Source organism: Pseudomonas sp. GWSMS-1 (genome assembly GCF_049847425.1).
Taxonomy (GTDB): Bacteria; Pseudomonadota; Gammaproteobacteria; order Pseudomonadales; family Pseudomonadaceae; genus Aquipseudomonas.
Map to the genome: position 1 here is coordinate 394944 of NZ_JBMHHV010000003.1, position 55599 is coordinate 450542.

A 55599-nucleotide genomic window follows, 5' to 3' on the forward strand; every position below is an offset into this window, starting at 1 on the left:
AGTGGCAGCATCAGCGGTGATTTAGGCCAGGGAGAGCTGCGGCTCGATAGCAAAGATTTTTCCCTGCATTTTGACACCTTGTTTGCCAACCCTTGGCACTACAAAACCGCCAATGCGCTGCTGACCTGGCAGATTGATGAGCAGGCCTTCACCCTGCGCAGCCCGTATTTGCAAGTGGTCGGGGACGAAGGCCCGGCGGCCGGGGATTTTCTCATCCGCCTGCGCTTCGACCCCGCCGAAGAAGACTATATGGACCTGCGTATTGGCCTGCGTAACGGCGACGCGCGCTTCACCGAGAAGTATTTGCCGAGCCGCTCGCCGGGCTTCAGCCATGAGCTTGATGCCTGGCTGAAAAGCGCGATCCGTGGCGGGACGGTCGATGAAGGCTATTTCCAGTACCAGGGTTCGCTGAACAAAGGCGCGGAAAGTGCCGCGCGCAGCATCAGCCTGTTCTTTGCCGTGCATGATGCGGAGCTGGCCTTTCAGCCAGGCTGGCCGGCACTGCGTGAGGCGCGTGGCACAGTGTCAATTGAACACACCGGCGTGCGTGTGGCGCTCGCCGAGGGTCGCTTGCTTGATAGCCAGGTGCGCAATGCCGAGGCTTTAATCGCCACCTCATTACCGGGTCAGCCCGCGCGCTTGCTATTAACCAGTGAGTTGAGCAGCACGGTTGATGACGCCCTGCACATCCTGCAGGAAACACCTATCGGCACGGCAGACACTTTTGCTGGCTGGAGTGGTGAGGGGGCGTTGACAGGCAAGCTCAAGCTTGACCTGCCCTTGCGTAAGGGGCTGGCCCCTGCCGTGGTGGTGGATTTCGCCAGCGCAGGCGCGCAACTCAGCCTGCCTAATCCGCCGCTGCAATTCAGCCAGTTGCAGGGTGCATTTCGCTATAACACTGCCAGTGGCCTCAGTGCCCCGGACATTCGTGCCCAGGTGCTCGGCCATACCGTGCGGGGCAAGGCCGTAGCCGAGGGTTCACCGGGTAAAGCGCGCAGCCGTATCGACGCCAGTGGGAAAATTGCAGTCAACGCGTTGAGTGCTTGGTTGGGCGTAACTCAGCCTCTGCCCGTTGGCGGTAATCTGCCCTACCGCTTGCGCCTGACCCTGGACGGCGCCGACAGCCAGCTCCGCGTGAACTCCTCCCTCAAGGGGGCGACGATTTCGCTCCCGGCACCCTTCGGCAAGGCGGCCAGTGAGGCGCGTAACACCGAGTGGCGTATGAGCCTGGGTGGGCGCGAGCAGCGATACTGGCTGGATTACGCCGACTTGCTGAGCCTGTCTTTTGCGGCGAGTCCTGGCCAGTTTAATCAAGGCCGCGGTGAGATCCGCTTAGCCGATGGCCCGGCACGCCTGCCCACCAGCCAGGGGCTGCGTGTGCGTGGGCGCGTGACGGAACTGGATTGGTCAGCCTGGCAGAGCGTGTTGCAGCCTTATGCCAGTGTGCCAGTCAGTGAGGCGCAGCGATTGTTCAAGGATGCACAGTTGCGTATTGCTCGCTTCAGCGGCTTAGGCGTCAGCCTGGAGGCGCTGGAAGTGGGTGTTACGCGCGACGCCGGGATTTGGGCGGTGAGCCTCGACAGTCCGCAGGTGAAAGGCCGGGTAGGCTTGCCGGATGCCGCCGGCGTACCGATAGCGCTGGCGCTCGACTACTTACGTTTGCCCGCAGCGGAGCTCAAGGTTAAAGACGCACCTGTGGTGAACACACCCGATCCGCTGGCGGCGGTTGATCCGAGTCGCTTCCCAGCGCTTGATGTGCGCATCGATGAAGTCTTTCAAGGTATTGAGCCGCTGGGCAGTTGGTCTCTCAAGGCGCGTCCGGTAGAAGCGGGCGTGCACTTCAGCGAGCTGGATCTCAACCTCAAAGGCTTAAAGGTGGCGGGTCGGGCGACCTGGCTGCAAACTGCCACTGGCATGCGTACGGCCTATACCGGTCGCCTCGGTGGCGCTGATCTGGCCGACGTGCTGATTGCCTGGGGCTACGCCCCCACCGCCAGCAGCCGAGACTTTCATGTGGATGTGGATGCTGATTGGCCGGGCTCGCCGGCCTGGTTCAGCATGAAGCGCCTCAGCGGCACGCTGGATGCTTCTCTGCGCAAAGGGCAGTTCTCCGAAGTTGAAGGGCCGGCTTCGGCATTGCGAGTATTTGGGCTGCTGAACTTTAATTCGATTGGCCGGCGCCTGCGGTTGGACTTCTCCGATCTGCTGGGTAAAGGCCTGAGCTATGACCGGGTCAAAGGCGTGTTGGAGGCTAAAAACGGGGTGTTTGTCACCCGTGAGCCAATCACCCTGGAAGGGCCATCGAGCAACCTGGAGTTGAAGGGCACGCTGGACATGGCCAATGACCGCATTGATGCCAAGCTGCTGGTGACCTTGCCGGTGACCAACAACCTGCCGTTGGCGGCGCTGATTGTCGGTGCGCCAGCCATAGGCGGTGCGCTGTTTGTCGCCGATAAGCTGCTGGGTGATCGCGTTGCGCGCTTTGCCAGTGTGCAATACGACGTCACCGGGCCTTGGCAGAGCCCGGATATCAGCTTCGATAAGCCCTTTGAAAAGCCTCAGTAAATCCTGCGCGGCGGATAGACAGCCGTGCAGTCTGCCTGCATGGCTTGTAAGCTGAAGGCTGACTTCCGGGATTGAGATAAAACCGCTATGACCCTCGCCGTCATCCAAATGGTCAGCCAGGCCGACGTTGCAGCCAACTTACTCCAGGCGCGCCAGTTGCTAGAGCAGGCTGCCGCGCAGGGCGCGCGGCTGGTGGTGCTGCCAGAAAATTTCGCAGCTATGGGGCGGCAGGATCTCGCCGCGTTGGGGCGTGCCGAAGCGCAGGGTGACGGGCCGATTCTGCCCTGGCTACGGCAAGCCGCCCGTGACCTGGAGTTGTGGATCGTTGCGGGCACCTTGCCCTTACCGCCTGGTGGTCAGCCCGAAGCCAAAGCCCATGCGTGCTCCCTGCTGATCGATGACTGCGGTCAGCAAGTGGCGCGTTACGACAAACTGCACCTGTTCGATGTGGATGTCAGCGACAATCACGGTCGCTACCGTGAATCCGATGATTACGCATTCGGCAATCAAGTGGTGGTGGCGGACACGCCATTCGGCCGTCTAGGCCTGACGGTTTGTTATGACCTGCGTTTCCCCGAGCTGTACAGCGCGTTGCGCGCCGCTGGGGCGGAGTTGATCAGTGTGCCGGCGGCATTCACCGCCGTGACCGGCGCAGCGCATTGGCAGGTGTTGACCCGTGCGCGGGCGATTGAAACCCAGTGCTACGTGCTGGCGGCCGGACAAGGCGGCACGCATCCGGGTGGACGCGAGACCTTTGGCCATTCGGCGATTGTCGACCCGTGGGGGCAGGTACTCGGTGAGCGGCCGCAAGGCCCTGGTGTGGTGCTGGCTGAGCGCAATGCCACTGAGCAGGCGGCGATTCGTCAGCGTATGCCGGTGGTGCGACATAAACGATTTTTTGCAGCGGCCGAACCGCGGCTGCCAGGTTTGGAGTAGTTATGAGCGATATGTTGGTATCCGTCAGCGAGCATTTGCTCGGGCCAGGCGGTTTGACCCTTGACCACCTGCCGGGTGTTTTGGCCGAGTTGGCCGGGCCGGGAGTGGATGCGGCTGACCTGTACTTCCAGAGCCAGGTTTCGGAAACCTGGGCGCTGGAAGATGGCATCGTCAAGGAAGGCAGCTTCAACCTTGATCAGGGTGTTGGCGTGCGCGCGCTGTCCGGCGAGAAAACCGGTTTTGCCTACAGCAATGCGATCACCGCTGATGCCCTGAGCCAGGCCGCACGCGCGGCCCGTTCGATTGCCCGGGCCGGGCAAAGTGCCCGCGTGCAGGCGTTCAGCAGTCCGCTAGTAAAGCCCTTGTACGCTCAGGACAACCCGCTGGATGTGCTGGGCCGTGCGGAAAAGGTCGAGCTGCTTAAACGTATCGATGTTGCCACCCGCGCCCTCGATCCACGTATTCAGCAAGTCTCAGTCAGTCTGGCGGGAGTCTGGGATCGCATCTTGGTCGCCGCCGCTGACGGCAGCTTAGGGGCTGATATCCGCCCGCTGGTACGCTTTAACGTCAGCGTGATCGTCGAGCAAAACGGTCGGCGCGAGCGTGGCGGTCATGGCGGCGGCGGGCGCACCGATTACCGCTATTTCCTTGAGCAGACCAGCAATAACGAAGAGCGCGCCATGGGTTATGCCCGTGAGTCGCTGCGCCAGGCGCTGGTTAACTTGGAAGCGATTCCCGCACCCGCTGGCAGCATGCCGGTGGTGATGGGCGCGGGCTGGTCCGGTGTGCTGCTGCACGAGGCGGTCGGTCATGGCTTGGAAGGTGACTTCAACCGCAAGGGCAGTTCGGCCTACAGCGGAAAAATGGGTGAGAAAGTCGCCTCCAGCCTGTGCACCATCGTCGATGACGGCACTTTATTTGAGCGCCGTGGCTCGCTGAGCATGGACGATGAAGGCACGCCGACCCAGTGCACCACACTGATCGAAAACGGTGTGCTCAAGGGGTATATGCAGGACAAGCTGAATGCACGCCTGATGGGCGTGGCAGCGACCGGTAACGGCCGGCGTGAGTCTTACGCGCACCTGCCGATGCCGCGCATGACCAACACCTACATGCTCGCCGGTGAGAGCGACCCGGAAGAAATTATCCGTTCGGTGAAGAAAGGCATTTACTGCGCCAACCTCGGCGGCGGCCAGGTCGACATCACCAGCGGCAAGTTCGTGTTTTCCACCAGCGAGGCCTACTTGATCGAGGACGGCAAGATTACCGCACCGGTCAAAGGCGCCACCCTGATCGGTAATGGCCCGGAAGCCATGAGCAAGGTATCGATGGTCGGTAACGACCTGGCGTTGGACAGCGGCGTAGGCACGTGCGGCAAGGATGGCCAATCTGTACCGGTAGGCGTTGGCCAGCCGACGCTGAAGATTGATGCAATCACGGTGGGTGGTACGGGCAGCTGAGGGTTCGAAGCGGGTTAGCCGTTGGCTAACCCGCCTGAGTTGAGGTCTAGCGCAAGCCGCGCTGAGCTTCGTCCAGCTCGCGGATGTATTTGAAGATTTTGCGTGAAGCGGCAGGCGCTTTGTTCTGCGCCAGTTCGTGCTGGCCCTGACGGATCAGCTGACGCAGGTGTTGGCGGTCGGCTTCGGGGTATTCGACGACAAAGGCTTCTAGGGTTTCGTCGGTGCCGTTGAGCAAGCGGTCGCGCCAACGCTCCAGGTTATGGAAGCGTTCGTTGTACTGGCGTGTGGAGGCATCCAGCTGGTCAAGCAGGGTCAGGATGGATTCGACATCCTGGTCGCGCATCAACCGGCCGATAAACTGCACGTGGCGTTTTTTTGCCGCGTTGGCGGTGTGCTTGGGCGCTTCGGCGAGCGCGCGGCGCAGCTCGTCGGTCAGCGGTAGCTTGTTCAGCAGATCGAGCTTCAGGGTAGTCAGGCGTTGCCCCAGATCTTGTAGCGCATGCAGCTCGCGTTTGATCTGGGTTTTGCTCTTCTCGCCGGAGAAGTCGTCAAGGTATTCAGACATGGTGGCGGTCCAGTGGAAAACGCCGCCATGATAGCAGCAAGTTTCCAGCTGTAAGCGTCTGGCCTGTGTGGTCGCGCTTGCCGCTTATCGTTCAGGAGTTTTTATGAGTGCAGTAGACATCGTCGGGCCCCAGGCCGTGCCGCAGTTGCAGGCGCAGGTGGAGCAGATTATTGCCGAAGCGAAAAAGCAGGGTGCCAGCGCCTGTGAGGTGGCCGTGTCGGTGGAGCAGGGCTTGTCCACCACGGTGCGTCAGCGCGAAGTGGAGACGGTTGAGTTCAACCGTGATCAAGGCTTTGGTATCACCTTATATGTTGGCCAGCGCAAGGGTTCGGCCAGCACGTCCGCCAGTGGTGAGGCGGCCATTCGTGAAACCGTCGCGGCGGCCTTGGCGATTGCCAAGCACGCGTCCGAAGATGAATGCGCCGGGTTGGCCGACGCTGCGCTGATGGCGCGCGAACTGCCGCAGCTGGATCTGTATCACGCTTGGTCAATCACCCCAGAGCAGGCCATCGAGCAAGCATTGAGCTGCGAGGCAGCAGCTTTTGCTGCCGATCAGCGGATCAAGAATGCCGATGGCACCACGCTCAATACCCATCAGGGTTGCCGGGTTTACGGTAACAGCCATGGCTTTGTCAGTGGCTATGCCAGTACACGGCACAGCCTCAGCTGCGTAATGATTGCCGAAGCGGCCGGGCAGATGCAGCGGGACTACTGGTATGACGTTAACCGCCAGGGCGAGTTGCTGGCCGATGCGGGCAGTATTGGTCGCCTGGCTGCCGAGCGTGCCGTGAGCCGTTTGGGCGCGCGTCCGGTGCCGACCTGTGAAGTGCCGGTGCTGTTTGCCGCTGAGCTGGCGGGCGGGCTGTTTGGCAGCTTTCTGGCGGCTATTTCTGGGGGCAATCTGTATCGCAAGTCGTCATTTCTTGAGGGGACGTTGGGCCAGCAGCTGTTCCCCGAATGGCTGACCATTGATGAGCGGCCACATATTCCGCGCGCACTCGGCAGTGCCGCTTTCGATGGTGACGGTCTTGCGACTTATGCGAAGTCGTTTGTCGAGCGCGGCGAGCTGTTGTCCTATGTGCTCAGCACCTATTCCGGGCGCAAGCTGGGCATGCCCAGTACTGCCAACGCCGGCGGCGTGCATAACCTGTTCGTCAGTCATGGCGATGAAGACCAGAAAGCCCTGCTTAAGCGCATGGGGCGCGGTCTGCTGGTCACCGAGCTGATGGGTCAGGGGCTGAATATGGTCACTGGTGACTATTCGCGTGGTGCGGGTGGTTACTGGGTGGAAAACGGTGAAATTCAGTTTCCGGTGCAAGAAGTCACCATCGCCGGCAACTTGCGTGACATGTTTAAGCAGATTGTCGCAGTCGGTAATGATCTGGAGCTGCGCAGTAACATTCGCACCGGTTCGGTGCTAATCGAGCGGATGACGGTGGCCGGTAGCTAAGAAGTACGGCACAAAAAAGGGCTGCCCATTTGCGTGAGCAGCCCTTTTTATTACCTACCATTCATAGCGGCCACCCTGCGAGCCGTCGCTACGCGACTTTTAAATATCTCCCAGATATTTTTTATGGCCTGCGGGTTTACTCGCCTTCATCGAAGTAGTTGTTGATCAACTCGCTCAGTGCCTGCAGCGCTTCGGCATCTTGCTCACCTTCAGTATGCAAGTGCACGTCAGTGCCTTTGCCAGCGGCGAGCATCATCACTGCCATGATGCTTTTGCCATCCACCAGGCTATCGGCACTGCGACCGACTTTGACCTGACAAGGAAAGCGCCCGGCAACGCCAACAAATTTGGCAGCCGCACGGGCATGCAGGCCAAGCTTGTTGATAATGGTGATTTCGCAGGCGGGCATCGCGGCAATTCCTTAGCTGAGGTCGCGGTGGCGAATCTGGACATTTTTTAAAATGGGCTTCAGCGTTTCGCCCAGGCGGTTGGCCAGGTATACCGAGCGATGATGCCCGCCAGTACAGCCGATCGCCACCGTGACATAGGCACGGTTACTGGCGGCAAAGCGCGGTAGCCATTTGGTCAGGTAGGCAAGGATGTCTTGGTACATCTCTTCAACATCGGCCTGGGCGGTGAGGTAGTCGACAACTGGCTGGTCGAGCCCGGAGAAATCGCGCAGGTCTGGCTTCCAGTAGGGATTCGGCAAGCAGCGCACGTCGAATACCAGGTCGGCATCCACCGGCATACCGCGCTTGAAGCCAAAAGATTCAATCAGGAATGCCGTGCCCGGCTCGGGCTGGCTAAGCAGGCGTAGCTTGATGCTGTCACGCAGCTGGTACAGGTTGAGGTGTGTGGTGTCGATTTTCAGGTCGGCCAGGTCGATGATCGGGCCTAGCAGCAGGCTTTCATCCGCGATGGCTTCAGCCAGCGAGCGATTCTCGTTGGTCAGCGGGTGGCGCCTGCGGGTTTCCGAGAAACGTTTGAGTAGGGTTTCTTCGTCGGCGTCCAGGTAGAGCACATCGCATTTGATGTGCCGGGCGCGAACCTCTTCGAGCAGCTCGGGGAAACGCTTGAGATGGCTCGGCAGGTTGCGCGCATCGATGGACACCGCGACCTGCGGATGCAGTAGCTCGGTATGCAGCAGGGCGCGCTCGGCCAGTTCTGGCAGCAGCCCGGCGGGCAGGTTGTCAATGCAGTAGAAACCGTTGTCCTCGAGCACATCGAGGGCCGTGCTCTTCCCGGAGCCGGAACGACCGCTAACGATGATCAGGCGCATGTCTAGGCTCGATTGAGTTGGCTTTGTACGTCAACCACCACTTGATACAAGGCTTCGCTACTTTCGGCTTGGCGCAGGCTGGCACGCACGTCGCTGCGGTCGAGCATGCTAGCGATCTGCCGAAGCAATTCCAGGTGAGCGTCAGTGGCGGCCTCTGGCACCAGCAGAACAAACAGCAGATCGACGGGGGCGCCATCAATGGCGTCGAAGTCGACCGCGGCGTCCAGGCGCAGCAGGGCGCTGATCGGTGCAGTGCAACCCGGCAGGCGACAGTGCGGTATGGCAATGCCATTACCGAAGCCGGTTGAACCCAGTTTTTCACGGGCAATCAGGCTTTCGAAGATGTCTTGGCCATCCAGGTCAGGCAGCTCGCGTGCTACCAGGTTGGCAATCTGTTCGAGAACACGTTTTTTGCTGCCGCCCGGCACGTTCACTAGGGAACGGCCGGGGGTCAGGATAGTTTCAAGTCGGATCATAGGAGATAGACGACGTCAGCGGGCCATAGCGCCTTGTTGACGATCGAGCTGTTTTTCCTTGTGTTTGATGAGTTGTCGATCGAGTTTGTCGGTCAGTAAATCGATGGCGGCGTACATATCGTCATGCTCGGCATTTGCGACGACTTCACCGCCTGCAATATGCAGGGTCGCTTCGATTTTCTGCTTGAGTTTCTCGACCTCCATGATGACTTGTACATTGGTGATCTTGTCGAAGTGGCGTTCTAATCGGCCGAGTTTTTCGCCGATATAGTCGCGCAGGGCGTCGGTCACATCCAGCTGGTGTCCACTGATGTTGACTTGCATACCGCTTTCTCCTTGTTACCGTGTGTAAGAGGCAGGCAAGAGGCCTGCCGCCGGAACACTGTGGCGTGGAAGACTCTGGCAGAACGGATTCGGCATTAGCTCTACTGGCTGTGTAGCTGTATGGCCGCGTAGCGAAAAAGCCTTGCCTGAAAGGTTCTGTGCAGTGTGACGGATCTTCCTTCTTAGTGCCGCCTTAGATCAATCGTTTGCGCTCGCTGGAGGGCGCTATTCCGAGGGACTCACGGTATTTTGCGACCGTACGGCGAGCGACTTGAATGCCTTGTGCCTCCAGTAGACCAGCGATCTTGCTGTCACTCAACGGCTTTTTCGCATTTTCCGCCGCGACCAGTTTTTTGATGATGGCGCGGATCGCTGTCGACGAACATTCGCCCCCTTCAGAGGTGCTGACATGGCTGGAAAAGAAGTACTTCAGCTCGTAAATGCCGCGCGGGGTGTGCATGAACTTCTGCGTTGTTACCCGTGAAATAGTCGACTCGTGCATCCCTACGGCTTCGGCAATGTCGTGCAGCACTAGAGGCTTCATTGCCTCGTCGCCGTAGTCGAGGAAGCCGCGCTGGTGTTCGACGATCTGCGTGGCGACTTTCATTAGGGTTTCGTTGCGGCTTTGCAGGCTTTTGATAAACCAGCGCGCTTCTTGCAGTTGGTTGCGCATAAAGGTGTTGTCGGCGCTGGAGTCGGCGCGCTTCACAAAGCCGGCGTATTGCGCGTTAACCCGTAGGCGCGGCATAGCTTCTTGGTTCAGCTCCACCAGCCAGCGCTCGTTGTGTTTACGCACGATCACGTCGGGCACCACGTATTCCGGCTCGCTGGACTCTATCTGCGAGCCGGGGCGCGGGTTGAGGGTCTGGATCAGATCGATGACCTGGCGCAGCTCATCTTCCTTGAGCTTCATGCGGCGCATCAGCTGGCTATAGTCGCGGCTACCAAGCAGGTCGAGGTAATCGCTGGTCAGGCGCAGGGCTTCGCTCAGCCACAGTGTTTTTGCGGGGAGCTGGCGCAGTTGCAGGAGCAGGCATTCGCCCAGGTTGCGCGCGGCAATGCCGGTGGGCTCGAATTGCTGAATGCGGTGCAGCACGGCTTCGACTTCATCGAGTTCGATGTCCAGCTCGGGATCGAATGCGTCGACCACTTCTTCCAGAGTTTCTTCCAGGTAGCCTTGGTCGTTGATGCAGTCGATCAGGGTTACAGCAATCAGACGGTCCTTGTCCGACATCGGCGCCAGATTGAGCTGCCAGAGCAGGTGGCTTTGCAGGCTCTCACCGCTGGAGGTGCGGGTGGTGAAATCCCACTCGTCATCATCGTTGCTGTTGTTGGGAAGGCTGCTAGCACTGGTTTGGTAAATATCTTCCCAGGCGGTGTCAACGGGCAGCTCGTTGGGGATGCGCTCACCCCAGTCGCCTTCTTCCAGGTTGTCCACAGTCTGAGTGGTTTCCTGGTAGCTGGTTTCTTGAAGGGGGGCTTCAGCCTGCTCACTGGTATTGGCGCTTTCTGCGCCATCGGCCATGGGGTCCGAGTTGTCGAAGTCATCGCCTTCTTCTTGGCGTTCGAGCATCGGGTTGGACTCCAAGGCTTCCTGGATCTCTTGTTGCAGATCCAGGGTCGACAGTTGGAGCAGACGGATGGCCTGTTGCAGCTGCGGTGTCATCGTCAGCTGCTGGCCCATTCTCAGGACGAGCGATGGTTTCATTGCAGACCTTATTTACCGGCGTCTGTGCGCAATCCACTACAGGGCGTTTTTAAAAACGCCACCAGGAAGCAAATTATATGCCTGACTCTAAAGCTTTTGCCTAGCCTTGGCTGCAACAGGCTTGAGAAAAGCCGTGGTTACAGCCGGAACTCATGCCCCAGGTAAACTTCTTTTACTGTCTGGTTGGCCAGAATGGTCTCGGCATCACCTTCGGCGATCAGTTGGCCATCACTAACAATGTAAGCCGTTTCGCAAATATCCAAGGTCTCGCGAACATTGTGGTCGGTGATCAATATACCGATGCCCTTGGCCTTGAGGTGATGGATGATCTGCTTGATGTCGCCCACAGAAATCGGGTCAACACCGGCGAAGGGTTCGTCGAGCAGGATGAACTTGGGGTTGGTCGCCAGAGCGCGGGCAATTTCCACGCGGCGGCGCTCACCACCAGACAAACTCATGCCGAGGTTGTCGCGGATATGGCTGATATGAAACTCCTGCAGCAGGCCTTCAAGTTCCTTGCGGCGTGCGGCGCCGTCGAGGTCATTGCGGGTTTCCAGGATGGCCATGATGTTGTCGGCCACGCTGAGCTTGCGGAATATCGAGGCTTCCTGTGGCAGGTAACCGATGCCCGCACGAGCGCGGCCATGCATGGGCTGATGGCTGACGTCGAGGTCGTCGATCATCACGCGGCCCTGATCAGCCTGCACCAAGCCAACGATCATGTAGAAACAGGTGGTCTTGCCGGCACCGTTGGGGCCGAGCAGTCCGACGATCTGCCCGCTGTCGATGCTCAGGCTGACGTCGCGCACGACCTGGCGGCCTTTGTAGCTTTTGGCCAAGTGTTGGGCTTTCAATGTGGCCATTATTACTGCGCCTGCTGGTCGGCTGGTTTGTTCTTCGGCTGGATCACCATGTCGATGCGCGGACGTGGCGCTGTGACGTTGGTGCCTGTGGCGCGGCCGGCGTTGACGATCTGGCGCTGGGTGTCATAGACGATTTTCTCGCCTTCGAAGGTGTTGCCTTCTTGAATCACCTTGGCTTGGTCGATCAATACAACGCGATCATTGGCCATGAAGTATTGGATGGTCAGGCCGTAGGCTTTGACGACCTGCTTGTCGGCAGATGGCAGTTGTTCGTAGTAGGCCGGCTTGCCGACAGAGGTAAACACTTCGACATCGCCCTGGGCATTCTGGGTGATGGTCACGGTGTTGCCTGTGATTTTGAGTGTGCCTTGAGTAATCACAACGTCGCCGCGGTAGACCGCTACGCCTTGTTTGTCATCGAGCTCCGCGCTGTCAGCCTGGATACGGATTGGCTGTTCGCGGTCGGATGGCAGTGCCCAGGCGCTGACACTTCCGAGTGCGGCGCTGAGGCTGAGTAGTAGGGGGAGGGTGTTAACGAGCCTCATGCTGACCTCTTACGTTGGACAGCAGGAGCATCCTGCCGTCATTCATGTACGCTTTCATTCCTTGTGCCGTGGTCACCCCATTGGCCGCGACGATTCTAACGGCTTGCTGGGTCTGCGCATATTCCTTCTCGGGGAAGACGGTCAGGCGGCTGGTGGTGAGAACGGTTGGGCGGCCTTTGGCATCAGTGCGATCGACGCGCACGCGCTCGATCAATTCGACTTCCGTGCCGCCAGGGGAGACTTCGCCGCGCTCACTGCGGATTTTCCAGGGCAGCTCTGTGCCGCGGAATAGATTCATGTTCGGGCTGGTCATCAGGGAGATGTCGCTGGCCTTGATGTGCTCGACCTTATCGGCTGTCAACTCATAGTGCAGTTTGCCGTCGGTTTGGTATTGCACGGTATAGGTATTGGTGGCGTAAAAGTCGATCGCGTTGTCGGCGATGGCGCTGTCGGGCTGCTGATTAAAACCTTCTGGGCTGAGGTTCCAGTAGCCAAGTGCTGCCACCAGCGCTATGACACCGGTAAGCAGGGCAATGTTAAATAATTTGCGGTGCATGGCGGACCTTATAGGTAAGCGGCTTGAGCCGCTTCAAGTGTGCCTTGGGCGTGCATGATCAGCTCGCAGAACTCACGCGCGGCACCATCGCCGCCGCAAGCATGGGTAACACCGTGAGCATGTTGGCGAACAAAACCGTCGGCGCTGGCGACCGCCATGCCTAAGCCTACGCGGCGGATCACCGGTAGGTCGGGCAGGTCGTCACCCAAGTAGGCGACTTGTGCATAGTCTAGGCCCAGTTCGCCGAGTAGCTCATCGAGTACCACCAGCTTGTCTTCGCGGCCCTGGTACAGGTGTTGAATGCCCAAGTTTTGCGCGCGGCGTTCAACCACTGGGGTCTTGCGGCCGCTGATAATCGCAGTGCGTACGCCGGAGTTAATCAGCATTTTGATGCCGTGGCCGTCGAGGGTATTAAACGTTTTGAATTCGCTGCCGTCGACGAGGAAGTACAGTTTGCCGTCGGTGAGCACGCCGTCGACGTCGAAGATCGCCAGTTTGATAGCTCGGGCACGTTGCAGGAGGTCCGGGTTGGTCGCATCAAGAGTCATCACATCACTCCTGCGCGCAGCAGGTCGTGCATGTTCAGTGCGCCAACCGGTTGAAGGTTATCGTCGATCACGACTAATGAGCTGATCTTGTGGTCTTCCATGATTTTTAGTGCCTCTGCTGCAAGCATTTCCGCGCGGGCGGTCTTACCGTGGACGGTCATTACGTCATCGATAATGGTCAGGCGTACATCAATGTTACGATCCAGGGTGCGGCGCAGATCACCATCGGTGAATACCCCGGCAAGGCGGCCATCGTTCTCGGTCACGACCGTCATACCCAGGCCTTTCTGGGTCATCTCCAGTAGCGCGTCGCGCAGTGAGGTGCCGCGCTTAACGCGTGGCAGGCTGGCGCCGGCATGCATGACATTCTCAACCTTGAGCAGCAAGCGGCGCCCCAGTGCACCACCTGGGTGCGAGAAGGCGAAATCTTCTGCGGTGAAGCCGCGAGCCTCCAGTAAGGCGATGGCCAGTGCGTCGCCCAGCACCAGAGATACGGTGGTGGAGGAGGTTGGGGCCAAGTTAAGTGGGCAGGCTTCTTGCGCTACCCTGGCATCAAGGTTGACTTCGGCGGCCTTGGCCAGTGGTGACTCGGGGTTGCCAGTCATGCTGATAAGGGTGATGCCGAGGCGCTTGATTAGCGGCAGCAGGGTGACAATTTCCGCCGTGGAACCAGAGTTAGATAATGCCAACACCACATCGTCACGGGTGATCATGCCCATGTCACCGTGACTGGCCTCTGCCGGGTGCACAAAGAACGCAGTGGTGCCGGTGCTGGCCAGGGTGGCGGCAATCTTGTTGCCGATGTGGCCGGATTTACCCATGCCGACCACAACCACGCGGCCTTTGCTGGCGAGAATTAGCTCACAAGCACGCACAAAATCGCCGTTGATGCGTTGCAGCAGGTCTTGAATGGCTTCGAGTTCCAGGCGAATGGTGCGCTGCGCTGACTCAATCAGGTCGGTGGATTGGCTCATGACTTCTCTGCGGCGTGCGGGCTAAAAGCTGCTGATTATAACGGTAAAGGTGCGCCTGCCCAGTGTTTCCAGTTTCAAGTTGGGCACTGGCGCTGTGCGGCGCGGCTCTATGGCGGCAAGATCAATCTTGGGCGAAGGGTTTCGCGATGCTATAGTTCGCGCCCATTTTCGGTACGTTGGCGATCAGAAGTGTCCTTTGTTTGGGGCTGTACGTCAGTCAGGCAAGCGTTTAGCAAGGAGTCCAGATGAACGCCGAGAACCCGTATGCAGTTGAGCTCAAAAGTCTGAGCTTTAAACGCGGCGAGCGGGATATTTTCAAAAACATCGATATCCGCATTCCGCGTGGCAAGGTCACCGGGATTATGGGGCCGTCCGGCTGTGGCAAAACCACGCTGCTGCGTTTGATCGCCGCCGAACTCAAGCCGAGTCAGGGCGAGGTGTGGGTTAACGGCGTAAATCTACCGACGCTGTCGCGCAGCGATTTGTTCGACATGCGCAAGCAGATGGGCGTGTTGTTCCAGAGCGGTGCGTTGTTTACCGACCTGGACGTGTTCGAGAACGTCGCCTTTCCGTTGCGGGTGCATACCCAGCTGCCCGAAGAGATGATTCGCGACATCGTCCTTATGAAGCTGCAGGCGGTGGGCCTGCGCGGTGCCTTGGATTTAATGCCGGATGAGTTGTCAGGCGGCATGAAACGTCGCGTGGCGTTGGCGCGGGCGATTGCCCTGGATCCGCAAATACTCATGTATGACGAGCCCTTCGTGGGGCAAGACCCAATTGCCATGGGCGTGCTGGTGCGACTGATTCGTCTGCTCAGTGATGCGCTGGGGATCACCAGTATTGTGGTCTCTCATGATCTTGCGGAAACCGCGAGCATTGCCGACTACATCTATATCGTCGGCGATACCCAGGTTTTGGGGCAGGGCACACCAGGCGAGTTGAAAGCCTCGGAGGACCCCCGCGTACGTCAATTTATGCAGGGCATTCCCGATGGTCCCGTGCCCTTCCACTTTCCTGCGGCCAACTACCGCGCCGATCTGCTGGGGGAGCGCTGATGCGTAAGACGTCTGTGCTTGAACGGGTGCGCCTGTTCGGTCGCGCCGGTATTGATGTAGTCGCCACGCTGGGGCGTTCGGGGCTATTTCTGCTGCGCGCGCTGTTTGGTCGTGGTTCGACGGGCAATGGTTTTCAGTTGCTGGTCAAGCAACTGTACTCGGTTGGGGTGATGTCGCTGGCCATCATTGTCGTGTCCGGCATTTTTATCGGTATGGTGCTGTCACTGCAGGGCTTCAGTATTTTGGCTCAATATGGCTCTGAGCAGGCGGTGGGGCAGATGGTTGCTCTGACCTTGCTACGTGAACTGGGGCCGGTGGTTACGGCCTTGTTGTTTGCCGGGCGCGCCGGGTCGGCGTTGACCGCGGAAATTGGCAATATGAAATCCACCGAACAGCTGTCGAGCCTGGCGATGATTGGTGTTGACCCGCTGAAATATATTGTCGCTCCGCGCTTGTGGGCCGGGTTTATCTCAATGCCGCTGCTGGCGATGATCTTCAGTGTGGTCGGTATCTGGGGCGGCGCGATGGTCGCCATCGACTGGCTGGGGGTTTACGAGGGCTCGTTCTGGGCCAATATGCAAAGCAGTGTTTCGTTTCGCGAAGACGTGCTCAATGGCGTGATCAAGAGTGTGGTCTTTGCGTTTGTGGTGACCTGGATTGCTGTGTTTCAGGGCTATGACTGTGAGCCGACGTCGGAAGGGATTAGTCGTGCCACCACGAAAACTGTGGTGTACGCCTCGCTCGCCGTATTGGGGCTGGACTTTATTCTGACTGCTTTGATGTTTGGAGATTTCTGATGCAGAACCGCACGCTGGAAGTGGGTGTCGGCTTGTTCTTGTTGGCTGGGCTGTTGGCCTTGCTGCTCTTGGCTTTGCGCGTCAGTGGGCTGACTGTGGGCAGTAACGACAACACCTATAAGGTGTATGCGCACTTTGAGAATATCGCCGGGTTGACGGTCAGATCGAAAGTCACCATGGCTGGTGTGGCGATCGGTAAGGTCACCGCAATCGATCTGGACCGTAGCAGTTACATGGGCCGCGTCACCATGCTGTTGGATGATGCCGTGGATAACTTGCCTGCCGACTCCACCGCTTCGATTCTTACCGCCGGCTTGCTGGGCGAGAAGTACATTGGCATCAGTGTGGGCGGCGAAGAAGAAGTGTTGCGCGATGGCGGTACCATCTACGACACGCAGTCATCCCTGGTGCTGGAAGACCTGATTGGTAAGTTTTTGCTCAACTCGGTCAACAAAGACCAGACTAATTGATAGGGGGCCTAACGATGATCAAAGCACTGCGTAACAGTCTTTTTGTTTGCTTGGCGGCCATGTCCTTTTCGCTGCTGGCCGCCCCGGCTGCTCATGATGTCGTGCAGCAGACGACCACTACGCTGCTGGCGGATCTGAAGACCAACAAAGAGCTATACCGTACCGACCCGGGTGCATTTTACGACGCGCTGAACACGATTCTCGGCCCGGTAGTGGATGTTGATGGGATTTCCCGTGGCGTGATGACTGTGCGCTATTCGCGTCAGGCCTCACCCGAGCAAATGCAGCGATTTCAGGAAAACTTCAAGCGCAGCCTGATGCAGTTTTATGGCAACGCACTACTGGAATACAACAATCAGGACATCCGTGTGCTGCCGGTAAGCGGTCAGCAGGACCCGCAACGCACTGCGGTCAACATGGAAATCAAGGACGGCAATGGCACTGTCTATCCGTTGTCTTACACCATGGTCAGTCAGGATGGCACCTGGAAGATGCGCAACGTGATCATCAATGGGATCAACGTCGGCAAGCTGTTCCGCGATCAGTTCTCCCAGGCCATGCAAGACAATCGTCATGATCTGGATAAGGTCATCGATAACTGGACTGAAACGGTCGCCAAGGCTCGCCAAGGGGCGGATGCATCGTGATTTCGGCGCGCATCAGCGAAACCTCCCCCGGTGTTTTCAGCCTGGCTGGCGAGCTGGATTACCTGAGCGCTCCGGCGTTACGTGAGCAGGGCGCGCGTTTGCTAAAGGCCAGTCAGGCATCCGCTTTCGTGCTCGATTGCAGCGGTGTGGAGAAATCCAGCAGCGTAGGGGTGTCCTTGTTGCTGGCCTTTATGCGTGACGCCGGTGCCGCAGGAAAAACCCTGACTGTGCGCAGTCTGCCCAAAGATATGCATGAGATTGCCGGTGTTTGTGGGTTGTTGGAAATTCTGCCACTGCAATCTTGAGCAACTGTCGCCCTGGCTTCGGTCGGTTGGCAGGAATGCGGGGTTCGCAGGCGGGGGGCTTTTTTGTATGATGCTCGACCCGCGAGCATCTGCTCGGCTGTCGTTAATTTATGCGTTGATCGAGGTTGAGCATGCAGGCCTTAGAAGTAAAGAGTCTCCTTGAGGCTAAATTGCCGGATACCCAGGTGGAAGTTGAAGGCGAAGGCTGCAACTTTCAGCTGAACCTGATCAGTGACGAGATGGCTTCACTTAGCCCAGTCAAGCGTCAGCAGCAGATCTATGCTCACCTCAACGCCTGGATTGCCGATGGCAGTATCCACGCCGTGAGTATGAAATTCTTTAGCCGTGCCGATTGGGCCGCGCGCTCCTAAACCGAGAGCATCATGGACAAACTGATTATTACCGGCGGTGTGCGCCTTGATGGCGAAATCCGCATTTCCGGGGCGAAGAACTCTGCCCTGCCGATTCTCGCTGCCACCCTGCTCGGTGACGCCCCCGTTACCATCTGCAACCTGCCGCACCTACACGACATCACCACCATGATCGAGCTGTTCGGTCGCATGGGTATTGAGCCAATCATTGATGAAAAGCTCAGCGTTGAAGTCGACGCGCGTGCGATCAAGACCTTGGTCGCGCCCTATGAACTGGTGAAAACCATGCGCGCCTCGATCCTTGTGCTTGGTCCGATGGTGGCGCGCTTTGGTTATGCCGAAGTAGCCCTGCCGGGTGGTTGCGCCATTGGTTCGCGTCCGGTTGACCTGCACATCCGTGGCCTCGAAGCCATGGGCGCGATCATTGATGTCGAAGCCGGCTACATCAAGGCCAAAGCGCCTGAGGGCGGCTTGCGTGGCGCGCACTTCTTCTTCGATACCGTCAGTGTGACCGGTACCGAGAACATCATGATGGCGGCCACCCTTGCCAAAGGCCGTAGCGTGTTGGAAAACGCCGCGCGTGAGCCGGAAGTAGTCGACCTGGCTAATTGCCTGATCGCCATGGGTGGGAAAATCACCGGCGCCGGCACCGATACCATCATCATCGATGGTGTTGAACGTCTGCATGGCGCACGTTTCAGCGTGATGCCCGACCGTATCGAAACCGGCACCTATCTGGTGGCTGCTGCAATCACCGGCGGCCGCGTCAAGGTCAAGGATACTGATCCGACCACCCTCGAAGCGGTATTGTCCAAGCTTCAGGAAGCGGGTGCCGAAGTCACCTGTGGCAACGATTGGATCGAGCTGAACATGCATGGCAAACGGCCGAAAGCCGTAAACCTGCGTACGGCTCCGTACCCTGCTTTCCCGACGGACATGCAGGCGCAGTTCGTCGCCCTTAACGCGGTTGCCGAGGGCACCGGCACGGTGATCGAAACCGTGTTTGAGAATCGCTTTATGCACGTGCATGAAATGATCCGCATGGGGGCGCAGATCCAGGTTGAGGGCAACACCGCCATCGTCACCGGCACCGAGAAACTCAAAGGCGCGCCGGTTATGGCGACTGACCTGCGTGCATCGGCCAGTCTTGTAATTTCGGCGCTGGTGGCCGAGGGTGACACCCTGATCGACCGTATCTATCACATCGACCGCGGTTACGAGTGTATCGAAGAGAAGTTGCAGCTCTTGGGTGCCAAGATTCGCCGCGTACCGGGTTGAGACCATGCTGACTATTGCTCTTTCCAAAGGTCGGATTCTCGACGACACCCTGCCGCTGCTCGCCGCAGCAGGCATCGTGCCGACTGAAAATCCGGATAAAAGCCGCAAGCTGATTATCCCGACCACGCTGGATGATGTGCGTCTGTTGATCGTGCGTGCCACCGACGTGCCCACTTATGTTGAGCACGGCGCTGCTGACCTCGGTGTAGCGGGTAAGGACGTACTGATGGAATACGGCGGCCAGGGCTTGTATGAGCCGCTGGACCTGCGTATTGCCCAGTGCAAGCTGATGACCGCAGGTGCCGTCGGGGCGCCTGAGCCGAAAGGCCGGCTGCGTGTGGCGACCAAGTTCGTCAACGTGGCCAAGCGTTATTACGCCGAGCAGGGTCGCCAGGTCGACATCATCAAACTGTACGGCTCGATGGAGCTGGCACCGCTGGTGGGCTTGGCTGACAAGATCATCGATGTGGTCGACACCGGTAACACCCTGCGCGCCAATGGCCTGGAAGCTCAGGAGCTGATCGCCACGATCAGCTCGCGTCTGGTGGTCAATAAGGCGTCGATGAAGATGCAGCACGCGCGCATTCAGCTGTTGATCGACACTCTGCGTGATGCGGTCGAAGCGCGACACCCCCGCTAATACCCTCAACGCGGCGTTACGCCGCGTCTGCCTATCCGTGTCATAGCCAATTTTCTCGGGCGTCCATGCGGTGGGCTTGGTAGCCTAGCGACGCCCGAGCATTTGCCAATTAAGAGGCCCGCTATGACCGCTCCTATCGCTATCCGCCGACTCAATGCCGCTGACCAGGACTTTGCCCAGCATCTGGATCATCTGCTGAGCTGGGAAAGTGTCTCGGACGATGCGGTCAACCATCGCGTGCTCGATATCATCAAAGCCGTGCGTGAGCGTGGCGACGCCGCCTTGGTCGAGTTCACCAAGCAATTCGATGGCCTGGATGTCGCCTCGATGGCCGATCTGATCCTGCCGCGCGAGCGCCTGGAGCTGGCCCTGACCCGCATCACCGACGAGCAGCGCGGTGCGCTGGAAAAAGCCGCCGAACGTGTGCGGGTTTACCACGAGCGGCAGAAGCAGGAGTCCTGGACTTACACCGAAGCCGACGGCACGGTATTAGGCCAGAAGGTCACACCATTGGATCGCGCTGGCCTGTATGTGCCGGGCGGTAAGGCCTCCTATCCGTCCTCGGTGTTGATGAATGCGATTCCGGCCAAGGTCGCTGGCGTGCCGGAAGTGGTGATGGTGGTGCCGACGCCGCGTGGCGAGATCAATGAGATTGTTCTGGCGGCCGCCTGCATTGCCGGCGTTGACCGCGTGTTCACCATCGGTGGCGCCCAGGCTGTCGCCGCGCTGGCGTACGGCACTGAAAGCGTGCCGCCGGTGGATAAGATTGTTGGCCCGGGCAATATCTATGTCGCCACGGCCAAACGCCACGTCTTCGGCAAGGTTGGTATCGACATGATCGCCGGCCCTTCGGAAATTCTCGTGGTATGCGATGGTCAGACCGACCCGGACTGGATCGCCATGGACCTGTTCTCCCAGGCCGAGCACGACGAAGACGCCCAGTCGATCCTGGTCAGTCCGGACGCGGCCTTCCTCGACCGCGTAGCCGAGAGTATCGCCAAGCTGCTGCCGACCCTGGAGCGCGAGACGATTGCCCGCACCTCGCTTGAAGGGCGTGGCGCACTGATCCAGGTCGCTGATATGGCGCAGGCCATTGAGGTTGCGAACCGCATTGCCCCAGAGCACTTGGAACTCTCGGTGGAAAACCCCGAGCAGTACCTGCCGCTGATCCGTCACGCGGGCGCGATCTTTATGGGGCGTTACACCGCAGAAGCGCTAGGCGATTACTGCGCAGGTCCCAACCACGTGCTGCCAACCTCCGGCACGGCGCGCTATTCCTCGCCGCTGGGGGTGTATGACTTCCAGAAGCGCTCGTCGATCATCCATTGCTCGGCAGAAGGTGCCTCTGAGTTGGGCAAGGTCGCCAGTGTGCTGGCCCGTGGTGAGTCGCTAACCGCCCACGCTCGTAGCGCCGAATACCGCATCAAGGGTTAAGCGTAGGGTGGACAGCGCTCTTCTTGTCCACATGATGTGCATGTAATTACGGTGGACAAAAAAGCGCTGTCCACCCTACAAAATTCTAATTCGAGGAGAGAAGGGCAGATGAGCAAATTCTGGAGCCCCTTCGTCAAAGATCTGGTGCCTTATGTGCCAGGTGAACAGCCGAAATTGGCCAAGTTGGTCAAGCTCAACACCAATGAAAACCCTTATGGCCCGTCGCCCAAGGCCATCGCGGCCATGCAGGCCGAGGTGAATGACAACCTACGCCTATATCCGGACCCCAATAGCGACCGCCTGAAGCAGGCGGTGGCCGATTATTACGGCGTGCAGACGGCTCAGGTATTTGTCGGCAACGGCTCCGACGAGGTGCTGGCGCATGCCTTCCACGGCTTGTTCCAGCACGGCCAGCCGCTGCTGTTCCCGGATATCAGCTACAGCTTCTATCCAGTGTACTGCGGCCTGTATGGCATCGACTCCGTGCAGGTGCCGCTGGATGAGCAGTTTCAGATTCGCGTGGAAGATTACGTGCGGCCCAACGGCGGCATTATCTTCCCCAATCCCAACGCGCCGACTGGCAGCCCCCTCGCGCTGGACGCCATCGAGCGTCTGCTCAAGGCTAACAGCGATACCGTGGTATTGGTCGACGAGGCCTATATCGATTTCGGCGGTGAGACGGCGATCAGCCTAGTGGATAAATACCCGAACCTGCTGGTTAGCCAAACGTTGTCCAAGTCGCGCTCCCTGGCTGGACTGCGGGTTGGGATTGCGGTCGGCCATCCGGATTTGATTGAGGCGCTGGAGCGGATCAAAAACAGCTTCAACTCCTACCCGCTGGATCGCATTGCGATTGCCGGCGCTGCGGCGGCGTTTGCGGATAAAGCGTATTTCCAGCAAACCTGTCAGCAGGTGATCGACAACCGTGAGGTTGTGGTGGCTGGGCTGGATAAGCTCGGTTTTGAAGTATTGCCTTCGGCGGCGAACTTTGTCTTTGCCAGTCACCCGGAGAAAGATGCCGCGACTCTGGCAGCGGGCTTGCGTGAACAGGGCGTGATCGTGCGCCACTTCAAGCAGCAGCGTATTGCCCAGTTCCTGCGCATCACCATTGGCACGCCGGAGCAGAATCAGGCGCTGCTGGATGCCCTGCAAAGCCTCTAATCTGTAGGGTTTAACTAAGCCGGAGCGCTATAGCGCTCCGGCTTTTTTATGCCGTCTTAGGTGTGCGAGCCTGCTCTACGGCCTGCTGGGTGCGACAGGGCGCAAGGCGGATTAGTTTTCGTTGACGGGTGGTCGGACGCCAATTTCGGCGGTCAGTTGCATGGGCTCGCCGTTGCGCAGGATGTCGATGCGGATCCGCTCGCCTGGCTTGGCGCGTGCGACTTGGTTCATTGAGCTGCGGCCGTCACTGGCCGCTTCGCCGGCGATCCTGAGGATTAGATCGCCCGGTTGCAGGCCGGCCTTTTGTGCTGGGCCGTCGCGGTAGATGCCGGCCACGATGATGCCGGGGCGGCCCTCCAGTCCGAAGGACTCGGCCAACTCTGGGGTCAGCGGTTGCACCTCGATACCCAGCCAGCCACGAATTACCTGGCCGTGCTCGATAATCGCCTCCATCACCTCCATCGCCAGTTTCACCGGGATGGCAAAGCCAATGCCTTGGGAGCCGCCGGATTTGGAAAAAATCGCGGTGTTAATGCCCACTAGGTTGCCGTAGGCATCCACTAGCGCGCCGCCCGAGTTGCCCGGGTTGATCGCTGCGTCGGTCTGGATGAAATCTTCGTAGGTGTTGAGACCCAGCTGGTTGCGCCCGGTGGCGCTGATGATGCCCATGGTCACGGTCTGGCCGACGCCGAAGGGGTTGCCGATGGCCAGGCTGACGTCGCCAATACGGATGTTGTCCGAGCGGCCGAGAATGATAAACGGCAGGTCCGGTAGGTCAATTTTCAACACCGCGAGATCGGTTTCCGGGTCACTGCCAATCAGTCGTGCCAGGGTTTCGCGGCCATCTTTCAGCGCCACCACGATCTGGTCGGCATCGGCGACCACGTGGTTGTTGGTCAGCAGGTAGCCTTCCGGGCTCATGATCACTGCAGACCCCAAGCTCGACTCCATGCGCCGCTGTTTGGGCAGGTTGTCACCGAAGAACTTGCGGAACTGCGGGTCCTCGAACAGCGGGTGGGTTGGTTTGTTGACGAACTTGGTGGTGTAAAGGTTGGCGACCGCCGGGGACGCGGTGGTGACCGCTTCGGCATAGGACACCGGCCCTTCTTGCATGCGGCTGTAGAACGGGGCCTGGCGCACATGCACGTCCTGTCCCGGCAAACCGACCCATTGCGGGAAATATTGCATGATCAGCAATGCCAGGAGCACACCGACCAGTAGGGGCCAGCCGAGGGGACGCAGGGCCTTGAGCATTGAAACAATCCTGAGGGTTGCAGGGCAGCAAGTGCGGCCCTTAAGGTGCGCCATTATAGAGAGGCGACTGATAATAAAGCAGCGTCTCGTAACGCTTGATTAAGGACATTCTATGGCCATTGCCCTGACGACCCTGGTGGACGAAGCCGATCGCTATCTTAACGCCGCGCGTATTAGTGATTACTGCCCCAATGGCTTACAGGTAGAAGGGCGACCGCAGGTGCGTCGCATCGTCAGCGGCGTCACCGCCAGTCAGGCGTTACTCGACGCCGCCGTCGAGGCCGATGCTGACGTGGTGCTGGTGCACCACGGCTACTTCTGGAAGGGCGAGATCCCCTGCGTCACTGGGATGAAGCGCCGCCGTTTGCAAACCCTGCTGGGCAACGATATCAGCCTGCTGGCTTATCACCTGCCGCTGGATGTGCACCCAGAGGTGGGCAATAACGTGCAGTTGGCGGCGCAACTGGGCATCACTGTTGAGGGCCCGCTGGAACCCGATGATCCGCGTACCGTGGGCCTGATCGGCTCATTGGCTGAAGCGATGACGGCGCAGGATTTTGCCGCGCATGTGCAGCGGGTGCTGGGGCGTGAGCCGCTGTTGGTTGAAGGCGAGGGCATGATCCGTCGGGTGGGGTGGTGCACTGGCGGCGGTCAGGGCTATATCGACCAGGCCATCGCAGCTGGGGTTGATCTGTATTTAACCGGGGAGGCCTCAGAACAGACCTTTCACAGCGCGCGCGAAAATGGCGTTAGCTTTATCGCCGCTGGCCATCACGCCACTGAGCGTTACGGTGTGCAGGCGCTGGGCGATTACCTGGCCCGGCGATTTGCCATTGAGCATCTGTTTATCGATTGCCCCAACCCAATCTGAGCATCCGCACACGAACTACTGTATTTCAGCCATCCGGGGTTAAAAATGACCTCGGTAAGCGGCGCGGGTGAAACGAGCGCGGCTGATTTACAACCGGTAAACCCGGTCGGGCAGACTGCTTCGTTTTCGCTGCAGTCGCCCGCATCTTCGGCTGTTTGATTCACTGGCTGCTGACCCTCAGGTGCTGCTCGGTTGTCACTCCCGCTGGTCGTTGTGTCGGGTCTGGCTCTAGCTCGCGAGGTCGTGAGTGGGCGCTGGGCCGCCTATTTTGCTGGCATAAAGCTAGATCGTTTCGATCTAACCAGGCTCCTGATTAGACAAAGGTGCTGTGCTAGAGTGCCGTCTCGTCCACGGCCACCGGCCTAAACACATCGCCATTCGTGAGTAGCCATGCTCGATAAACTGACCCACCTGAAACAGCTGGAGGCGGAAAGTATCCACATCATTCGTGAAGTGGCCGCCGAATTCGACAACCCGGTAATGCTCTATTCCATCGGTAAAGACTCCGCCGTGATGCTGCACCTGGCACGCAAGGCGTTCTTTCCGGGCAAGCTGCCGTTTCCGGTGATGCACGTTGATACGCGCTGGAAGTTTCAGGAGATGTACAGCTTCCGCGAGAAGATGGTCAACGAGTACGGTCTCGATCTGATTACCCACACCAACCCCGATGGCGTGGCGCAGGACATGAACCCCTTCACCTACGGCAGTGCCAAGCACACCGACGTGATGAAGACCGAGGGGCTCAAGCAGGCACTGGATCAGTACGGTTTTGATGCCGCCTTCGGTGGCGCGCGCCGCGACGAAGAGAAATCCCGCGCCAAAGAGCGCGTGTACTCCTTCCGCGACAGCAAGCACCGCTGGGACCCTAAGAATCAGCGTCCTGAGCTGTGGAATGTGTACAACGGCAACGTCAAAAAGGGCGAGTCGATCCGCGTATTCCCGCTGTCCAACTGGACCGAGCTGGATATCTGGCAGTACATCTACCTGGAAAGCATCCCGATCGTGCCGCTGTATTTCGCCGCCGAGCGCGAAGTGATCGAGATGAATGGTGCGCTGATCATGATCGACGACGAGCGCATTCTCGAACACCTCACCCCTGAGCAAAAAGCCAGCATCCACAAAAAGATGGTGCGCTTCCGTACGCTGGGCTGCTACCCGCTGACCGGCGCGGTGGAGTCCACGGCAACCAGCTTGCCGGAGATTATTCAGGAAATGCTGTTGGCCAAAACCTCTGAGCGCCAAGGCCGCGTCATCGACCATGACTCCGCCGGCTCGATGGAAGAGAAGAAACGTCAGGGGTACTTTTAATATGTCACATCAATCCGATTTGATCAGTGAGGACATCCTCGCCTATCTGGGCCAGCACGAGCGTAAAGAGCTGCTGCGCTTTCTCACCTGCGGCAACGTAGACGACGGCAAAAGCACGCTGATTGGCCGCCTGCTGCATGACTCCAAGATGATCTACGAAGACCATCTGGACGCCATCACCAAAGACTCGAAGAAATCCGGCACCACGGGTGAAGAGGTCGACTTGGCGCTGCTGGTCGACGGCCTGCAGGCTGAGCGCGAGCAAGGCATCACCATCGATGTGGCCTACCGCTATTTCAGCACCACCAAGCGCAAGTTCATCATCGCCGACACCCCCGGCCATGAGCAGTACACCCGCAACATGGCCACCGGCGCATCCAACTGCGACCTGGCGATCATTCTGATCGACGCCCGTTACGGCGTGCAGACCCAGACCAAGCGCCACAGCTTTATTGCCTCCTTGCTGGGCATCAAGCACATCGTCATTGCGGTCAACAAGATGGACCTCAAAGGCTTCGACCAGGGCGTGTTTGAGCAGATCAAGGCCGATTACCTGGCGTTCGTCGAAGGCATTGCCTTCAAGCCAAGCTCGATGCACTTCGTGCCGATGTCGGCGCTGAAGGGCGACAACGTGGTCAACAAGAGCGAGCAATCGCCTTGGTACACCGGCCAGTCGTTGATGGAGATTCTTGAAACGGTAGAAGTGGCGGGTGATCGCAACTTCGACGACCTGCGTTTCCCGGTGCAGTACGTTAACCGCCCCAACCTGAACTTCCGTGGTTTCGCTGGCACCTTGGCCAGCGGCATCGTGCGCAAAGGCGACGAAGTTGTGGCGTTGCCATCGGGCAAGGGCAGTAAGGTCAAATCCATCGTCACCTTCGAAGGTGAGTTGGAGCAGGCCGGCCCTGGCCAGGCCATCACCATTACCTTGGAAGATGAGATCGACGTCTCGCGCGGCGACATGCTGGTGCACGGCGACAACCGTCCGCAGGTGGTCGACAGCTTCGATGCCATGCTGGTGTGGATGGCCGAAGAGCCGATGCTGCCGGGCAAGAAGTACGACATCAAGCGCGCCACCAGCTATGTGCCCGGCTCGGTTACCAGCATCGCTCACCGGGTGGATGTGAACACCCTGGAAGAAGGCTCCGCGAGCAGCTTGCAGCTTAACGAGATCGGCCAGGTGCGCATTGCACTGGATGCGCCGATTGCGTTGGACGGCTATGCGCACAACCGCACCACCGGCTCGTTTATCGTTATCGATCGCCTGACTAACGGCACTGTCGGTGCCGGTATGATCATTGCTGAGCCTGTCGGCGGTAACAGTGGCCATCACGGTCAGCTGGCCCATGTTTCTACCGAAGAGCGTGCCACTCGTTTCGGTCAGCAGCCTGCGACCGTGCTGTTCAGCGGCTTGTCTGGTGCTGGCAAAAGCACCCTGGCGTATGCCGTAGAGCGCAAGCTGTTCGACTCTGGTCGTGCGGTGTATGTGTTGGATGGTCAGAACCTGCGTCACGACCTGAACAAGGGCTTGCCGCAGGATCGCGCCGGACGTACCGAGAACTGGCGGCGTGCCGCTCACGTGGCGCGGCAGTTCAACGAGGCTGGCCTGCTGACACTGGCGGCCTTCGTCGCGCCGGATGCCGAAGGCCGCGAGCAGGCCAAGGCGCTGATTGGCGCTGAACGCCTGATCACCGTCTACGTGCAGGCTTCACCGCAAGTCTGCGCCGAACGTGACCCGCAAGGCCTGTATGCGGCCGGTGGCGACAATATCCCGGGCGAGTCCTTCCCCTACGACGTGCCGCTGAATGCCGATCTGGTTATCGACACGCAAGCGCTGTCGGTGGAGGAGAGTGTCAAACAGGTATTGGCACTGCTGCGCGAGCGTGGCGCGATTTAAATCCGCTGCACAATAAAAAGCCCCGCCAAGTGCGGGGCTTTTTATTGTTGGCTAAAGAACCAGAAGCGGCGGCCAGAGCGGCGCTTACTTTTTCTTTAAGCCGTAGCTTTCATCCAGCATGCCCGGTACGTCGGCGCCTTTTGGTGCGTAGTCCTTGGGCATTTCGTTGTGGGCTGGGGCTTTCAGGCGCTCACGTTTTTCGCCGCTGTCTTCAGCGTGCAGGGTGGCCAGCAGGCGTTGGCGGGTCAGCTCGTCCAGGGCCAGGCGGTTAGCCCCTTCGGACAGGTGCTGCTGCACATCGAGCTGGGTTTGGCTGAGCTTCTTCACCAGGTTGGCGGTGGTGTTGAAGTGGGTAACCACCTCGCTCTGATAGGTGTCGAAGCGTTCTTGAATTTCGTCAAGTTGGCGTTGGGTACGGCTGGGAGCCGCATTGGGTGCCAGGCGCGCAATCAGGAAGCCAATGGCAATGCCAGCTACCAGGGTAATGGCGGGTAGCAACCAGGCGGTAAGCGTCTGTTCCACGAGTCCTTCCTCTCTAAACGGCTTTGCTTTACGTTAACGGCTCGAACCTGCGCTGTATAGCCGAATGATGTGTGCGGCGCAGGCTGTAGCTAGACGAGTCGACCCACTGCGAGGTCACGGAGTTCCCTGTTGCTCACCCGCGAAACCCCCATGACGATTGCCGGCCCCAGCGGCCAACTCGAAGCCCTGTGGCTGGACACCCCCGATGCCCGTGGTGTGGCGCTGATCTGCCACCCCAATCCGGTGCAAGGCGGCACCATGCTCAATAAGGTGGTTTCCACCTTGCAGCGCACCGCCCGCGACAGTGGCCTGGCCACGTTACGCTTTAATTACCGCGGCGTCGGAGCCAGCGCTGGCAGCCATGACATGGCCAGCGGCGAGGTGGATGACGCCGAGGCTGTGGCCCTGTGGTTGCGCCAGCAATATCCTGATTTGCCGGTGACCTTGCTCGGTTTCTCTTTTGGCGGCTTTGTCGCCGCAGCCTTGGGCGCGCGTTTGGAAGCTCAAGGTCTCACGGTTAATAAGCTCTTTATGGTCGCCCCAGCGGCGCACCGGCTGACAGCGGAACATCCGCCGGCGAGCAATTGCCCGCTGATCCTGATTCAGCCCGAAGACGATGAAGTGATCGACCCGCAGGTGGTGTACGCCTGGTCGGCGGCACTCGGGCGTGCCCATGAGCTGCTGAAAATGGCAGAATGCGGGCACTTTTTTCACGGCAAGCTGACGGATCTGAAGGATCTCTTACTGCCGCGTCTCTGACCCTACAGGCCGTCTGCGCCTGAGTTGATAAGCGAACGTTATGACCACTCGTATCCTTACCGGCATCACCACCACAGGCACCCCGCATTTGGGTAACTATGCGGGGGCGATTCGTCCTGCGATCGTCGCCAGCCGCGCCGCTGATGCCGATTCGTTCTATTTTCTGGCGGACTATCATGCGCTGATCAAGTGCGACGACCCGGCACGTATTCAGCGTTCACGCCTGGAAATCGCCGCCACCTGGCTGGCGCTGGGGCTGGATGTCGACAAGGCGACCTTCTACCGCCAGTCAGATATTCCCGAGATTCCTGAGCTGTGCTGGCTGCTCACCTGTGTGGCTGGCAAAGGGTTGCTGAATCGCGCCCACGCCTACAAAGCCTCGGTGGACAAGAACGTCGAGCAGGGTGAAGACCCGGATGCGGGCATCACCATGGGCCTGTTCAGCTACCCGGTGCTGATGGCGGCGGACATTCTGATGTTCAACGCGCACAAAGTGCCGGTCGGCCGCGACCAGATTCAGCACGTGGAAATGGCCCGCGATATCGCTCAGCGTTTCAATCACCTGTTCGGCAACGGTAAAGAGCTGTTCACCCTGCCTGAAGCCGTGATCGAAGAAGACGTGGCCACCTTGCCCGGCCTTGACGGGCGCAAGATGAGCAAAAGCTACGACAACACCATCCCGTTGTTCGGCAGCGCCAAGCAGCTCAAGGATGCCGTGGCGCGTATCGTCACCGACTCCAAGCTGCCGGGCGAGGCCAAAGACCCCGACAACTCGCACCTGTTCACCCTTTATCAAGCCTTTGCTGCACCCACTCAGCAGGCGGACTTCCGTGCTGCGCTGGAGGGCGGTATGGCCTGGGGTGAAGCCAAGCAGGCGCTGTGCAACCTGCTCGAGGCTGAGCTGGGCGAGGCCCGCGAGCGTTACCAGTCGCTGATCAGCAAGCCTGCGGATCTGGAAGACATCCTCCTGGCCGGTGCTGCCAAGGCGCGCAAGACCGCTACGCCGTTCCTTGGCGAGCTGCGTGAGGCAGTGGGCCTGCGTTCTTTCCGCAGCCAGGCGACGAGCGGCGCCAGCGAGAAGAAAAAGGCCGGTAAAACTGCGCGCTTTGTCAGCTTCCGTGACGACGACGGTCGCTTCCGCTTCCGCCTGCTGGACGCTGCCGGCGAGCAGTTGCTGCTGTCCAAGTCCTTTGCTGACGGCAAGGCTGCCGGCATGGTCAATAAGCGCTTACAGTCAGGCGATGCATTGGATGTGCGCGAGCAGGACGGCGGCTTCGGTGTTTGGTTGGACGACGAGTGCGTGGCACAGAGCCCGGCGTTTGCTGATAGTAGCGTCTGCCAGGCGGCGATCCAGCGCCTGCGTGAGGCGTTGGCGCCTCAGGAATAACGCAGAGAGGGCTTTGTGGGAGGGGCTCTAGCCGCGACAGGGGGCTAGTGCCGCTGCTAAAGCCGCTCCTGCGGCGATAAGCCGATTGCTAAGTAACGGGGGCGTCGCTAAAGTGACGCCCCCGTTTTACTTGCCCGGCTAACGAATTTATGACGCCCTTAGAACGCTACCAGGCTGACCTCAAACGCCCCGATTTTTTCCATGATGCTGCCCAGGAAACTGCGGTGCGTCATCTGCAGCGCCTGTATGACGACTTGGTCGCCAGCGAAAGCGTATCGACCGGCTTGTTTGGCAAGCTGTTTGGCAAAAAGCCCCCGGTGCCTGTTAAAGGGCTGTATTTCTGGGGTGGCGTAGGGCGCGGTAAGACCTACCTGGTGGACACCTTCTTCGACGCACTGCCTTTCGAGCGCAAGGTGCGTACCCACTTCCACCGCTTTATGAAGCGCGTGCACGAAGAAATGCGCACCCTCAAGGGCGAGAAGAATCCGCTGACCATCATTGGCAAGCGCTTCGCCGACGAGGCGCGGGTGATTTGCTTCGACGAGTTCTTCGTCAGCGACATTACCGATGCGATGATTCTGGCGACCCTGATGGAAGAGTTGTTCAAGAACGGCGTAAGCCTGGTGGCGACCTCCAACATCGTGCCTGACGGTCTGTACAGAGACGGCCTGCAGCGCGCGCGCTTCCTGCCCGCGATTGCCCTGTTGAAGCAGCACACCGATATCGTCAACGTCGACAGCGGCATTGACTACCGTCTGCGTGCGCTGGAGCAAGCCGAACTGTTCCACTGGCCGCTGGGTACGGCCGCTGAAGAAAGCCTGCAGAAGAGCTTTGCCAGCCTGTTGCCCGAGCATTGCGTGGTGCAGGAAAACGAGCCGTTGATGATCGAGAGCCGTGCCATTAAAGCGCGCAAGGTCGGCGACGACGTGGCCTGGTTTGAGTTCCGCGAACTGTGCGACGGCCCACGTAGCCAGAATGACTACATCGAGTTAGGCAAGATCTTCCATGCGGTGATTCTGGCTAATGTCGAGCAGATGAGCGTGGCCAAGGAAGACATGGCGCGGCGTTTTATCAACTTGGTGGACGAGTTCTACGACCGTAACGTCAAGCTGATTATCTCCGCTGAGGTAGAACTCAAAGACCTCTACACCGGCGGTCGCCTCACCTTCGAGTTCCAGCGCACCCTCAGCCGTCTGCTGGAAATGCAGTCGCATGAATTTCTCGCGCGCCCGCACAAGCCCTGAGTGCAGGACACAGAGCGCCATTCTCGTAGGGTGGATGGCGCTCTACCCATCCGCCGTCTCATCCCCCCATGGTGGATGAAAAAGCGCCATCCACCCTACAAACTGATTCGGCGTGCCTTAGGCTCTGGCTGGTGCTGAAGACAGTCAGGCCGACTCTGCCCAAGCAAGATAAACTCTGCACCATCGACTTTTAGCCCTTTGTGGTACGCCCTATGACCTTTGCCTCCCTTGGCCTGATTGAGCCTTTGCTGCGCACCCTCGACAGCCTTGATTACAAAACGCCCACTGCCGTCCAGGCGCAGGCCATTGTGCCTGTCCTGCAAGGCCGCGATCTGATGGCCGCTGCGCAGACCGGCACCGGCAAGACCGCCGGCTTTGCCTTGCCGGTGCTGCAACGGCTGATGATGGAAGGGCCTGTGGTTGCGAGCAACTCGGTGCGCGCGCTGGTGCTGGTGCCAACGCGTGAGCTGGCCGAGCAGGTGCTGCAGAGCTTTATCACCTACGGGCAGGACCTGCCGCTGCGCAGTTATGCGGTGTATGGCGGGGTCAGCATCAACCCGCAGATGATGAAGCTGCGCAAGGGCCTGGATGTGCTGGTGGCCACCCCAGGCCGCCTGCTCGACCTGTATCGGCAGAACGCGGTGAAGTTCAACCAGGTGCAGACCCTGGTGCTGGACGAAGCCGACCGTATGCTCGACCTGGGTTTTGCCAACGAGTTGGAGAGCGTGTTCCGCGCACTGCCGAAAAAGCGCCAGACGCTGCTGTTTTCCGCGACCTTCTCCGAAGCCATTCGCAGCATGGCCGGTGAGATGCTCAATGACCCGCTGAGCATCGAGGTCAGCCCGCGCAACGCCGCCGCCAAGTCGGTTAAACAGTGGCTGATCCCGGTGGACAAGAAGCGCAAAAGCGAGCTGTTTTTGCACCTCTACCAGACTAAGCGCTGGAGCCAGGCGCTGGTCTTTGTGAAAACCCGCAAGGGCGTCGATGAGCTGGAGGGCGAGCTGCAGCGCCACGGCATTAGCGCCGACTCGATCCATGGCGACAAACCGCAGGCTACACGTCAGCGCGCCTTGCAGCGGTTCAAGGACGGTGAGGTCAAGGTGCTGGTGGCCACCGATGTGGCGGCCCGTGGGCTGGATATCGACACCATGCCGCTGGTGGTGAATTTCGACCTGCCGATTGTTGCCGAGGATTATGTGCACCGCATCGGGCGTACCGGGCGTGCCGGCTCCACGGGGCAGGCGGTGTCGCTGGTCTGCGCCGATGAGGTGCAGTTGCTGTCAGCCATCGAAACCCTGACCCAGCAGGTGTTGCAGCGCATCGACGAGCCAGACTTCATCCCCGACCACCGCGTGCCGCAGACGCTGCCTGGTGGCCAGGTGGTGAAAAAGCCGAAGAAGGCCAAGAAGCCGAAAGTGGTCGGCGCTGGCAAGGGCGGCAGCTTAGGCCGCTGGATGGAGGCTGACGAACCGACCGCGCCGGACGTTAAAGCGGTGCGCAAGGTGCCAAGCTTCGGCGGCAAAACGGCCAAGCCCGGTAAGTTCGTTAAGTAATTTCAGGCGCGGCTGGCGGCTTGGGCCGCTGCCAGCTGCTTCTTGTGGGTGGCGGCGGCGGTCATGTCGTAGATCACCACGCAGATGTGTTCGACCTCACCGGTCGCTCCAGCCAGCGGCAGCAGGGTGACATTCTGGTACATAAAGTCTTCCTGGCCGGTGATCGGCTGGTAGTTCTTGAAGTGCATCAGATACGGGTGTTGCTCCCACAAACTGAAGGCACGGGTGCCCAGTTGCACCACGGTATCGACCTTACGTTTTAGCCAGGCCTCGTCGATCTCCTGAAACAGGCTAAAAAGTGTTTTGCCGTGTACTTCGTCCGGGCCCAGGCCTGAGTGGTTTTCCATAAAGCTGTTCCACACCTCGACCTGATACTGGCGGTCGAGGACGATGACGCCAACATCAATGCACTGCACGATGTCGAGCAGCCAGTGCACCTCTTTAATATCAATCTGTGCGGGCATTGGCGTACCGCCTAGTTCATCAGGTAGTTGATTTTGTTGGTCAGGCGCTTGATCGAGTCTTCGGTAAACAGCAGCAGGAGGTCGAAGTGGATGTTATGCGCCTCCAGGCTGTAGCTGACTTCCACTGCCAGGGTTTTCTTCCAGCGGCGTTGATTGAGGTGAATCAGTTGTTCGATGGAGGCGTGCTGGCCAAGCAGCTGCGGATGGCCCTGGGAAAACCGTACATCGATCTGCTCGGCGATGCCTGAAAGGCAGGCGCCGATGATGATGCTGGACAGGTCCAGCAGCATCTCTGAGGTTTCCAAATCGTCTTTTGGCTGCCACTTGAGTAGGTGCGCCATATCGGCGACTTCCGAATCATGAAACAGCAGCAGCGCTTCACCGGCAATGCCGTCACCGATAAACCCCTGGCACACCGCGCTCATGCGTTCACCGTGCATGGCATCGGTGAGGGTCATGTGCAGCTCGCTGACTTCGAAGATATTCACTTGCGGCACGGGCAGCTGCACGAATACCCCAAGCGCCTTGGCCAGTAACGCCGCGGCGCGGCCCATGGCGACGTTGGTCACTTCGCGCAGGGCGTCGCGGAAATTCACTTTCAGGGTGTCGAGTACGGCTGTTTGCGCGACGGCGGTTGAGCTGGCTGCCGGGTCAAACAGCCCCAGTTCAATCAGCGTGCTGCGCAGCGTTTCCGGCTCTGCGGGCTTCTTGATGAAGGCCAGGGCGCCGAGCGCTTTGACGCGGCGCAGGGCTTCCTCCTGCACGTCGCCGGAAACCACCAGCACCTTGCAGGCCAGGCCTTCGGCGCGAATGGCGGCGAGGGTTTCGTAGCCGTCCATGACCGGCATGGTCAGGTCCAGCAGCATGACCTGAGCCAAGCCCTGGCGCAGTGCGGCAAGGGCTTCCTGCCCGTTAGTCGCTTGGCTGATGGTTACCGGCCATTCGGGCGGTAGGGCGCGGATCAATTGCTTGCGCGCCATGTTCGAGTCGTCGCAGACCACTAGTGGAATCACGTCTGGAGAGTCCCTGTGCGCGTGGAAGAACACCGCTCTTGGGCGGTTGTGTTCAAGCATAGCCGCTCGCGATTGCCTGCGGCGTTGTTATTCGACAGCGGGTTGCAGCCATTTGAGCATGCCCAGCGCTGCGCGGCGACCGCTGGCAAAGCAGGCGGTGAGTAGATAACCGCCGGTCGGCGCTTCCCAGTCGAGCATTTCGCCGGCGCAGAAGGTTCCCGGTAGTTGCTTGAGCATGAGGTTTGGGTCGAGTTGTTCGAAGGGCACACCGCCGGCGCTGCTGATCGCCTCATCCAGCGGGCGTGGGCGGATCAGTGTGATAGGCAGGGCTTTGATCGCCTTGGCCAGTTGCAGCGGATCATTGAAGCATTCGGCGCTCGCCAGTTCACGCAGCAGGGCCACCTTAACGCCGTCGATGCCGGCCTGGCGATGCAGGTGTTTGGCCATCGAATGTGTGCCGCGCGGTTTACTCAAGGCGCTTTGCAGTTTGTTAAGGGGCGTTTGTGGCAGCAAGTCGAGGTGCACGATGGCGCTGCCATGTTGGTTGATGGTTTCGCGAATATCAGCCGACAGGGCATACACCAGGCTGCCTTCAATGCCGCTGGCGGTGAGCACGAACTCGCCCAGGCGCGGCGCGGCGCCGGCTAAACACAGGCTGACATTCTTCAGCGGCGCGCCGGCGAATTTGTCGCGCAGAAACGGGCTCCAGGCGCTGACATCGAAGCCGCAGTTACTCGCCTGCAGGGGGGCGACTTGCACACCACGCGCTTGCAGCAGTGGCACCCAGGCACCGTCCGAACCCAAGCGCGCCCAGCTGCCGCCGCCCAAGGCCAGCAGAGTGGCGTCGGCGCTCACCGCCTGCTCACCCGCCGGTGAGCTGATGCGTAATGCGCCCTGTGCATCCCAGCCCAGCCAGCGATGGCGGGTATGGATCTGCACGCCCAACTCACGCAGGCGTTTGAGCCAGGCGCGCAGCAGCGGTGCGGCCTTCATATCGGTGGGGAAGACCCGGCCCGAGGTGCCGACAAAGGTGTCGATGCCCAGGCCGTTAATCCAAGTGCGCAGGGCATCGGCGTCGAAGTCCTGCAGCAGGTCAGCCACTTCAGCCTGACGCTGGCCGTAGCGGCTGATAAATGCCGGCTTGGCTTCGGCGTGGGTGATGTTCATGCCACCGACCCCGGCCAGCAGAAACTTGCGGCCCACCGAGGGCATGGCGTCATACAGGGCCACCTGCACACCGCTCTGCGCCAGCACTTCGGCGGCCATCAGCCCGGCGGGGCCGCCGCCAATAATGGTGACAGTGCAGGCGTTGTTGAGGGGCGTCTGGGTCATGGCGGTGCGGCCTGGCGAGGGTGGCCGGCATTCTAACCGAGGCGGCTGTGACCTTGTCATTTTGCCGAGCTTCGGGCACGGTCGTGGGTAAGCCTTTTCTGACTGGAGCGCCTTATGTCTGACCTTTATCCCAGCATCGACCCCGACGGCCTGATCGAGTATTCGGTGGTTTACACCGACCGCTCCCTCAACCATATGTCGCAGTCGTTCCAAGGCGTGATGAAGGAGATCTCCAGCACCCTTAAGCAGGTCTATAACGCCCACGCCATGGCCATCGTGCCTGGTAGCGGTACTTACGGAATGGAAACAGTGGCGCGCCAGTTGGCCACTGGGCAGAAGTGCCTGGTGATCCGCAATGGCTGGTTCAGCTACCGCTGGACGCAGATTTTCGAGATGGGCCAGATACCGTCTGAGTCGATTGTGCTTAAGGCTCGGCCGGTTGCCGAGGGCCACCAGGTGGCATTCAGTCCGCCGCCGCTGACCGATGTGCTGGCGACTATCGCTGCCGAAAAACCCCAGGTGGTGTTCGCACCGCATGTGGAGACTTCTTCGGGGATGATTTTGCCCGATGGCTACCTGCGTGCCGTGGCGGATGCCGTGCATGCCGTGGGCGGCCTGTTCGTGCTCGATTGCATTGCCTCCGGTACCCTGTGGGTGGACATGCAGGCGTGCGGTATTGATGTGCTGATCAGTGCGCCACAAAAGGGCTGGAGCGCCTCGCCGTGCTGCGCCCTGGTGATGCTCAGCGAGGCTGCCCAAGCCCGCGTTGAGGCGACGCAAAGCACAAGCTTTGCCTGCGACCTGAAGAAATGGCTGCAGATCATGCAGGCTTATGAGCAGGGCGGTCACGCCTACCACGCGACCATGCCCAGTGATGCCCTGGCGCGTTTTCGTGATGCCATGCGCGAGGCAGAGGCTATTGGCTTTAGCACCGTGCGCAACCAGCAGCAGGAATTGGGCGACCGAGTGCGTGCCATGCTGACCCGCAAGGGCTTTAAGAGTGTCGCCGCGCCTGGCTTTGAAGCCCCGGGTGTGGTGGTGTGTTACACCGACGATGGGCAGATCAAGAACGGCAGCAAATTTGCGGCTCAGGGCGTACAGATCGCTGCTGGCGTGCCGCTGCAATGCGACGAGCCAGCGGATTTTCAGACCTTCCGTCTTGGCCTGTTCGGGCTGGACAAACTGGGCAATATTGAACGCAGTGTGGCGACCCTGGAGCAGGCGCTGGATAAGGTGTTGGCCAGCTAATGCAGTCGCCGCTCTAGGCGCGCTGGTGCTTGGCGTTGAGCACCAGGGCAATGCCGCCGAGTACCGCCGCAGCACTAAGCAGCAGACGGCCGCTCAGTGCTTCATCCAGCAGCAGGCTGCCGGCCAGCGCGGCGATGATTGGTACGCTGAGTTGCACGCAGGCGGCCTGGAAGGATTGCAGGCCACGCAAGGCGCTGTACCAGATGGCGTAGCCGACACCGGAGGCCAATGCGCCAGACAGCAACGCATAGATCAGCCCTGGCGTATCCCAACTGGCTTGGCCGATAAACAGGACGCTGAGTAACAGCGCCAAGGGTACCGCCCGCAGAAAATTACCGGTTGTCGCGGCCAGCGGATCGGTAACGCCGCGGCCCAGTAAGGAATAAATCCCCCAGGCAACGCCTGCCAGCAGCATCAGCAATGCGGCGCCGGTGGGTGGCCTGCTGGCCCCTGGTAATAGCAGAACGAGTAACCCCGCGAACGCCAGCAATAAACCGCTGTAGCCCTTCAGTCCCAAGCGCTCGCCGCGATACAGGCCCCAGGCGAGCATGCTCAGTTGCACGGCGCCGAATAGGATCAGCGCCCCCGCGCCCGCATCCAGATACAGGTAGGCAAAGGAAAACGCCGCCGCATAAACAAATAACGCGGTCGCCGCAGGCCAGCTGCCGGCGTTGCTGCGACTGGCCGTGCGCAGGCGCAGCAGTAGCCAAAGAGTCAGGGCGCCCGCGAGCAGGCGCAGGCTGGTGAAGCTGGCCGCCTCGATGTCAGTCTCGCGGAGGGCCAGTCGGCACAGCAGTGAGTTGCCGGCAAAGGCCAGCATGGCCAGGGCCGTCAGCAGTATAGTTCGAGTGCTCATTAGTCATACGCGGTTCGGGGACGGGCTATCTAAGCACGGCTGTGTCACTGCTACCGTCCCGCTCACTGCGTCTTTAGTCGTAAACGAATGATGCCGTATGGGCCGAGATTCAGGCGCGCTCGAGCCCCCAGCGGTCTTCCACGCGGGAGGCAATCAGCAGCAGACTGGCGGTGAAGATGATCAGCGACGGATAGAACAAGGCATTACTGCCGCTGAACACCCATCTCCAGGGGGCGGGTACCTATTTGGCTACCTTCGGCTCAGCGGCGTCTGAAGCAAGCGGTTAGCTAGACAAAAGGCTGCCCGCCGAAGCCCCTGGGTAGCCGCTGCCGCCCAGGCAGGTCGGTGAGCCGCTGTTGCCAGGATGCGCGCCAGTCATTTCTCTCGTGAGCAACCTTGGCTTTGCGTGCGGCTCTTCGTGCTGCGTTGCGCGCAGTTTTGCGGTTTTCCTTAAATACTTCGGTGCCGCGGCAGCTGCGGCATTTCACCTGAGTCAGTTCGGTGGTGGAACTGAGGTTGCTGCCATGGTTGCCGCAGGCGAGATGGCCGGCGACTCGGTAGTGAATGACCATAGATGAATCTCCTTGGCAAAGAGTGCGCTGCGCAGCAGAGCACCAAGTGATCACCCAAGGGTCATCGCTTACGCGCTGCCATGGCGTCAAAGACGCCGCAGCCTAGGGCCTTGAGAGTGCCTTGCGCCTGTGCAAGAAGACGGGGGGTGACCTAGCCCCTACTGGATCGCAGTCTCGTCGCCTGATTGAACAAGCTCCGGGTTTGCTCGAACGCGATCCCCTCATGTCTTAGACCCCCCAATCTGGAGCCGGTTCGTTGACGAGGTTGGCAGTGCGAAGCAATTGCCATCCTGCGGTTATTGCTCAGAGGTGTTCGCGTTCCTATCCAGCGTGCTAAGAATGGCGTAGGCCGCTTTGATCCTGACGGCGTTGGGGTAGTTCTTGTTGGCCAGTAGCACCAGACCCAAGTTCTGGCTGGGGACAAATACGGCGTAGGCGCCGAAGCCGCCGGTTGAGCCGGTTTTATTGAACAGGCTGTCGCCTGGTTCGGTTTCAGGTAGCGCGAGGCGTGTTGCGGGTTGTGCTTCCAGAACCATGGCCGGGGCGTTACCGGCTTGCAGGCGCTGCAGGCTGATCGGGTAGGGGTAACGTTCCCAGCCGAGGCCCTGAGTCATTTCGCCAATGCGGTAATAACCGGCGTGGGTAATGTCGAGGGCGCGCTGCAGGTCAGGGTTGAGGCCGGCCGGGCTGAGGTTGGCCTGGACAAAGCGCAGCAGATCCTTGGCGTTGGTTTTTACCCCGTAGGCTTCGGCGTCGAGCATCCCCGGTGAGACGCGCAGCGGCTGGTTGTCCTTGCCGTAGCCGTAGGCATAGCTCGGCATCTGCGTGGCCGGCACTTGGATATAGCTGTGCGACATGCCGAGCGCGGGGAACAGCGTGGCTTCCATCAGCGCGGGGAATGGCTGGCCTATGCTCTTGGCGGCGAGCATGCCAAGCAGGCCGATGCTGGGGTTGGAGTAGCGCCGGTGTGTGCCGGCGCTGAACTCAGGCTGCCACTGACGGAAATAGGCGAGCAGGCTGGCCGGGTCGGTCACGTTGTCCGGGAACTGCAGCGGCAGCCCGCCAGCGGTGTAGGTGCCGAGGTTGAGCAGGCTGGCGTGCTCAAGTGGGCTGCCGCGCAGCTCGGGCCAGTGCTGGGCGGCACTGTCCGAGAGCGTCAGTTTGCCGGTGGTCTGGGCCAGGGCGGCAAGGGTGGCGGTGAAGGTTTTACTGACCGAGCCAATCTCGAATAGGGTCTCGCGGGTCACGGGTTGCTGGTCGTCCAGCCGCGCCACACCATAGTTGAAGTAGTGCGCCTGGCCGTTTTGGCTGATTGCCACGGCCATGCCGGCGATGTCGTACTCCGCCATCACCGGGCGGATGGTGGCGTCCACCAATGCCTGCATGGCGGCTGGCGTGGGTTCTTGCGCGCTGCTCGTCCCGGCGGCAAGGATAAGTGCGGCCAGTAGGGGCGCTTGAGCGAGGTGCTTGATGTGCATGGGGCGCTGTTCCGTAAGTACCGTGATGCGGGCTGTGACAGCGTCACCTGTGGTTTTTATCCAAGATCGCGCGCCTGCCAGACCTTCGCCGCACTGTGATGCAGTATCGCGTGGCGTTTGGCCAGGGCCATACGATCTTTGTCGTAGCCGCCACCGATCACCCCAACCACCGGTATATCGCGGCCCAGGCAGTGATTGAGCACGGCTTCGTCGCGGGCGGCGATGCCGGCATCGGTGAGGTTGAGGTAGCCGAGGGCGTCGTGCTGGTGCACATCCACGCCGGCGTCATAGAGCACGATGTCCGGCTGGTAGAGCGGCAGCAGGTAGTTGAGGGTGTCGTTGACCACCTTGAGGTAGTCATCATCGCCCATGCCATTGGGCAGGGGAATGTCCCAGTCGCTGGCTGCCTTGCGCGCGGGGTAGTTCTTCTCGCAGTGCAGGGACACGGTGATGGCCTCCGAGGTGTTCTCCAGTAGGCGCGCGGTGCCGTCGCCCTGGTGCACGTCGCAGTCGAAGATCAGCACGCGTTGGGCTTTACCGCTTTGCAGCAGGTACTGACTGATTACCGCGAGGTCGTTGAAGATGCAGAAGCCGGCCGGATGATCGTAGTGCGCGTGGTGAGTGCCGCCGGCCAGGTGGCAGGCCAGGCCGTGTTGCAAGGCCTGCTCGGCCGCCAGCAACGAGCCGCCCACGGCGCGAATGGTGCGCTGCGCCAGGGCTGCACTCCAAGGCAGGCCGAGGCGGCGCTGCTCTTCATACGCCAGATCGCCACAGGCGAAACGCTGGATATAGGCCGGGCAGTGAGCCAGGGCCAGAACCTCGGGGGCGCAGAGTTCCGGACGCAGCAACTCGGCATCCGTGCACAGGCCGCTGTCTACCAAGTGGTCGCGCAGCAGGCGAAATTTCTCCATAGGGAAGCGGTGCCCGGCCGGGAACGGCGGGCTGTAGTCATCGTGGTAGATCAATGGCAATGGCATGCAAAAACTCGCGCAGGCACCGCCTGGGTGCCGGCGGTTGTGGCGTGGTACTAGTTCTTTACGGCGACGCTCAACCAGGCTTCCAGGTCGGCGGCGGGCAGGGGGCGTGAGAACAGGTAACCCTGAGCCACGTGGTAACCCTGGTCCGAGAGAATACGTTGTTGGCCGGTGGATTCGATACCCTCGGCGACAACTGTCAGCTGCAGGCTTTCGCCCAGGCGGATCACGGCCTCGCTAAGGGCGCGGTTGGTGGCGTCGTTCTCCAGGTCATTGACGAAGCTGCGGTCCAGCTTGAGCTCCTGGATGGGCAGACGGCGCAGGTAGCTGAGGCTGGAGTAACCGGTGCCGAAGTCATCCATGGACAGCCGAACCCCTTGTGCATGCACATCGTCGAGGGTCTTCATGGTGAGGGGGTTGGTGTCCATCATCACGCTTTCGGTGATTTCCAGGGTCAGGTCGGTGGGCTGCAGGTTGTGCTGCTGCAGGGTGCTGGCAATCATCCCGGGCAAGTCGAGGTTGTGAAAATTAGTGGGCGAAAGGTTCACCGAAATAGCCGGAATTTTCAGGCCCTGACGCCGCCAGGCAGCGAGCTGCCGACAGGCCTCGCGCACGGCCCAGAGCCCGAGTTGGTTGATCAGGCCGCATTCCTCGGCCAGCGGAATAAAGCGCGCCGGAGAGATGTCGCCGAATTGCGGGTGGTGCCAGCGGGCCAGTGCTTCAACGCCATACAGTAGGCCATCTTTCATGCGCACTTGCGGTTGGTAGTGCAGGTGCAGCTGCTGCGTTTCCAGTGCTTCACGCAGTGCGGTTTCGAGGGTCAGGCGCTCTTGGGCGAGCTGATTGAGCTCATGGCTGAAGAAGCTAAAGCGCCCACGACCCTGGCCCTTGGCCTGATACATGGCCATGTCGGCGCGGTGAACCAGGGTGCCCATGTCGTGGCCATCGCTTGGGAACATGCTGATGCCGATACTGGCGGATGGGCAGATGGTGCAGCCGGCGAGTTGGCAAGGCTCGCTGAGCGTCTGGCGTAACTGTTCGACCACGTCGGTGACATGCGCGCTGTCGCAATTCGGCAGCACCAGGACGAATTCATCGCCGGACAAGCGCCCGACGATATCCGAGCTGCGACGGTTGGCGCTGAGGCGTTGCGCCACCACACGCAGCAGTTCGTCACCGGCTGGGTGACCGAGGGAGTCGTTGACCTGCTTGAAACGGTCGAGGTCGACAAACAACACGCTCAGTTGCGATTTATTGCGCTCGGCCTCGGCCAGTGCCTGGTCGGCCCTGGCGTGCAGCAGGCTGCGGTTGGGTAGGTTGGTCAGGCTGTCGTAAAACGCCAGCTGACGGATCTTGCTGCGGCTTTCCTCGCGCTGCAGGGCCAGTGAGCACAGGTGCACGATGACGTCGATCAGGCGCCGGTGGAAGGCGCTCGGGCCGCGTGGCTCGCGGTAATAAAAGGCGAAGGTGCCAAGCACTCGGCCGGCGTTGTCCTTGATCGGTGTCGACCAGCAACTGCGCAGGCCGATGGGCAGTGCCAAGCCTTTGAAGTCGGCCCACAACGGGTCGCTGGCAATGTCGGTGACCAGCACACTCTCGCCCAAGTAGGCGGCGGTGCCACAGGAGCCGACGCCAGGGCCGATAGCTACGCCTTCCAGTGCTTTGCCAAATGCTTTGGGCAGGCTTGGGGCCGCCAGGGGGTGAAGCAAGCCGTTGGGGCTGACGGAGAGGATCGAGGTGGTGATTTCCGGGGCGATCCGCTCGACTTCGCGGCAGGCCTTTTCCATCAGGCTTTCCAGCGGATCCTCGCGCACGATCGCCTCAAGCATGCGGTTGTGCAGCACCTCATGCATCTTGGTGTGCGTGATATCGGTGAACATGGCGACGGTGTTACTGAGTGCGCCTTGGTCATCAAAGATCGGGTTGATCGTTACGTGGCACCAGGTGCGCTGGCCGTCGGCGCAGTAGAACAGGGTTTCGCTGTTGTGCGGTTGCCCGGCAGTCAGTTGGGTGCGGATGCTCGTGATGTCGTCGGGCGGCATGTAGGGCGTGAGCAAACTAGTCGGTCTTCTGTTCATGGCCTGCTCGGCCGAGTAACCGAAGAGGTAGGTAAAGCCGCTGTTGGTATAGATGATATCGCCGCCAGCGTCGGTGATCAGGATGGCGTTATCGGTGCGATCGACCACCAGTGACAGCAGCTTTAGCTGCTCGTTTTGCTGGTGCTGTGCGGTTATATCTTTGACGAAGGCGGTGTAGAGCACTTCGCCATTGGTCTCGATTTTGGAGATGGACATCGACGCCCAGCGCCGCGTGCCGTCGGTGCGCTCGATATGCAAGGTGCGCGAGCTGCCAACAATCTTATTGATGCCGGTGCGGCGGTTGGCTTCGATATAACCGTCGTGGTGCGCGCGCATGTCTTGTGGCACTAGCAGTTTGACGTTATGGCCGATCACGTCGTTGCGATCCAGCCCCCAGAGTTGCTCCGCGGCGCGGTTGAACAGCAGCACATTATTGCTGCTGTCGATGACCACCACGCTGTCGGCCGCCTGTTCTAAGGTTTGGATGAAGATGTCCGAGAGGTTGCGCGCAGAAGGCATGCTGATTCGCCATGACAAAAGAGTGGGGTCGAGTCAGGGCGGTCTGGGACTGTCCTCTCGGTATGCGAGGTACGCAAAAAAACGGGCAAAGTATCGTGGCTGATCGCCACTATCAAGGGTCTGCCGGCCTAAATGCCGATTGTACTGATCTGGATCAAGGGGCTGGAGGTAGGTAAGTGGTTGCGCGGGCACGGCGCGGGCGCCATGCAATCGGGTACCATGTTTCGCCGTCGCGCGTGGTGATGCCCTGGGTTTAGAGGAGAGCGTTAAATGAGTCTGGTGTTGAATGAGTTGGTCGCCCTGCTGACCCTGGAAACCATTGAAGAGAATCTATTTCGCGGCGTGAGCCAAGACCTTGGTTTTCGTCAGCTGTTCGGTGGTCAGGTGCTTGGCCAGTGTATTTCGGCGGCCAGCCAGACGGTCGAAGCCGAGCGCCATGTGCATTCTATGCACGGCTACTTTCTACGCCCCGGCGATGCCACGCTGCCGGTGGTTTATCAGGTCGAACGCGTGCGTGATGGCGGTAGTTTCAGTACGCGGCGGGTGACGGCTATCCAGAAGGGCAAGCCCATCTTTACCTGCAGCGCCTCCTTTCAGTTCGATGAAGAGGGCTTTCACCATCAGGACCTGATGCCTGATGTGCCGGGGCCGGAAGGGCTTAAGTCGGAAACCGAGCTGGCGCTTCTGATCGCTGATGCCTTGCCGGAGCGTATGCGTGAGCGGGCTGTGAGCGACAAACCAATCGAGATCCGCCCGGTGACGGTGGGCAACCCCTTTGCGCCGAAGCCCTGTGAGCCGGTCAAACATGTGTGGTTCCGCGCCGCCGGCGAGTTGCCGGATGACCCGCAGCTGCACAAATACTTGTTGGGGTATGCCAGCGATTTCAATTTGCTGACCACCTCGATGCTGCCGCATGGCGTGTCGGTGTGGCAGAAATTTATGCAGGTGGCCAGCCTCGACCATTCGTTGTGGTTCCACGGCAACCTGCGCATGGATGATTGGCTGCTCTACAGCATGGACAGCCCATGGGCCGGCAATGCCCGTGGTTTTGCGCGCGGCAGCATTTTTAATCGCCAGGGCCAGCTGGTCGCCTCGGTGGCGCAGGAAGGCTTGATTCGTATGCGGGAGGACTGGAAGTGAGCCTCGCAAGCGCCCGTCACTGGGTCTTCGATATGGACGGCACTCTGACTTTGGCGGTGCATGATTTTGAGGCGATCAAGCGCGCCTTGGATATTCCGCTGGCCGAGGACATTCTCGGCCACTTGGCCAGCCTGCCTGAGGCGCTGGCTGCCGCTAAGCATGCTTGGCTGTTGGAGCATGAGCGCGAACTGGCGTTGGCCTCCGAGCCTGCGCCGGGGGCGATTGCGCTGGTGCGTGAGTTGCGCGCGCGCGGTTGCCGCCTCGGTATCCTCACCCGCAATGCCCATGAGCTGGCGCTGCTGACCCTGCGTGCGATCGGCCTGGACGACTGTTTTGCCGTGGCCGATGTCATCGGCCGCGATGAGGCGCCGCCCAAGCCTGATCCGGGCGGCCTGCTGCATTTTGCCAAGACCTGGCAGGTGGCACCCAGCGAGCTGGTGATGGTGGGTGATTACCGCTTTGACCTGGAATGTGCCCGCGCGGCGGGTGCGCGCAGCGTGCTGGTCAACCTGGCCGAAAACCCCTGGCCGGAGCTGGTCGACCATTTCGCGGTGGATTGCCGGGCGTTGCAGCAGGCCTTGTAGGGTGATCGGTCAATGACCGCAGCCGGACTCCAGATCCTTGAGGATCGGGCAATCCGGGCGGTCGTTGCCTTGGCAGTTATCCATCAACTCTTTAAGTGTGTCGCGCAGGCCGCTGAGTTCGCTGATCTTGCGTTCCAACTCATCAATATGCGTGGCGGCCAAGGCTTTGACGTCGGCGCTGGCGCGTTGGCGGTCCTGCCATAGGGCCAGCAACTGGCTGACCTCTGCGAGGGAAAAGCCCAGATCGCGCGAGCGCTTGATAAAGGCCAGGCGGTGCAGGTCCTGTGCGCTGTACTGGCGGTAGCCACTGTCCGTCCGAGCGGCGGCGGGCAGCAGGTCGATGCTTTCGTAGTAGCGGATCATCTTGGCGCTGAGGCCGGTTTTCGTTGCCGCTTGGCCGATATTCATACGAACTCCCATCTGCTTGCGTCGGTTTTTGCGTCGGTGCGACTTTGGCTGCGGTTAACTGGCGGACACGTCCGCTTGTGCATGTCCGTGGTGATCCGTTGGTTTCCAGCGTTTCAGCAGCAGGGCATTGCTCACCACGCTGACACTGGACAAGGCCATGGCGGCGCCGGCCAGCATCGGGTTGAGTAAACCTGCCGCGGCCAGCGGGATACCAATCAGGTTATAGGCGAAGGCCCAGAACAGGTTTTGGCGGATCTTGTTGTAGGTGCGTTTGCTGATGTCCAGGGCGTCAGCCACCAGGCGCGGGTCGCCACGCATCAAGGTGATTCCGGCGGCATGCATGGCCACATCGGTGCCGCTTCCCATGGCGATACCGACATCGGCGGCGGCCAGCGCCGGCGCATCATTAATGCCGTCGCCCACCATGGCCACGACGGCGTCTTTTTTCAGCTCGGTGATGATTGCAGCCTTATTCGCCGGCAGTACTTGAGCATGTGCGGTGGTAATGCCGAGGGCTTTTGCCACGGCATTGACGCTGCCTTTGTTGTCGCCGCTGATCAAGTGGCTGTCGATACCCTGTGCAGTCAGCGCGCTGATGGCATCTGCTGCGCCCTCCTTAAGCGTGTCACCAAAGGCAAACAGGCCCAGCACGTGCGGTTGTGGCGCCAGCTCCACGAGCCAGGACAGGGTGCGACCTTCGGCTTCCCAGGCCAGCGCTTCGGCGACCAACGTTTGATTCTGCAGCCAGTGCTCCTCTAACAGGCGCTTGTTGCCTAAGGCCAGTTGGCGCTTGCCCATGCGGCCTTCTATACCACGCCCAGCCAGGGCTTTGCTGTCGCTGACCTCGGCCAGTGTTAGCTGTTCTGCTGCGCACTGGTCGAGTACCGCCTTGGCCAGTGGGTGCTCGCTGCCGCGTTGCAGCGCCCCCGCCAGTTGCAGCAATTGCTGGGTATCGCCGTCGACGGCCTGCAGGTGGGTGATGCGTGGTGAGCCGGAGGTCAGGGTGCCGGTCTTGTCGAATGCCACCAGGCTGACTGAGTGGGCGACCTCTAAGGCTTCGGCATCCTTGATCAGAATGCCGTGACGGGCGGCCACCCCGGTGCCCGCCATGATCGCGGTGGGCGTGGCCAGGCCGAGGGCGCAGGGACAGGCAATCACCAGCACCGCCACCGCGTTGAGTAAGGCCGTTTCAATGCCTGCGCCGAGCACCAGCCAGACCACCAGCGTGGCCAGGGCGATCAGTAATACGCTGGGCACGAAGATGCGGCTGACCTTATCCACCAGTTTCTGGATCGGCGCCTTGGCGGCCTGAGCGTCTTCGACCAGGCGAATGATTCGCGACAGCACGGTTTCCGCACCGAGGGCGGTGGTTTCGATCAGCAAGCGTCCTTCGCCATTGATCGCCCCAGCGGTCACCGTGTCGCCGGGCTGTTTGGGCTGCGGCAGGCTCTCGCCGCTGATGAGTGCCTCGTCGGCGTGGCTGCGACCTTCTGCGACCTGGCCATCGACGGGGAAACGCTCGCCTGGCTTGACCACAATGCGGTCGCCCAGCTGCAGTTCACTGAGGGCCACCCACTGTTCACTGCCATCGCGCAGGCGCAGGGCGCGCTCCGGGCGTAACGCTTGCAGGGCACGGATGGCGCTGCTGGTTTGGCGTTTGGCGCGGCTTTCCAGGTACTTGCCCAGCAGGATCAGGGTAATGATCACTGCCGAGGCTTCGAAATACAGGTGCGGCATGCCATCGGTCGGCGTCACCGCCCATTGATAGAGGCTCAAGCCATAGGCGGCACTGGTACCGATGGCGACCAGTTGATCCATGTTGCCCGCCTTGGCGCGCAGTGCGTTCCAGGCGGCGCGGTAGAAGCGTGCGCCGAAGATGAACTGCACGGGCGTGGCGAGGGCGAACTGCGCCCAGGCGGGTAACATCCAGTGCAGCCCGAAGGGCGCGACGAGCATGGGAACGACCAGCGGCAGGGTCAGCAGGATGGCCAAAAGCAGCATCCAGCGCTCGCGCTGCAGCGGCTTGCCGGCGCTCGCTGACGCGTTCTGTGTGGCGCTGAGCTGGCTGGCTTGGTAGCCCGCTTGGCTGACAGCCTGCAGGAGGGCGTTCAGGTCAGTGCCGTGGAGTACCTGCAGTTGCGCGTGTTCTGTAGCCAAGTTGACGCTGACCGACATCACGCCTGGCTGCTGCGCCAGTGCGCGCTCGATGCGGCCGGCACAGCTGGCGCAGGTCATGCCGCTGATGGCCAGTTCGAGGCGTTCGCTGGGCACCTCATAGCCGGCCGCAGTGACGGCCGCGACCAGTTGCTTCAAGCTTTCGACTGGCGCTTCTAGGCGCACCCGTTCGCTGGCCAAATTGACGCTGACACCAGTGACCTCGGCCACCTTGGCCAGTGCGCGCTCAACGCGGCCGGCGCAACTGGCGCAGGTCATGCCGCGTATCGGCAGATCGAAGGTGGTGAGAGTGGGCATGCGACGGTCTCCGTTAGGTTTCACTGCATAATCAACCTTGCCACCTTGGTAGGGTCAAGCGCCGTTTTATTGGGGGCCTTGCCAGGTGTGCTTAAGGCCGCTGCTGAGCAGAGTTAAAAAGGCTCCGACCATTTTTGGGCTTGACCTGACCCCGCTGGGAGGGAGGACACTGTGCACCTCAACAGGTGAGTTCAGGTGATTACTGATGCAAGCAACACGCGTTCATACATTTCGGGTCGAAGGCATGACCTGTGACCATTGCATTAAAGCGGTAACCGAGGCCGTGCTGGCCCGTGATGCGGCCGCGGATGTGAGGGTGAAACTGCAAGGCGGCGAGGTAACGGTGGGGAGTAGCCTGCCCAGCGATCAGCTGATTATTGCGATTGCCGAAGCTGGCTACAGCGCCGGTTTAGCCTAATCGGTACTTGAGATTTACTGGGCTGGCCAGTCACGGATCAGCCCACGAAAGCAGGCATCGACCATCGGTGCGGTGTCCTGCAGTGGATCGAAGAGCCCGGGATCACGCAGCCAGTCGTGGAACAGGCCGACAATTAAGGCATGTACAGACCGCGCTGCCAGGCGCGGGCTGAGCCCCGGGTACAGGCGCAAGCTGACTGACGGGCTGCTGAACTGCTGTTCGCAGAGTTCGATAAATAGGTTGATAAAGCTTTCGTGGCGCTCTTCAGCCTCGCGCAGCTCCTCGGTGAACTCACAGCGTCGCAGCAGGATGGTGAAGACCCGCCGCTTCTGTTCATCTAAGGCAAGGCCAGTAATTGCATCGATGCACAGCTCACGCAAGGTCAGCAGTGGGTCGTCTTTAGGGCAGCCGCGCATGCGTTCAGCTAACTGCTCGGGCGGCAGGCGCACCTGATTGAGCATGGCGTTGAACAGGTGAGCTTTATTAGCAAAGTGCCAATACACCGCACCCCGCGTGACCCCGGCCTGGCGGGCAATGTGTTGCAGGCTGGTGTGCGCCACGCCTTTTTCTAGAAACAGCGTTTCAGCGGCTTCAAGCAGAGCCATTCGGGTTTTTTCGGCATCTTCTTTGGTTCTGCGCATGGCAGCAGGCGTATTTCTGGCTAGGCTGAGCACAAAGTGTAATGAAGTTAAGGGCAATGTTCTATTTACAAGCACTTGTGTATGTAACTAGCATTGCCGGCCCACATGCTGCGCCCTGCGTCCTTTCGGAGACATCCATGCTTTTGCCCCGTCATCTGCCGGCGCTTGCCGGTTCCTTGTTGCTGGCTGTTTTGGCTTCCCCGCTGTATGCCGCTGATGCCCCGCGCGCGCCCGAAGTTGTGGTGGAAACCGTAAAGGTCGAAGCATTGCCGCTGGAGTTTGAATACTCCGCACGCACGGCCGGCTTTCGTGAAGTTCAGGTGCGCGCTCAGGTCAGTGGGATTCTGCAGGAGCGCACTTACCTAGAAGGTAGCGCTGTGAAGAAGGGCCAGGTGATGTTTCGCATCGACCCGCGCACTTACCAGGCCGCACTGAGCCGGGCCAAAGGTGCACTTGCGCAAGAGCAGGCGCGCTATCGGCAAACCGAGCGTGACCTCAAGCGTATCCGTGAGCTGCAGAAGAAGGGCTTTGCCAGCGAGAGCGAGCTGGACAATGCCGTCTCCAACTTCGAGCAGAGCAAGGCGAATATCCAGGCCGCTGAGGCCGAGGTGCTGTCTAAGCAGATCGACCTCGACTACACCACGGTGAAGGCGCCCATTTCCGGTATTACCAGCAAAGAAACTGTTTCCGAAGGCAGTTTAATGGTCGCTGGTGATCCGAATGCCAGTCTGCTGAGCAACATCACCCAGCTGGACCCCATCTACGTCAACTTTGCGGCGCCCGACTCCGATGTGGCCAGTGTCCGCAGTGGCTTGCAGAACGGCAGCCTGATGCTGCCTGAAGACGGCAAGATGAGTGTGAAAATTACCTTGGGCGATGGCAGTGTTTATCCGCTGGAAGGCAAGGTGGACTTTACCGATAGCCTGATTGATCGCGGTACTGGTTCGGTCAGCGCACGCGCCGTCGTACCTAACCCTGAGCAGAAGCTGCTACCCGGTCAGTTTGTCCGCGTGCAAGTTAAAGGCCTAAGTCTGCCTAACGCCATGACCCTGCCAGAGCGCGCGGTTGCCCAAGGCCCTGCAGGCACCTTTGTTTATGTGGTCGACGACGCTGGTATTGCGCGCATGCGCCAGGTCACCACGGGGCATACGGCCAAGGGGCGTTGGGTGATCGTTTCCGGGATCAGTGAAGGTGATCGGGTGATCGTCGAAGGGTTAGCCAAAGTCCGTCCGGACAGCCCGGTCAGTATTGCTGCCCCCGCAGCCAGCCAATCTTAAGGAGCGTCCCCGGTGATCTCACGCTTCTTTATCGACCGTCCGGTATTTGCCGCGGTCATCTCCATCCTATTGGTGCTGGCCGGCCTCATGGCCATGCGTGCGTTGCCTATCGCCCAGTACCCGCAAATTCTCCCGCCACAGGTGTCGGTTAGCGCCAGCTATGCCGGCGCGAGCGCCCAAGTAATTGCCGAAACGGTAGCAGCGCCGCTGGAGCAGTCGATCAACGGCGTCGAAGGGATGATTTACCAGCAGTCCAACTCTGGCGGCAACGCCATGAGTCTGTCGGTGTACTTCGAGGTTGGTACCGATCCAGACCAGGCCACTATCGACGTTAACAACCGGGTGCAGGCCGCTTTGGCCAAGTTGCCGGAAGAAGTGCGCCGTCAGGGTGTAAAAGTACAGAAGAAGTCTTCGGACATCCTGCAGGTCGTGACCCTGTATTCGCCGGATGGCTCGCGCGATCCGGTGTATATCAGCAACTACGCATTGATCAACGTGATCGACGAACTCAAGCGCCTGCCCGGCGTGGGCGATGTCAGCCAGTTCGGTTCGAAAGACTACTCCATGCGCATCTGGCTACGTCCGGACAAGCTAGCGCAGTTCAACCTGACGCCGACCGATGTGGTGAATGCGATCCGTGAGCAGAACTCGCAGTTCGCCGCCGGCAGCTTCGGCCAGCAACCGCTTAAGCAGGAGCAGGATTTTACCTACACGGTAACCACCCAGGGCCGCTTCACTGATCCGCAAGAATTTGAAAACGTCATCCTACGTACCGATGAAACCGGTGCCAGCCTGTTGCTCAAGGATGTCGCGCGGATCGAACTGGGGGCGCAGGACTACTCGCTGATGACCTCGCTCAACGGTCAGCAAAACGCGGCGTTTGGTGTGTACCTGCAGCCGGGCGCAAATGCCTTGGACACTGCTGAGGCGGTCAGCACAACCTTGGCGCGACTGTCGAAGACCTTCCCCAGTGGCATGACCTACAAGGTGCCGTACGACACCACCAAATTCGTCCGGGTGTCGATCGATGAGGTGATTTACACCTTCTTCGAAGCCTTGGTCCTGGTGGTCTTGGTGGTGTTCATCTTCCTGCAGAATTGGCGCGCCACGTTGATCCCGGTACTGGCGATTCCAGTCTCGTTGATCGGCACCTTTGCCGGTATGTACATGCTCGGCTTCTCGATCAACCTGCTGACCCTGTTCGGCATGGTACTGGCCATCGGTATCGTGGTGGACGACGCCATTGTGGTGATCGAGAACGTTGAGCGGGTAATGGCCACCGACAAGGTAGGGCCGCGTGAGGCCACCATCAAAGCCATGGAGGAAGTGACCGGCCCCATCATCGCCATTGTGCTGGTGCTCTGCGCGGTATTCGTGCCGGTGGGCTTCCTCGGCGGATTGGCCGGGGAAATGTATAAACAGTTCGCCATCACCATTGCCGTGTCAGTGGTGATCTCCGGCATTGTCGCCCTGACCCTGAGCCCGGCACTCTGTGCCTTGCTGCTCAAGCCTGGGCATCACGAACCGGCGGCACCGTTCCGCGCCTTCAACCGCGTATTTGACAGGCTGACCAATGGTTACACTGCCGGCGTACGTTTCTTCCTCAAGCGCACGGCGGTTGGTTTGCTGCTGTTTGGGGCGATGATCGCGTTGATGGTCGTGCTGTTTAACCGGGTGCCCAGCTCCCTGGTGCCCAGCGAAGACCAAGGCTATGTGATCAATGCCTACTTCCTGCCGCCGGCTGCTTCGTTGACCCGCACCGAGAAACTCACCAGCGAGGTGACCCAGCAGTTGATGGCGCATCCATCGGTGGAGAACGTGGTGACCTTTGCCGGCTTCGACATTCTCTCCTCCGGTACCCGCAGCAGTTCGGGAGTGTCCTTTGTGCCGCTCAAAGACTGGAGCGAACGCACCACGCCGGAGCTGGATGCGCGCAACCTAACGCGTGAGTTCATGGGCATGGCCTCGTCGCAAAAAGACGGCGTGATGATGAGCTTCAACCCGCCGCCGATCACAGGCATGAGCACCACCGGCGGTTTTGAAGGCTATATCCAAGACCGCAGCGGCGGCACTACCGCTGATTTGGCGAGCAAGGTGCAGGCTTTCCTGGCCGCTGCCGCCAAACGCCCTGAGTTGGCGGGTGTACAAAGCACCTTTAGCGCCAACGTGCCGCAGTACTTTATCGACCTTGATCGCACCAAAGCGCGCGCGCTTGGGGTGACGGTGAGTGATGTATTCACCGCCATGCAGGCCACATTCGGCAGCTACTACGTCAATGATTTCAGCCTGTATGGGCGCACGTTTCAGGTCAGCCTGCAGGCTGAGGCGGAATTCCGCAGCAAGCCCGAGGACCTGTCCCAGGTCTATGTGCGTGCGGCCAGTGGTGAGTTGGTGTCGTTGGCCAGTTTGGTCAAGGTCAAACGTATTCTCGGCCCGGATACCTATGCACGCTTCAACGTCTACCCAGCCGCGAAGATTCTTGGCGGGCCGGCTCCCGGTTACAGCTCGGGCCAAGCGCTGAGCGTAATCCAGGAGGTCGCGGACGAAGTGCTGGGCAGTGATTACAGCATTGGCTGGACCGGTTCGGCTTTCCAGGAAGTTGCGTCTCAGGGTTCCGGCAGCAGTGCCTTTATCTTCGGCCTGATCATGGTGTTCCTGATCCTCGCGGCGCAGTACGAGCGTTGGACCTTGCCACTGGCGGTGGTCACGGCAGTGCCGTTTGCGGTATTCGGTGCGATCCTCGCGGTATGGCTGCGCGGTATCGAAAACGATCTGTACTTCCAGGTCGGTCTGCTTACGCTGATCGGCCTGGCCGCGAAGAACGCCATCCTGATCGTCGAGTTCGCCGTGCTCAACCGACACAATGGCATGGGCATCTTCGAGTCGGCGCTGGAGGCCGCGCGGTTGCGTTTCCGTCCGATCATCATGACGTCGCTGGCCTTTATTCTCGGTGTTGTACCGCTGGCAATTAGCACGGGTGCGGGCTCGGCGAGCCGTCACTCGATTGGTACTGGCGTCATCGGCGGCATGCTGGCGGCAACCTTCCTGGCGATCTTCCTGATCCCGATGTTCTACCTGCTGGTGGAGTCCCTGGCGGACAAAATCGGCAAAGGTCGGAAGAAAGCCGACCCCTCTGTTTGATCTCTGCGCCCTGTAACAGGGCGGGCAGAGCGTAGCCCGGATGCACTCCGGGAGCGCTCTGTGAGGCCGTAAATTGCCCGGTGTTTATCCGGGCTACGGCAGCGGATAGACCCTTACTTAATCTGGATGTACATGCCCTTACGTCTTTTGTTGATCCTCGGCTCGCTTAGCGCCTTTGGCCCGTTGGCTATCGATTTTTACCTGCCGAGCTTCCCGGCCCTGGCGCAGGCCTTCGCCACCGATGTGGAGCACGTGCAACTGTCGTTGGCTGCGTACTTTGTAGGTCTGGCCGTTGGTCAACTGGTTTACGGCCCCTTGGCGGATCGCTTTGGTCGGCGCAAGCCGTTGTTGTTCGGGGTGACGTTGTTCAGCCTGGCTTCACTGGCCTGTGCATTGGCGCCGAGTCTGGAATGGCTAATTGCCGCACGCTTTGTTCAAGCGCTGGGCGGTTGTGCCGGGATGGTGGTGTCGCGCGCGGTGGTGCGTGACCTGTGTGATCCGATCAATTCGGCCAAGGTATTTTCCCAGTTGATGCTGGTGATGGGCGTGGCACCGATTCTCGCGCCACTGGCCGGCGGCCTGCTGCTCAGTGCGTTTGGGTGGCCATCAATCTTTATCTGCCTGACGCTGTTTAGCCTTATCTGCCTGCTCGCGCTGGCTAAGTGGTTGCCGGAAACCCTGGCTAAGGATGTTCCTCCAGCCCCTCTGCGCGGTGCGATAGGTGAGTACAAGCGACTGTTCGCCAACCTGCCGTTTCTGGGGTATGCACTGACGGGCGGTTTTGCCGTAGCCGGGATGTTTGCCTACATCGCTGGTTCGCCGTTTGTGTTTATCGAGCTGTATGGCGTCCCCGCCGAGCACTACGGCTTGTTGTTCGGCAGTAATGCCCTGGGGTTTATTTTGGTAGCGCAATTAAACGCCTGGCTGGTCGCGCGGCATGGGCCGGCTTACTGGTTAGGCAAAACCGTTTGGTTCTACTTGGCGTGCGGCCTGGCGTTACTGGTGGTGGCGTTGGCCAAGCCGCAGGCCTTGTGGCCGTTGTTGATTCCGCTGTTCGGCTGCATTGCCTGTTTAGGCATTCTGTTGCCCAACGCCTCGGCCTGCGCCATGGCCGGGCAAGGCCGGCATGCCGGCAGTGCCTCAGCGTTGCTGGGCAGCCTGCAATTTGTCATCGCCGCCAGTGCCGCCACCATGGTCGGTGTGCTGCATGACGGCAGTGCCTGGTCGGTTGCGGTGGTGATTTTTGTCTGTGGGTTATTGGCTGTAGGGTTTTCTCTGTTTACCCGCTGGGCCGAGCGCGGAACGAGCCACGTACTGGGTTAACTGGCGACGCGCTGCTGCTCTGCGGGTAAGGCATGCGGTGCGTTCAGGCGGGCTTGCAGGGTGCTGACAAACTCGCGGGCTTCGGGCTCGCTGCGGAAGGTGACCGTTTGCTTACCCAGGCGCACTTGCCAGCCGCGACCTGCGGCGGTGTTTACAGGTTGGATCATGACGTTCATGGACGTATCTCCTCTGCAAGAGCACGCAGTCTAGTTGCTAGATATGAACATTGATTGACTTGAAACAAATTCGACCACGACGAACGCGCCGTTGGTCTGATCAGTTTATCGTGGTCACGCTTAACTGCACCGCCAGTCCCGCCAAACGAGTGAACTCTGTCACCAGGGCGATATCCGCCGCGCTCGGCCGCGTGGGCTGCAAATAGTAGATGCCGAAAGTGCCCAGCACCTGACCGCCATCATCCTTGAAGGGCAGTGACCAGCAGGCGTGTAAGCCTGCAGC

The 55599-nt window shown here is 60.1% G+C and carries 54 protein-coding genes (2 of these 54 running past the window's edge); 28 read left to right on the forward strand and 26 right to left on the reverse strand.

Translation table 11 applies throughout. The features are described 5' to 3' along the window. The 3 genes from ACEPAJ_RS02760 to tldD form a co-directional block, all read left to right on the forward strand. Nucleotides 1–2565: the 3' portion of a YhdP family protein gene (locus tag ACEPAJ_RS02760; protein ID WP_425913408.1), read on the forward strand. 1269 nt of this gene lie to the left of the window's left edge; 2565 of the gene's 3834 nt are visible here — the last part of the coding sequence; its start codon lies off the left edge, out of view; it ends in the stop codon at nt 2563–2565. A gap of 87 nt (nt 2566–2652) precedes the next feature. Next, nucleotides 2653–3501 carry a carbon-nitrogen hydrolase family protein gene (locus ACEPAJ_RS02765; RefSeq protein WP_425913410.1) on the forward strand — a complete coding sequence of 283 codons (849 nt, stop codon included), beginning with the start codon at nt 2653–2655 and terminating at the stop codon, nt 3499–3501. 2 nt (nt 3502–3503) lie between these two features. Beyond that, nucleotides 3504–4961 carry a metalloprotease TldD gene (gene tldD, locus ACEPAJ_RS02770; RefSeq protein WP_425913412.1) on the forward strand — a complete coding sequence of 486 codons (1458 nt, stop codon included), beginning with the start codon at nt 3504–3506 and terminating at the stop codon, nt 4959–4961. A 46-nt stretch (nt 4962–5007) separates the two neighbouring features. Here tldD and yjgA read toward each other — a convergent pair whose 3' ends face one another. Beyond that, nucleotides 5008–5526 (reverse strand): ribosome biogenesis factor YjgA, encoded by a 519-nt coding sequence (gene yjgA, locus ACEPAJ_RS02775; protein WP_425913413.1) that lies wholly within the window; start codon nt 5524–5526, stop codon nt 5008–5010. Between the two features lie 103 nt (nt 5527–5629). On the opposite strand from yjgA, the gene pmbA reads away from it, so the two are divergent. Then, nucleotides 5630–6976 (forward strand): metalloprotease PmbA, encoded by a 1347-nt coding sequence (pmbA, locus tag ACEPAJ_RS02780; RefSeq protein ID WP_425913415.1) that lies wholly within the window; start codon nt 5630–5632, stop codon nt 6974–6976. Nucleotides 6977–7112: 136 nt separating this feature from the next. On the opposite strand, the gene ACEPAJ_RS02785 is transcribed toward pmbA, so the two are convergent. The 10 genes from ACEPAJ_RS02785 to ACEPAJ_RS02830 form a co-directional block, all read right to left on the reverse strand. Further along, on the reverse strand, nt 7113–7385 hold the full coding sequence (locus ACEPAJ_RS02785; protein ID WP_322950438.1) for an HPr family phosphocarrier protein: 273 nt from the start codon (nt 7383–7385) through the stop codon (nt 7113–7115). A 12-nt stretch (nt 7386–7397) separates the two neighbouring features. Then, nucleotides 7398–8255 (reverse strand): RNase adapter RapZ, encoded by an 858-nt coding sequence (gene rapZ / locus ACEPAJ_RS02790; protein WP_425913417.1) that lies wholly within the window; start codon nt 8253–8255, stop codon nt 7398–7400. Between the two features lie 2 nt (nt 8256–8257). Next, a complete protein-coding gene (ptsN, locus tag ACEPAJ_RS02795) occupies nt 8258–8731 on the reverse strand; it encodes a PTS IIA-like nitrogen regulatory protein PtsN (protein WP_108488228.1) in 474 nt (157 codons plus the stop codon). 15 nt (nt 8732–8746) lie between these two features. Next, a complete protein-coding gene (gene hpf / locus ACEPAJ_RS02800) occupies nt 8747–9055 on the reverse strand; it encodes a ribosome hibernation-promoting factor, HPF/YfiA family (protein ID WP_274086383.1) in 309 nt (102 codons plus the stop codon). 193 nt (nt 9056–9248) lie between these two features. After that, nucleotides 9249–10763, reverse strand: a complete 1515-nt coding sequence (locus ACEPAJ_RS02805; RefSeq protein WP_425913419.1) for an RNA polymerase factor sigma-54 — start codon at nt 10761–10763, stop codon at nt 9249–9251. Nucleotides 10764–10900: 137 nt separating this feature from the next. Next, entirely contained in the window at nt 10901–11626 is a 726-nt protein-coding gene (gene lptB / locus ACEPAJ_RS02810; RefSeq protein ID WP_425913421.1) for an LPS export ABC transporter ATP-binding protein, read from the reverse strand. Between the two features lie 2 nt (nt 11627–11628). Beyond that, entirely contained in the window at nt 11629–12171 is a 543-nt protein-coding gene (gene lptA / locus ACEPAJ_RS02815) for a lipopolysaccharide transport periplasmic protein LptA (RefSeq protein ID WP_397494781.1), read from the reverse strand. Next, complete coding sequence (lptC, locus tag ACEPAJ_RS02820) at nt 12158–12727, reverse strand: LPS export ABC transporter periplasmic protein LptC (protein WP_425913423.1); 570 nt, start codon at nt 12725–12727, stop codon at nt 12158–12160. Before lptC ends, lptA begins: the two co-directional genes overlap by 14 nt. An 8-nt stretch (nt 12728–12735) precedes the next feature. Then, a complete protein-coding gene (locus ACEPAJ_RS02825) occupies nt 12736–13275 on the reverse strand; it encodes a KdsC family phosphatase (protein ID WP_425913425.1) in 540 nt (179 codons plus the stop codon). Further along, complete coding sequence (locus tag ACEPAJ_RS02830; RefSeq protein ID WP_425913427.1) at nt 13275–14249, reverse strand: KpsF/GutQ family sugar-phosphate isomerase; 975 nt, start codon at nt 14247–14249, stop codon at nt 13275–13277. Before ACEPAJ_RS02830 ends, ACEPAJ_RS02825 begins: the two co-directional genes overlap by 1 nt. Nucleotides 14250–14494: 245 nt before the next feature. Here ACEPAJ_RS02830 and ACEPAJ_RS02835 point away from each other — a divergent pair, with 245 nt between their 5' ends. The 10 genes from ACEPAJ_RS02835 to hisC all read left to right on the forward strand — a co-directional run bounded on the left by ACEPAJ_RS02835 (nt 14495) and on the right by hisC (nt 22407). Continuing rightward, nucleotides 14495–15304, forward strand: a complete 810-nt coding sequence (locus ACEPAJ_RS02835) for an ATP-binding cassette domain-containing protein (protein WP_425913428.1) — start codon at nt 14495–14497, stop codon at nt 15302–15304. Next, on the forward strand, nt 15304–16101 hold the full coding sequence (mlaE, locus tag ACEPAJ_RS02840) for a lipid asymmetry maintenance ABC transporter permease subunit MlaE (RefSeq protein WP_274086376.1): 798 nt from the start codon (nt 15304–15306) through the stop codon (nt 16099–16101). The genes ACEPAJ_RS02835 and mlaE overlap by 1 nt, the downstream gene beginning before the upstream one ends. Continuing rightward, nucleotides 16101–16571 (forward strand): outer membrane lipid asymmetry maintenance protein MlaD, encoded by a 471-nt coding sequence (gene mlaD, locus ACEPAJ_RS02845; protein WP_425913430.1) that lies wholly within the window; start codon nt 16101–16103, stop codon nt 16569–16571. The genes mlaE and mlaD overlap by 1 nt, the downstream gene beginning before the upstream one ends. Before the next feature lie 14 nt (nt 16572–16585). Continuing rightward, complete coding sequence (locus ACEPAJ_RS02850) at nt 16586–17218, forward strand: MlaC/ttg2D family ABC transporter substrate-binding protein (protein ID WP_425913431.1); 633 nt, start codon at nt 16586–16588, stop codon at nt 17216–17218. Then, on the forward strand, nt 17215–17523 hold the full coding sequence (locus ACEPAJ_RS02855) for an STAS domain-containing protein (RefSeq protein WP_425913433.1): 309 nt from the start codon (nt 17215–17217) through the stop codon (nt 17521–17523). Before ACEPAJ_RS02850 ends, ACEPAJ_RS02855 begins: the two co-directional genes overlap by 4 nt. A gap of 131 nt (nt 17524–17654) precedes the next feature. Beyond that, a complete protein-coding gene (locus tag ACEPAJ_RS02860) occupies nt 17655–17894 on the forward strand; it encodes a BolA family protein (RefSeq protein ID WP_425913434.1) in 240 nt (79 codons plus the stop codon). Nucleotides 17895–17906: 12 nt separating this feature from the next. Next, nucleotides 17907–19172 carry a UDP-N-acetylglucosamine 1-carboxyvinyltransferase gene (gene murA / locus ACEPAJ_RS02865; protein WP_425913435.1) on the forward strand — a complete coding sequence of 422 codons (1266 nt, stop codon included), beginning with the start codon at nt 17907–17909 and terminating at the stop codon, nt 19170–19172. Between the two features lie 4 nt (nt 19173–19176). Beyond that, on the forward strand, nt 19177–19812 hold the full coding sequence (gene hisG, locus ACEPAJ_RS02870) for an ATP phosphoribosyltransferase (RefSeq protein ID WP_425913436.1): 636 nt from the start codon (nt 19177–19179) through the stop codon (nt 19810–19812). A 123-nt stretch (nt 19813–19935) separates the two neighbouring features. Continuing rightward, nucleotides 19936–21246: a histidinol dehydrogenase gene (gene hisD, locus ACEPAJ_RS02875; protein WP_425913437.1), complete on the forward strand. Its 1311-nt coding sequence runs from the start codon at nt 19936–19938 to the stop codon at nt 21244–21246. Nucleotides 21247–21354: 108 nt separating this feature from the next. Further along, nucleotides 21355–22407 (forward strand): histidinol-phosphate transaminase, encoded by a 1053-nt coding sequence (hisC, locus tag ACEPAJ_RS02880; protein WP_425913439.1) that lies wholly within the window; start codon nt 21355–21357, stop codon nt 22405–22407. Between the two features lie 111 nt (nt 22408–22518). Here the strand turns inward: hisC and algW are convergent, their stop codons facing one another. After that, on the reverse strand, nt 22519–23661 hold the full coding sequence (gene algW, locus ACEPAJ_RS02885; protein WP_425913440.1) for a Do family serine endopeptidase AlgW: 1143 nt from the start codon (nt 23659–23661) through the stop codon (nt 22519–22521). A gap of 112 nt (nt 23662–23773) precedes the next feature. Between algW and ACEPAJ_RS02890 the strand changes: the two genes are divergently transcribed. The 3 genes from ACEPAJ_RS02890 to cysN all read left to right on the forward strand — a co-directional run bounded on the left by ACEPAJ_RS02890 (nt 23774) and on the right by cysN (nt 27737). Then, a complete protein-coding gene (locus ACEPAJ_RS02890; protein ID WP_425913442.1) occupies nt 23774–24532 on the forward strand; it encodes a Nif3-like dinuclear metal center hexameric protein in 759 nt (252 codons plus the stop codon). A gap of 390 nt (nt 24533–24922) precedes the next feature. Further along, nucleotides 24923–25840 (forward strand): sulfate adenylyltransferase subunit CysD, encoded by a 918-nt coding sequence (gene cysD / locus ACEPAJ_RS02895; protein ID WP_425913443.1) that lies wholly within the window; start codon nt 24923–24925, stop codon nt 25838–25840. A 1-nt stretch (nt 25841) separates the two neighbouring features. Then, nucleotides 25842–27737 carry a sulfate adenylyltransferase subunit CysN gene (gene cysN, locus ACEPAJ_RS02900; RefSeq protein WP_425913445.1) on the forward strand — a complete coding sequence of 632 codons (1896 nt, stop codon included), beginning with the start codon at nt 25842–25844 and terminating at the stop codon, nt 27735–27737. Nucleotides 27738–27821: 84 nt separating this feature from the next. Here cysN and ACEPAJ_RS02905 read toward each other — a convergent pair whose 3' ends face one another. Continuing rightward, a complete protein-coding gene (locus tag ACEPAJ_RS02905) occupies nt 27822–28259 on the reverse strand; it encodes a YhcB family protein (protein WP_425913446.1) in 438 nt (145 codons plus the stop codon). 129 nt (nt 28260–28388) lie between these two features. On the opposite strand from ACEPAJ_RS02905, the gene ACEPAJ_RS02910 reads away from it, so the two are divergent. From ACEPAJ_RS02910 to ACEPAJ_RS02925, 4 genes are all read left to right on the forward strand, one after another. Continuing rightward, on the forward strand, nt 28389–29018 hold the full coding sequence (locus ACEPAJ_RS02910; protein WP_425913448.1) for an alpha/beta hydrolase: 630 nt from the start codon (nt 28389–28391) through the stop codon (nt 29016–29018). 40 nt (nt 29019–29058) lie between these two features. Then, nucleotides 29059–30405, forward strand: a complete 1347-nt coding sequence (locus ACEPAJ_RS02915; protein ID WP_425913449.1) for a tryptophan--tRNA ligase — start codon at nt 29059–29061, stop codon at nt 30403–30405. A gap of 149 nt (nt 30406–30554) precedes the next feature. Then, a complete protein-coding gene (zapE, locus tag ACEPAJ_RS02920; RefSeq protein WP_425913451.1) occupies nt 30555–31649 on the forward strand; it encodes a cell division protein ZapE in 1095 nt (364 codons plus the stop codon). Nucleotides 31650–31861: 212 nt separating this feature from the next. Further along, nucleotides 31862–33202: a DEAD/DEAH box helicase gene (locus ACEPAJ_RS02925; protein ID WP_425913453.1), complete on the forward strand. Its 1341-nt coding sequence runs from the start codon at nt 31862–31864 to the stop codon at nt 33200–33202. A gap of 2 nt (nt 33203–33204) precedes the next feature. Here ACEPAJ_RS02925 and ACEPAJ_RS02930 read toward each other — a convergent pair whose 3' ends face one another. The 3 genes from ACEPAJ_RS02930 to ACEPAJ_RS02940 form a co-directional block, all read right to left on the reverse strand. Continuing rightward, on the reverse strand, nt 33205–33666 hold the full coding sequence (locus ACEPAJ_RS02930; protein WP_274086358.1) for a PAS domain-containing protein: 462 nt from the start codon (nt 33664–33666) through the stop codon (nt 33205–33207). Between the two features lie 11 nt (nt 33667–33677). After that, on the reverse strand, nt 33678–34679 hold the full coding sequence (locus ACEPAJ_RS02935) for a response regulator (RefSeq protein ID WP_425913551.1): 1002 nt from the start codon (nt 34677–34679) through the stop codon (nt 33678–33680). A gap of 87 nt (nt 34680–34766) precedes the next feature. Then, nucleotides 34767–36011, reverse strand: coding sequence for a TIGR03862 family flavoprotein (locus ACEPAJ_RS02940; protein ID WP_425913455.1), 1245 nt, complete (start codon nt 36009–36011; stop codon nt 34767–34769). Between the two features lie 114 nt (nt 36012–36125). On the opposite strand from ACEPAJ_RS02940, the gene ACEPAJ_RS02945 reads away from it, so the two are divergent. After that, the gene (locus tag ACEPAJ_RS02945; protein WP_425913457.1) at nt 36126–37259 is read left to right on the forward strand and encodes an aminotransferase class V-fold PLP-dependent enzyme; all 1134 of its coding nucleotides are present in this window, start codon (nt 36126–36128) and stop codon (nt 37257–37259) included. A 13-nt stretch (nt 37260–37272) separates the two neighbouring features. On the opposite strand, the gene ACEPAJ_RS02950 is transcribed toward ACEPAJ_RS02945, so the two are convergent. The 5 genes from ACEPAJ_RS02950 to ACEPAJ_RS02970 all read right to left on the reverse strand — a co-directional run bounded on the left by ACEPAJ_RS02950 (nt 37273) and on the right by ACEPAJ_RS02970 (nt 43736). Then, a complete protein-coding gene (locus ACEPAJ_RS02950) occupies nt 37273–38115 on the reverse strand; it encodes a DMT family transporter (protein WP_425913459.1) in 843 nt (280 codons plus the stop codon). Nucleotides 38116–38402: 287 nt separating this feature from the next. Continuing rightward, complete coding sequence (locus ACEPAJ_RS02955) at nt 38403–38687, reverse strand: hypothetical protein (protein WP_425913461.1); 285 nt, start codon at nt 38685–38687, stop codon at nt 38403–38405. Between the two features lie 296 nt (nt 38688–38983). Beyond that, entirely contained in the window at nt 38984–40165 is a 1182-nt protein-coding gene (gene ampC, locus ACEPAJ_RS02960; RefSeq protein ID WP_425913463.1) for a class C beta-lactamase, read from the reverse strand. 56 nt (nt 40166–40221) lie between these two features. After that, entirely contained in the window at nt 40222–41142 is a 921-nt protein-coding gene (locus ACEPAJ_RS02965) for a histone deacetylase family protein (protein ID WP_425913465.1), read from the reverse strand. A 50-nt stretch (nt 41143–41192) separates the two neighbouring features. Then, nucleotides 41193–43736 (reverse strand): EAL domain-containing protein, encoded by a 2544-nt coding sequence (locus ACEPAJ_RS02970; RefSeq protein WP_425913467.1) that lies wholly within the window; start codon nt 43734–43736, stop codon nt 41193–41195. Between the two features lie 270 nt (nt 43737–44006). On the opposite strand from ACEPAJ_RS02970, the gene tesB reads away from it, so the two are divergent. Then, nucleotides 44007–44876, forward strand: coding sequence for an acyl-CoA thioesterase II (gene tesB, locus ACEPAJ_RS02975; RefSeq protein ID WP_425913469.1), 870 nt, complete (start codon nt 44007–44009; stop codon nt 44874–44876). Beyond that, the gene (locus ACEPAJ_RS02980; protein WP_425913471.1) at nt 44873–45460 is read left to right on the forward strand and encodes an HAD family hydrolase; all 588 of its coding nucleotides are present in this window, start codon (nt 44873–44875) and stop codon (nt 45458–45460) included. Before tesB ends, ACEPAJ_RS02980 begins: the two co-directional genes overlap by 4 nt. Before the next feature lie 9 nt (nt 45461–45469). On the opposite strand, the gene cueR is transcribed toward ACEPAJ_RS02980, so the two are convergent. Together cueR and ACEPAJ_RS02990 are read right to left on the reverse strand one after the other, a co-directional pair. Then, nucleotides 45470–45868, reverse strand: coding sequence for a Cu(I)-responsive transcriptional regulator (gene cueR / locus ACEPAJ_RS02985; RefSeq protein WP_425913473.1), 399 nt, complete (start codon nt 45866–45868; stop codon nt 45470–45472). 54 nt (nt 45869–45922) lie between these two features. Continuing rightward, nucleotides 45923–48340: a heavy metal translocating P-type ATPase gene (locus tag ACEPAJ_RS02990; RefSeq protein WP_425913475.1), complete on the reverse strand. Its 2418-nt coding sequence runs from the start codon at nt 48338–48340 to the stop codon at nt 45923–45925. Between the two features lie 205 nt (nt 48341–48545). Between ACEPAJ_RS02990 and ACEPAJ_RS02995 the strand changes: the two genes are divergently transcribed. Beyond that, on the forward strand, nt 48546–48758 hold the full coding sequence (locus tag ACEPAJ_RS02995; RefSeq protein WP_090243493.1) for a heavy-metal-associated domain-containing protein: 213 nt from the start codon (nt 48546–48548) through the stop codon (nt 48756–48758). Nucleotides 48759–48772: 14 nt separating this feature from the next. Here the strand turns inward: ACEPAJ_RS02995 and ACEPAJ_RS03000 are convergent, their stop codons facing one another. Then, the gene (locus ACEPAJ_RS03000; protein ID WP_425913477.1) at nt 48773–49399 is read right to left on the reverse strand and encodes a TetR family transcriptional regulator; all 627 of its coding nucleotides are present in this window, start codon (nt 49397–49399) and stop codon (nt 48773–48775) included. A gap of 137 nt (nt 49400–49536) precedes the next feature. Here ACEPAJ_RS03000 and ACEPAJ_RS03005 point away from each other — a divergent pair, with 137 nt between their 5' ends. The 3 genes from ACEPAJ_RS03005 to ACEPAJ_RS03015 all read left to right on the forward strand — a co-directional run bounded on the left by ACEPAJ_RS03005 (nt 49537) and on the right by ACEPAJ_RS03015 (nt 55140). After that, nucleotides 49537–50676 (forward strand): efflux RND transporter periplasmic adaptor subunit, encoded by a 1140-nt coding sequence (locus ACEPAJ_RS03005; RefSeq protein ID WP_425913478.1) that lies wholly within the window; start codon nt 49537–49539, stop codon nt 50674–50676. 12 nt (nt 50677–50688) lie between these two features. Then, a complete protein-coding gene (locus tag ACEPAJ_RS03010) occupies nt 50689–53817 on the forward strand; it encodes an efflux RND transporter permease subunit (protein ID WP_425913480.1) in 3129 nt (1042 codons plus the stop codon). A gap of 132 nt (nt 53818–53949) precedes the next feature. Beyond that, nucleotides 53950–55140: a multidrug effflux MFS transporter gene (locus ACEPAJ_RS03015; RefSeq protein ID WP_425913482.1), complete on the forward strand. Its 1191-nt coding sequence runs from the start codon at nt 53950–53952 to the stop codon at nt 55138–55140. On the opposite strand, the gene ACEPAJ_RS03020 is transcribed toward ACEPAJ_RS03015, so the two are convergent. After that, complete coding sequence (locus ACEPAJ_RS03020) at nt 55137–55316, reverse strand: hypothetical protein (protein WP_425913483.1); 180 nt, start codon at nt 55314–55316, stop codon at nt 55137–55139. The two genes, ACEPAJ_RS03015 and ACEPAJ_RS03020, sit on opposite strands and share 4 nt — an antisense overlap. A 100-nt stretch (nt 55317–55416) precedes the next feature. Further along, nucleotides 55417–55599, reverse strand: the 3' portion of a protein-coding gene (locus ACEPAJ_RS03025) for a PAS domain S-box protein (RefSeq protein ID WP_425913484.1). It continues 1611 nt past the right edge of the window; 183 of the gene's 1794 nt are visible here — the last part of the coding sequence; the start codon falls outside the window, past its right edge; its stop codon occupies nt 55417–55419.

Excerpts from the sequence above, each read along its gene's own strand:
- ACEPAJ_RS02950 (WP_425913459.1), bottom strand. The coding sequence starts at position 38,115 with ATGAGCACTCGAACTATACTGCTGACGGCCCTGGCCATGCTGGCCTTT.
- algW (WP_425913440.1), bottom strand. The coding sequence starts at position 23,661 with ATGCTCAAGGCCCTGCGTCCCCTCGGCTGGCCCCTACTGGTCGGTGTG.
- cueR (WP_425913473.1), bottom strand. The coding sequence starts at position 45,868 with ATGAATATCGGCCAAGCGGCAACGAAAACCGGCCTCAGCGCCAAGATG.
- ACEPAJ_RS03020 (WP_425913483.1), bottom strand. The coding sequence starts at position 55,316 with ATGAACGTCATGATCCAACCTGTAAACACCGCCGCAGGTCGCGGCTGG.
- hpf (WP_274086383.1), bottom strand. The coding sequence starts at position 9,055 with ATGCAAGTCAACATCAGTGGACACCAGCTGGATGTGACCGACGCCCTG.
- cysD (WP_425913443.1), top strand. The coding sequence starts at position 24,923 with ATGCTCGATAAACTGACCCACCTGAAACAGCTGGAGGCGGAAAGTATC.
- mlaE (WP_274086376.1), top strand. The coding sequence starts at position 15,304 with ATGCGTAAGACGTCTGTGCTTGAACGGGTGCGCCTGTTCGGTCGCGCC.
- lptB (WP_425913421.1), bottom strand. The coding sequence starts at position 11,626 with ATGGCCACATTGAAAGCCCAACACTTGGCCAAAAGCTACAAAGGCCGC.
- ptsN (WP_108488228.1), bottom strand. The coding sequence starts at position 8,731 with ATGATCCGACTTGAAACTATCCTGACCCCCGGCCGTTCCCTAGTGAAC.
- ampC (WP_425913463.1), bottom strand. The coding sequence starts at position 40,165 with ATGCACATCAAGCACCTCGCTCAAGCGCCCCTACTGGCCGCACTTATC.
- ACEPAJ_RS02965 (WP_425913465.1), bottom strand. The coding sequence starts at position 41,142 with ATGCCATTGCCATTGATCTACCACGATGACTACAGCCCGCCGTTCCCG.
- ACEPAJ_RS02890 (WP_425913442.1), top strand. The coding sequence starts at position 23,774 with ATGGCCATTGCCCTGACGACCCTGGTGGACGAAGCCGATCGCTATCTT.
- ACEPAJ_RS02930 (WP_274086358.1), bottom strand. The coding sequence starts at position 33,666 with ATGCCCGCACAGATTGATATTAAAGAGGTGCACTGGCTGCTCGACATC.
- ACEPAJ_RS02940 (WP_425913455.1), bottom strand. The coding sequence starts at position 36,011 with ATGACCCAGACGCCCCTCAACAACGCCTGCACTGTCACCATTATTGGC.
- ACEPAJ_RS03005 (WP_425913478.1), top strand. The coding sequence starts at position 49,537 with ATGCTTTTGCCCCGTCATCTGCCGGCGCTTGCCGGTTCCTTGTTGCTG.
- ACEPAJ_RS02825 (WP_425913425.1), bottom strand. The coding sequence starts at position 13,275 with ATGACTCTTGATGCGACCAACCCGGACCTCCTGCAACGTGCCCGAGCT.
- tesB (WP_425913469.1), top strand. The coding sequence starts at position 44,007 with ATGAGTCTGGTGTTGAATGAGTTGGTCGCCCTGCTGACCCTGGAAACC.
- ACEPAJ_RS02765 (WP_425913410.1), top strand. The coding sequence starts at position 2,653 with ATGACCCTCGCCGTCATCCAAATGGTCAGCCAGGCCGACGTTGCAGCC.
- ACEPAJ_RS02945 (WP_425913457.1), top strand. The coding sequence starts at position 36,126 with ATGTCTGACCTTTATCCCAGCATCGACCCCGACGGCCTGATCGAGTAT.
- ACEPAJ_RS02785 (WP_322950438.1), bottom strand. The coding sequence starts at position 7,385 with ATGCCCGCCTGCGAAATCACCATTATCAACAAGCTTGGCCTGCATGCC.
- murA (WP_425913435.1), top strand. The coding sequence starts at position 17,907 with ATGGACAAACTGATTATTACCGGCGGTGTGCGCCTTGATGGCGAAATC.
- hisD (WP_425913437.1), top strand. The coding sequence starts at position 19,936 with ATGACCGCTCCTATCGCTATCCGCCGACTCAATGCCGCTGACCAGGAC.
- ACEPAJ_RS02850 (WP_425913431.1), top strand. The coding sequence starts at position 16,586 with ATGATCAAAGCACTGCGTAACAGTCTTTTTGTTTGCTTGGCGGCCATG.
- ACEPAJ_RS03000 (WP_425913477.1), bottom strand. The coding sequence starts at position 49,399 with ATGCGCAGAACCAAAGAAGATGCCGAAAAAACCCGAATGGCTCTGCTT.
- yjgA (WP_425913413.1), bottom strand. The coding sequence starts at position 5,526 with ATGTCTGAATACCTTGACGACTTCTCCGGCGAGAAGAGCAAAACCCAG.
- ACEPAJ_RS02990 (WP_425913475.1), bottom strand. The coding sequence starts at position 48,340 with ATGCCCACTCTCACCACCTTCGATCTGCCGATACGCGGCATGACCTGC.
- ACEPAJ_RS03015 (WP_425913482.1), top strand. The coding sequence starts at position 53,950 with ATGCCCTTACGTCTTTTGTTGATCCTCGGCTCGCTTAGCGCCTTTGGC.
- ACEPAJ_RS02805 (WP_425913419.1), bottom strand. The coding sequence starts at position 10,763 with ATGAAACCATCGCTCGTCCTGAGAATGGGCCAGCAGCTGACGATGACA.
- hisC (WP_425913439.1), top strand. The coding sequence starts at position 21,355 with ATGAGCAAATTCTGGAGCCCCTTCGTCAAAGATCTGGTGCCTTATGTG.
- lptC (WP_425913423.1), bottom strand. The coding sequence starts at position 12,727 with ATGCACCGCAAATTATTTAACATTGCCCTGCTTACCGGTGTCATAGCG.
- ACEPAJ_RS02995 (WP_090243493.1), top strand. The coding sequence starts at position 48,546 with ATGCAAGCAACACGCGTTCATACATTTCGGGTCGAAGGCATGACCTGT.
- tldD (WP_425913412.1), top strand. The coding sequence starts at position 3,504 with ATGAGCGATATGTTGGTATCCGTCAGCGAGCATTTGCTCGGGCCAGGC.
- pmbA (WP_425913415.1), top strand. The coding sequence starts at position 5,630 with ATGAGTGCAGTAGACATCGTCGGGCCCCAGGCCGTGCCGCAGTTGCAG.
- rapZ (WP_425913417.1), bottom strand. The coding sequence starts at position 8,255 with ATGCGCCTGATCATCGTTAGCGGTCGTTCCGGCTCCGGGAAGAGCACG.
- ACEPAJ_RS02915 (WP_425913449.1), top strand. The coding sequence starts at position 29,059 with ATGACCACTCGTATCCTTACCGGCATCACCACCACAGGCACCCCGCAT.
- ACEPAJ_RS02955 (WP_425913461.1), bottom strand. The coding sequence starts at position 38,687 with ATGGTCATTCACTACCGAGTCGCCGGCCATCTCGCCTGCGGCAACCAT.
- ACEPAJ_RS02970 (WP_425913467.1), bottom strand. The coding sequence starts at position 43,736 with ATGCCTTCTGCGCGCAACCTCTCGGACATCTTCATCCAAACCTTAGAA.
- ACEPAJ_RS02860 (WP_425913434.1), top strand. The coding sequence starts at position 17,655 with ATGCAGGCCTTAGAAGTAAAGAGTCTCCTTGAGGCTAAATTGCCGGAT.
- mlaD (WP_425913430.1), top strand. The coding sequence starts at position 16,101 with ATGCAGAACCGCACGCTGGAAGTGGGTGTCGGCTTGTTCTTGTTGGCT.
- hisG (WP_425913436.1), top strand. The coding sequence starts at position 19,177 with ATGCTGACTATTGCTCTTTCCAAAGGTCGGATTCTCGACGACACCCTG.
- zapE (WP_425913451.1), top strand. The coding sequence starts at position 30,555 with ATGACGCCCTTAGAACGCTACCAGGCTGACCTCAAACGCCCCGATTTT.
- ACEPAJ_RS02830 (WP_425913427.1), bottom strand. The coding sequence starts at position 14,249 with ATGAGCCAATCCACCGACCTGATTGAGTCAGCGCAGCGCACCATTCGC.
- lptA (WP_397494781.1), bottom strand. The coding sequence starts at position 12,171 with ATGAGGCTCGTTAACACCCTCCCCCTACTACTCAGCCTCAGCGCCGCA.
- cysN (WP_425913445.1), top strand. The coding sequence starts at position 25,842 with ATGTCACATCAATCCGATTTGATCAGTGAGGACATCCTCGCCTATCTG.
- ACEPAJ_RS02925 (WP_425913453.1), top strand. The coding sequence starts at position 31,862 with ATGACCTTTGCCTCCCTTGGCCTGATTGAGCCTTTGCTGCGCACCCTC.
- ACEPAJ_RS02835 (WP_425913428.1), top strand. The coding sequence starts at position 14,495 with ATGAACGCCGAGAACCCGTATGCAGTTGAGCTCAAAAGTCTGAGCTTT.